57 protein-coding genes (2 of these 57 only partly in view) are annotated in these 56,614 nt (G+C 64.1%); 38 read left to right on the top strand and 19 right to left on the bottom strand.

All coding sequences use genetic code 11. From position 1 onward, the window contains the following. Together LC083_RS11175 and LC083_RS11170 are read left to right on the top strand one after the other, a co-directional pair. Positions 1–1,054, top strand: the 3' portion of a protein-coding gene (locus LC083_RS11175; protein WP_226700449.1) for a winged helix-turn-helix domain-containing tetratricopeptide repeat protein. 527 nt of this gene lie to the left of the window's left edge; the window shows 1,054 of its 1,581 coding nt (coding positions 528–1,581); its start codon lies off the left edge, out of view; its stop codon occupies positions 1,052–1,054. 15 nt (positions 1,055–1,069) lie between these two features. Further along, complete coding sequence (locus tag LC083_RS11170; protein WP_226700448.1) at positions 1,070–2,311, top strand: hypothetical protein; 1,242 nt, start codon at positions 1,070–1,072, stop codon at positions 2,309–2,311. Here LC083_RS11170 and pgi read toward each other — a convergent pair. Next, a complete protein-coding gene (pgi, locus tag LC083_RS11165) occupies positions 2,308–3,891 on the bottom strand; it encodes a glucose-6-phosphate isomerase (RefSeq protein ID WP_226700447.1) in 1,584 nt (527 codons plus the stop codon). The genes LC083_RS11170 and pgi overlap by 4 nt on opposite strands. 53 nt (positions 3,892–3,944) lie before the next feature. On the opposite strand from pgi, the gene lepB reads away from it, so the two are divergent. The 6 genes from lepB to LC083_RS11135 all read left to right on the top strand — a co-directional run bounded on the left by lepB (position 3,945) and on the right by LC083_RS11135 (position 9,814). Next, positions 3,945–4,844 (top strand): signal peptidase I, encoded by a 900-nt coding sequence (gene lepB, locus LC083_RS11160; RefSeq protein WP_226700446.1) that lies wholly within the window; start codon positions 3,945–3,947, stop codon positions 4,842–4,844. Then, positions 4,841–5,512: a ribonuclease III gene (gene rnc, locus LC083_RS11155; RefSeq protein ID WP_226700445.1), complete on the top strand. Its 672-nt coding sequence runs from the start codon at positions 4,841–4,843 to the stop codon at positions 5,510–5,512. The genes lepB and rnc overlap by 4 nt, the downstream gene beginning before the upstream one ends. After that, positions 5,509–6,414, top strand: coding sequence for a GTPase Era (gene era, locus LC083_RS11150; RefSeq protein ID WP_160606392.1), 906 nt, complete (start codon positions 5,509–5,511; stop codon positions 6,412–6,414). Before rnc ends, era begins: the two co-directional genes overlap by 4 nt. 78 nt (positions 6,415–6,492) lie before the next feature. After that, entirely contained in the window at positions 6,493–6,861 is a 369-nt protein-coding gene (locus tag LC083_RS11145; RefSeq protein ID WP_226700444.1) for a DUF805 domain-containing protein, read from the top strand. Positions 6,862–6,943: 82 nt separating this feature from the next. Then, the gene (locus tag LC083_RS11140) at positions 6,944–8,197 is read left to right on the top strand and encodes an MgtC/SapB family protein (RefSeq protein WP_226700443.1); all 1,254 of its coding nucleotides are present in this window, start codon (positions 6,944–6,946) and stop codon (positions 8,195–8,197) included. Between the two features lie 18 nt (positions 8,198–8,215). Next, positions 8,216–9,814, top strand: a complete 1,599-nt coding sequence (locus LC083_RS11135) for a phospholipase D family protein (RefSeq protein WP_226700442.1) — start codon at positions 8,216–8,218, stop codon at positions 9,812–9,814. 25 nt (positions 9,815–9,839) lie between these two features. On the opposite strand, the gene topA is transcribed toward LC083_RS11135, so the two are convergent. Then, a complete protein-coding gene (gene topA, locus LC083_RS11130) occupies positions 9,840–12,383 on the bottom strand; it encodes a type I DNA topoisomerase (RefSeq protein ID WP_226700441.1) in 2,544 nt (847 codons plus the stop codon). A gap of 155 nt (positions 12,384–12,538) precedes the next feature. Here topA and LC083_RS11125 point away from each other — a divergent pair, with 155 nt between their 5' ends. Then, on the top strand, positions 12,539–12,724 hold the full coding sequence (locus tag LC083_RS11125; protein ID WP_226700440.1) for a hypothetical protein: 186 nt from the start codon (positions 12,539–12,541) through the stop codon (positions 12,722–12,724). A 126-nt stretch (positions 12,725–12,850) separates the two neighbouring features. Next, positions 12,851–13,003: a hypothetical protein gene (locus tag LC083_RS11120; protein ID WP_226700439.1), complete on the top strand. Its 153-nt coding sequence runs from the start codon at positions 12,851–12,853 to the stop codon at positions 13,001–13,003. Between the two features lie 87 nt (positions 13,004–13,090). Here the strand turns inward: LC083_RS11120 and LC083_RS11115 are convergent, their stop codons facing one another. The 3 genes from LC083_RS11115 to plsY are packed head-to-tail and all read right to left on the bottom strand — an operon-like array spanning position 13,091 to position 15,136. Then, positions 13,091–13,375: a hypothetical protein gene (locus tag LC083_RS11115; RefSeq protein ID WP_226700438.1), complete on the bottom strand. Its 285-nt coding sequence runs from the start codon at positions 13,373–13,375 to the stop codon at positions 13,091–13,093. A gap of 49 nt (positions 13,376–13,424) precedes the next feature. Then, positions 13,425–14,540, bottom strand: a complete 1,116-nt coding sequence (gene dprA, locus LC083_RS11110) for a DNA-processing protein DprA (RefSeq protein WP_226700437.1) — start codon at positions 14,538–14,540, stop codon at positions 13,425–13,427. Beyond that, on the bottom strand, positions 14,537–15,136 hold the full coding sequence (gene plsY / locus LC083_RS11105) for a glycerol-3-phosphate 1-O-acyltransferase PlsY (RefSeq protein ID WP_226700436.1): 600 nt from the start codon (positions 15,134–15,136) through the stop codon (positions 14,537–14,539). Before plsY ends, dprA begins: the two co-directional genes overlap by 4 nt. A 114-nt stretch (positions 15,137–15,250) precedes the next feature. Between plsY and murI the strand changes: the two genes are divergently transcribed. The 6 genes from murI (at position 15,251) to LC083_RS11075 (ending at position 19,877) form a co-directional block, all read left to right on the top strand. Next, positions 15,251–16,045 carry a glutamate racemase gene (gene murI / locus LC083_RS11100; RefSeq protein ID WP_226700435.1) on the top strand — a complete coding sequence of 265 codons (795 nt, stop codon included), beginning with the start codon at positions 15,251–15,253 and terminating at the stop codon, positions 16,043–16,045. A 106-nt stretch (positions 16,046–16,151) separates the two neighbouring features. Next, complete coding sequence (gene hemA, locus LC083_RS11095) at positions 16,152–17,372, top strand: 5-aminolevulinate synthase (RefSeq protein WP_160606383.1); 1,221 nt, start codon at positions 16,152–16,154, stop codon at positions 17,370–17,372. A gap of 4 nt (positions 17,373–17,376) precedes the next feature. Further along, on the top strand, positions 17,377–17,655 hold the full coding sequence (locus LC083_RS11090; RefSeq protein WP_226700434.1) for a YdeI/OmpD-associated family protein: 279 nt from the start codon (positions 17,377–17,379) through the stop codon (positions 17,653–17,655). A 71-nt stretch (positions 17,656–17,726) separates the two neighbouring features. Then, a complete protein-coding gene (locus tag LC083_RS11085; protein WP_222554300.1) occupies positions 17,727–18,422 on the top strand; it encodes a nitroreductase in 696 nt (231 codons plus the stop codon). Between the two features lie 183 nt (positions 18,423–18,605). Further along, positions 18,606–19,031 (top strand): hypothetical protein, encoded by a 426-nt coding sequence (locus tag LC083_RS11080; protein WP_226700433.1) that lies wholly within the window; start codon positions 18,606–18,608, stop codon positions 19,029–19,031. Positions 19,032–19,109: 78 nt separating this feature from the next. Then, positions 19,110–19,877, top strand: a complete 768-nt coding sequence (locus tag LC083_RS11075; protein ID WP_226700432.1) for a hypothetical protein — start codon at positions 19,110–19,112, stop codon at positions 19,875–19,877. A gap of 72 nt (positions 19,878–19,949) precedes the next feature. Here the strand turns inward: LC083_RS11075 and LC083_RS11070 are convergent, their stop codons facing one another. Both LC083_RS11070 and LC083_RS11065 read right to left on the bottom strand, forming a co-directional pair. After that, on the bottom strand, positions 19,950–21,152 hold the full coding sequence (locus LC083_RS11070) for a type III PLP-dependent enzyme (RefSeq protein ID WP_226700431.1): 1,203 nt from the start codon (positions 21,150–21,152) through the stop codon (positions 19,950–19,952). Between the two features lie 190 nt (positions 21,153–21,342). After that, positions 21,343–21,900, bottom strand: coding sequence for a LemA family protein (locus LC083_RS11065; protein ID WP_226700430.1), 558 nt, complete (start codon positions 21,898–21,900; stop codon positions 21,343–21,345). A gap of 65 nt (positions 21,901–21,965) precedes the next feature. On the opposite strand from LC083_RS11065, the gene LC083_RS14080 reads away from it, so the two are divergent. After that, complete coding sequence (locus LC083_RS14080) at positions 21,966–22,937, top strand: DUF3137 domain-containing protein (protein ID WP_226700429.1); 972 nt, start codon at positions 21,966–21,968, stop codon at positions 22,935–22,937. Here LC083_RS14080 and LC083_RS11055 read toward each other — a convergent pair. Next, the gene (locus LC083_RS11055; protein WP_160606375.1) at positions 22,934–23,383 is read right to left on the bottom strand and encodes an Lrp/AsnC family transcriptional regulator; all 450 of its coding nucleotides are present in this window, start codon (positions 23,381–23,383) and stop codon (positions 22,934–22,936) included. The two genes, LC083_RS14080 and LC083_RS11055, sit on opposite strands and share 4 nt — an antisense overlap. 116 nt (positions 23,384–23,499) lie before the next feature. Here LC083_RS11055 and LC083_RS11050 point away from each other — a divergent pair, with 116 nt between their 5' ends. Next, complete coding sequence (locus LC083_RS11050; protein ID WP_226700428.1) at positions 23,500–24,708, top strand: methionine gamma-lyase; 1,209 nt, start codon at positions 23,500–23,502, stop codon at positions 24,706–24,708. 76 nt (positions 24,709–24,784) lie between these two features. On the opposite strand, the gene LC083_RS11045 is transcribed toward LC083_RS11050, so the two are convergent. Next, positions 24,785–25,744 carry a hypothetical protein gene (locus tag LC083_RS11045; RefSeq protein WP_226700427.1) on the bottom strand — a complete coding sequence of 320 codons (960 nt, stop codon included), beginning with the start codon at positions 25,742–25,744 and terminating at the stop codon, positions 24,785–24,787. Positions 25,745–25,929: 185 nt separating this feature from the next. On the opposite strand from LC083_RS11045, the gene LC083_RS11040 reads away from it, so the two are divergent. Further along, positions 25,930–28,683 (top strand): ATP-dependent DNA helicase, encoded by a 2,754-nt coding sequence (locus LC083_RS11040; protein WP_226700426.1) that lies wholly within the window; start codon positions 25,930–25,932, stop codon positions 28,681–28,683. After that, entirely contained in the window at positions 28,680–29,207 is a 528-nt protein-coding gene (locus tag LC083_RS11035; protein WP_226700425.1) for a SixA phosphatase family protein, read from the top strand. Before LC083_RS11040 ends, LC083_RS11035 begins: the two co-directional genes overlap by 4 nt. On the opposite strand, the gene LC083_RS11030 is transcribed toward LC083_RS11035, so the two are convergent. Next, a complete protein-coding gene (locus tag LC083_RS11030) occupies positions 29,204–29,656 on the bottom strand; it encodes a TonB family protein (RefSeq protein ID WP_226700424.1) in 453 nt (150 codons plus the stop codon). The genes LC083_RS11035 and LC083_RS11030 overlap by 4 nt on opposite strands. 42 nt (positions 29,657–29,698) lie before the next feature. After that, entirely contained in the window at positions 29,699–30,136 is a 438-nt protein-coding gene (soxR, locus tag LC083_RS11025) for a redox-sensitive transcriptional activator SoxR (RefSeq protein WP_226700423.1), read from the bottom strand. A 116-nt stretch (positions 30,137–30,252) separates the two neighbouring features. Here soxR and LC083_RS11020 point away from each other — a divergent pair, with 116 nt between their 5' ends. Both LC083_RS11020 and LC083_RS11015 read left to right on the top strand, forming a co-directional pair. Then, positions 30,253–30,627, top strand: coding sequence for a VOC family protein (locus tag LC083_RS11020; protein WP_226700422.1), 375 nt, complete (start codon positions 30,253–30,255; stop codon positions 30,625–30,627). 154 nt (positions 30,628–30,781) lie between these two features. Beyond that, entirely contained in the window at positions 30,782–32,044 is a 1,263-nt protein-coding gene (locus LC083_RS11015; RefSeq protein WP_226700421.1) for a metal-dependent hydrolase family protein, read from the top strand. Here LC083_RS11015 and LC083_RS11010 read toward each other — a convergent pair. Next, positions 32,019–32,342 carry an ArsR/SmtB family transcription factor gene (locus tag LC083_RS11010; RefSeq protein WP_160606367.1) on the bottom strand — a complete coding sequence of 108 codons (324 nt, stop codon included), beginning with the start codon at positions 32,340–32,342 and terminating at the stop codon, positions 32,019–32,021. The genes LC083_RS11015 and LC083_RS11010 overlap by 26 nt on opposite strands. A gap of 83 nt (positions 32,343–32,425) precedes the next feature. Beyond that, entirely contained in the window at positions 32,426–33,121 is a 696-nt protein-coding gene (locus tag LC083_RS11005) for a DUF4197 domain-containing protein (protein ID WP_160606366.1), read from the bottom strand. A 66-nt stretch (positions 33,122–33,187) separates the two neighbouring features. Between LC083_RS11005 and LC083_RS11000 the strand changes: the two genes are divergently transcribed. The 4 genes from LC083_RS11000 to LC083_RS10985 all read left to right on the top strand — a co-directional run bounded on the left by LC083_RS11000 (position 33,188) and on the right by LC083_RS10985 (position 39,410). Further along, the gene (locus tag LC083_RS11000; protein ID WP_226700420.1) at positions 33,188–35,353 is read left to right on the top strand and encodes a primosomal protein N'; all 2,166 of its coding nucleotides are present in this window, start codon (positions 33,188–33,190) and stop codon (positions 35,351–35,353) included. Between the two features lie 95 nt (positions 35,354–35,448). Next, positions 35,449–37,083 carry a hypothetical protein gene (locus LC083_RS10995; protein WP_226700419.1) on the top strand — a complete coding sequence of 545 codons (1,635 nt, stop codon included), beginning with the start codon at positions 35,449–35,451 and terminating at the stop codon, positions 37,081–37,083. Positions 37,084–37,188: 105 nt separating this feature from the next. Next, positions 37,189–37,809 (top strand): SOS response-associated peptidase, encoded by a 621-nt coding sequence (locus LC083_RS10990; protein WP_226700418.1) that lies wholly within the window; start codon positions 37,189–37,191, stop codon positions 37,807–37,809. 32 nt (positions 37,810–37,841) lie between these two features. Next, positions 37,842–39,410, top strand: a complete 1,569-nt coding sequence (locus LC083_RS10985; protein ID WP_226700417.1) for a cryptochrome/photolyase family protein — start codon at positions 37,842–37,844, stop codon at positions 39,408–39,410. Here LC083_RS10985 and LC083_RS10980 read toward each other — a convergent pair. After that, entirely contained in the window at positions 39,407–39,994 is a 588-nt protein-coding gene (locus LC083_RS10980) for a J domain-containing protein (protein ID WP_226700416.1), read from the bottom strand. The genes LC083_RS10985 and LC083_RS10980 overlap by 4 nt on opposite strands. Before the next feature lie 154 nt (positions 39,995–40,148). Then, a complete protein-coding gene (ada, locus tag LC083_RS10975) occupies positions 40,149–41,177 on the bottom strand; it encodes a bifunctional DNA-binding transcriptional regulator/O6-methylguanine-DNA methyltransferase Ada (RefSeq protein ID WP_226700415.1) in 1,029 nt (342 codons plus the stop codon). Positions 41,178–41,280: 103 nt separating this feature from the next. On the opposite strand from ada, the gene LC083_RS10970 reads away from it, so the two are divergent. After that, the gene (locus LC083_RS10970; RefSeq protein ID WP_226700414.1) at positions 41,281–42,846 is read left to right on the top strand and encodes a S1 family peptidase; all 1,566 of its coding nucleotides are present in this window, start codon (positions 41,281–41,283) and stop codon (positions 42,844–42,846) included. A 1-nt stretch (position 42,847) separates the two neighbouring features. On the opposite strand, the gene LC083_RS10965 is transcribed toward LC083_RS10970, so the two are convergent. Continuing rightward, complete coding sequence (locus LC083_RS10965) at positions 42,848–43,675, bottom strand: TauD/TfdA dioxygenase family protein (protein ID WP_226700413.1); 828 nt, start codon at positions 43,673–43,675, stop codon at positions 42,848–42,850. Positions 43,676–43,857: 182 nt separating this feature from the next. On the opposite strand from LC083_RS10965, the gene LC083_RS10960 reads away from it, so the two are divergent. From LC083_RS10960 to LC083_RS10930, 7 genes are all read left to right on the top strand, one after another. Further along, positions 43,858–44,412 (top strand): F0F1 ATP synthase subunit delta, encoded by a 555-nt coding sequence (locus LC083_RS10960; protein ID WP_222554321.1) that lies wholly within the window; start codon positions 43,858–43,860, stop codon positions 44,410–44,412. Between the two features lie 16 nt (positions 44,413–44,428). Next, positions 44,429–45,958, top strand: a complete 1,530-nt coding sequence (gene atpA / locus LC083_RS10955; protein ID WP_226700412.1) for a F0F1 ATP synthase subunit alpha — start codon at positions 44,429–44,431, stop codon at positions 45,956–45,958. Positions 45,959–45,989: 31 nt separating this feature from the next. Beyond that, complete coding sequence (locus tag LC083_RS10950) at positions 45,990–46,859, top strand: F0F1 ATP synthase subunit gamma (protein WP_226700411.1); 870 nt, start codon at positions 45,990–45,992, stop codon at positions 46,857–46,859. 14 nt (positions 46,860–46,873) lie between these two features. Beyond that, entirely contained in the window at positions 46,874–47,236 is a 363-nt protein-coding gene (locus LC083_RS10945) for a hypothetical protein (protein ID WP_160606355.1), read from the top strand. Between the two features lie 20 nt (positions 47,237–47,256). Continuing rightward, complete coding sequence (gene atpD, locus LC083_RS10940) at positions 47,257–48,714, top strand: F0F1 ATP synthase subunit beta (RefSeq protein WP_160606354.1); 1,458 nt, start codon at positions 47,257–47,259, stop codon at positions 48,712–48,714. A 4-nt stretch (positions 48,715–48,718) separates the two neighbouring features. Beyond that, a complete protein-coding gene (locus LC083_RS10935; protein WP_160606353.1) occupies positions 48,719–48,976 on the top strand; it encodes an ATP synthase F1 subunit epsilon in 258 nt (85 codons plus the stop codon). Between the two features lie 153 nt (positions 48,977–49,129). Beyond that, on the top strand, positions 49,130–51,262 hold the full coding sequence (locus LC083_RS10930) for a prolyl oligopeptidase family serine peptidase (RefSeq protein ID WP_319003438.1): 2,133 nt from the start codon (positions 49,130–49,132) through the stop codon (positions 51,260–51,262). A 63-nt stretch (positions 51,263–51,325) separates the two neighbouring features. Here the strand turns inward: LC083_RS10930 and LC083_RS10925 are convergent, their stop codons facing one another. The 3 genes from LC083_RS10925 to glmU are packed head-to-tail and all read right to left on the bottom strand — an operon-like array spanning position 51,326 to position 53,700. Continuing rightward, positions 51,326–52,000, bottom strand: coding sequence for an SOUL family heme-binding protein (locus LC083_RS10925; RefSeq protein WP_226700410.1), 675 nt, complete (start codon positions 51,998–52,000; stop codon positions 51,326–51,328). A 57-nt stretch (positions 52,001–52,057) separates the two neighbouring features. Continuing rightward, positions 52,058–52,309 (bottom strand): HNH endonuclease, encoded by a 252-nt coding sequence (locus LC083_RS10920; protein WP_226700409.1) that lies wholly within the window; start codon positions 52,307–52,309, stop codon positions 52,058–52,060. Positions 52,310–52,332: 23 nt separating this feature from the next. Then, positions 52,333–53,700 carry a bifunctional UDP-N-acetylglucosamine diphosphorylase/glucosamine-1-phosphate N-acetyltransferase GlmU gene (glmU, locus tag LC083_RS10915; RefSeq protein WP_226700408.1) on the bottom strand — a complete coding sequence of 456 codons (1,368 nt, stop codon included), beginning with the start codon at positions 53,698–53,700 and terminating at the stop codon, positions 52,333–52,335. Positions 53,701–53,761: 61 nt separating this feature from the next. Between glmU and LC083_RS10910 the strand changes: the two genes are divergently transcribed. The 4 genes from LC083_RS10910 to LC083_RS10895 form a co-directional block, all read left to right on the top strand. After that, on the top strand, positions 53,762–54,430 hold the full coding sequence (locus tag LC083_RS10910) for an HAD-IA family hydrolase (RefSeq protein WP_222554326.1): 669 nt from the start codon (positions 53,762–53,764) through the stop codon (positions 54,428–54,430). 131 nt (positions 54,431–54,561) lie between these two features. After that, on the top strand, positions 54,562–55,491 hold the full coding sequence (locus LC083_RS10905) for an SDR family NAD(P)-dependent oxidoreductase (protein ID WP_160606349.1): 930 nt from the start codon (positions 54,562–54,564) through the stop codon (positions 55,489–55,491). A gap of 72 nt (positions 55,492–55,563) precedes the next feature. Further along, positions 55,564–56,391, top strand: coding sequence for a DUF4328 domain-containing protein (locus LC083_RS10900; RefSeq protein WP_226700407.1), 828 nt, complete (start codon positions 55,564–55,566; stop codon positions 56,389–56,391). Positions 56,392–56,462: 71 nt separating this feature from the next. Continuing rightward, positions 56,463–56,614: the beginning of a hypothetical protein gene (locus tag LC083_RS10895; protein ID WP_226700406.1), read on the top strand. The gene runs 907 nt beyond the window's last position; only the first 152 of its 1,059 coding nucleotides appear in the window; the start codon lies at positions 56,463–56,465; its stop codon lies off the right edge, out of view.

Raw genomic sequence — 56,614 nt, 5'->3', positions numbered from 1 at the left:
TCGCGGCTCCAGTTTCCGGTTCCGCGGTGCCGACAGCGACCCGATCGCCGTGGGGAAAGCGCTCAAGGTCAACTATTGCCTGACCGGCGCCATCGAGAGGGCGGGCAGGACCGTCACCGTGCAGGTCGCGCTCGTCGACACCCGCGATGGCCGCAGCATCTGGTCCGAACGGTACTCCGGCCCGGTCGAGGACCTGCAGGGTCTACGCCCCGAGATTGAGCGCGGCGTTATCGAAAGCGTGCTTATCCGGATCCCGCAGAACGAGGTGCGTCATGCCCGTGGTCTGCCCACCGCAGAGCTCGACGCATGGGCAAGCTTCCACCTCGGCGTCGACCACATGTACCGGTTCAATCCGCAGGACAATGCCGCCGCGAGCCACTTGTTCAAAGTGGCACTCGAACGCGATCCCTACTTCTCGCGGGCAATGGCAGGCCTGTCGTTCACCCATTTCCAGAGCGCTTTCATGGCGTACGAAGACGACACCGAACGGCATGTCGAACAAGCCAGGCTGCTTGCCCAGAAGGCGGTGGAAACCGACCGGCTCGATCCGTTCGGCCATTTCAGCCTGGGGCGCTGTTCATGGCTCGAGGGGCGACTGGACGACAGCATCGCATGGTTCGACAGCGCGACCAGCCTCAGCCCGAGCTTCGCGCAAGGCATCTACAACCGCGGGCTCGTGGCGACGATTGCTGGCAAGGCCGGGCAGGCCGACCGTGACCTTGCGCTGGCCCTGGAACTCAGCCCGCTCGACCCGATGGCCTATGCGATGATCTCCAGCCGTGCGCTCACGCATCTCAAGTTCGGCGATATCGAGAAGGCAGCCGAATTCGGCGAGCGGGCCGCGCTTACCCCCGGCGCTCACAAGCATATCAAGCTGATCGCCGCAGTGACGGCGCACCTTGCGGGAGACAAGGACAAGGCCGCCGAATGGCTGGCCCATACTCTCCGTGACGATCCGGAGCTGAGTACCGAAAGCTTTTTCCGCGCCTTCCCCTTCCCGGAAGACACACCACGCGAAACGCTGGAGCGTGCGATGCGCGCCCTTGGCATCTAGGGGACTGCCGAAAACATGAAGAACGAACTGCTGCGCCGCCTTGCCGGGCCGGGCCTGATCTTTACCGGTGCGGCAATCGGGACATCGCACCTAGTCCAGTCGACCCGCGCAGGGGCCATGTTCGGCCTTGCCCTTGTCGTCGTCATCGTGCTCGCCAATGTGCTCAAGTACCCGGCATACCGCTTTGGCGTCGATTTCGCCCATGCGCGGGGTCGGTCGCTACTGACCGGGTACCGGGAGCTTGGAAACTGGGCGCTGATCCTCTTCCTGCTGCTGGTCACCCCGCTGGTGCCGATCATCTGGGCAGCGCTGGGGGCTGCGACGGCGGGCATCCTGACGGTGATCGTAGGTCCGGTCGCACCCGTTCCGGTCCTTGCAGCAGGCGTCATTCTCGCAGCCACGGCCTTGCTGCTCATTGGCGGCTACAGCCTGCTGGACCGGGTGAACGCCTGGCTGCTCGCCTTCCTCACCATCGCAACACTCATCACCACCGCCACGGTCCTGCCGCAGGTGCAGTGGGCCACGCTGGTCGACTTCAGCTGGACCCGCGAGGCAGCGGCGCTGCTGTTCATCGTCGCGCTGGCAGGCTTCATGCCCAATCCGATGGACGTTTCTGTCGCACTGTCTTTGTGGAAGGTCGAAGGCGACCGGCAATTGCCGCAAGGCGCGCACCCGCCCCTTTCGGCAGCGCGCAAAGGTTTCCTGTGGCCCTATGTGCTGACGGCATTCATGGCGGTGTGCTTCTGCATCATGGGCGCGGGCGTCATGTACCCCGACGGTATCGCTCCCCTCCCCGACGCGCCCGGTTTCGCCGACCAGCTCGTCGGCCTCTACCGCGCAGCGCTGGGAGAATGGGCCGCTTTGCTCGCCGCCTTGGCAGCGCTGTCGGTCATGCTGACCACGGTGATTGCAGGGGTGGACGCCTATTCTCGCATCGCGGCCGCCTCGCTGGCGATCTTCCAGCAGCGCGAAGACGTGTCCTACACCCGCCGCGAATACGCGGGTTTCTGTCTGCTGTTCGTGATCATCGCGCTGGTGACGATCTTCACCCTGCTGCGGGACCTGACCGGCTTTCTCGACTTCGTGACCTCTGCCAGCTTCGTCATCGCCCCGGTCGTGGCGCTGCTCAACCACCTCGTGGTGACACGCTGCGAAATGCCGGATGAAGCGCGCCCCGATGCGGTGATCAAGGCGTGGAACTGGATCGCGATCGCCGTGATGGGCGCGCTGGCAGCGATGTATTTCGCCCTGACCTAGTCGTTCAGCCCCGCAGCCGCGAGCAGGGCTTCGGTGCTGGCATCGAAGCTCTCGCCGCCCTGCTCGATCGCCTTGGCCATCTGCTTGCCCAATTCAACCCCGAACTGGTCAAAGGGGTTGATGCCCATGAGGACGGCATTGGCGAAGGTGCGATGCTCGTGGAAGGCGATCAGCGCACCCAGCGTGGCCGCGTCGAGATCGTCGCACAGGATCGTGGCGCTAGGGCGATCGCCCGGGTAATTGCGTGCCGGGTCCTCGCCCTTCTTGCCGGTCATCAACGCTGCGCCTTGGGCAAAGCAGTTCATCAGCAGGATGCGGTGATGTGCCGGATCAAGGTCGTCACCCGGACCGATGCTGGCGATGAAGTCCACGGGGATGAGGTGCGTGCCCTGGTGCAGCAGCTGGAACACGGCATGCTGCGCATCGGTGCCTACCCCGCCCCAGGTAATGGGCGCGGTCGGGCCGTCTACCGGCTTCATGTCGGCGGTCACGCGCTTGCCGTTCGATTCCATCTCCAGCTGCTGGAGGTAGTCGGGGAACAGTCCCAGCCGCTCGTCATAGGCGAAGACTGCACGGGTCTGGCACCCGCGCACACGCGAATAATAGAGGTCGGCAAAGGCGGCCCGCAGGACGAGATTGTCGCGCCCGTCGGTATCGCGGAAATGCCGGTCGACCGCCGCAGCGCCTGCCAGCATCTGGCGGAAATCGTCCATGCCCGCAGCCATCGCGATGGGGAAACCGATGCTCGACCAGATGGAATAGCGCCCGCCTACGCTTTCCTGGAACGGCAGGATGCGCGTTTCGTCGACGCCCCATTCGACGGCAGCTTCCGGATTTGCGGTGAGTGCGATCACCCGCCCGCCCGGATCGGAGACACCATTGTCGCGCAGCCATTTGAGCGCGCTCTCGGCGTTGGTCATCGTCTCGATCGTGGTGAAGGTCTTGCTGGCAACGGCAACCAGCGTCTTGGCCGGATCGCATTTCGCAAAGGCAGCTTCCAGCGCAACGCCGTCGATGTTGGAGACGACATGGACATCACACAGCGACAGGTCACGGCTCAGTGCGTCGACGCCAAGTGCCGGGCCCAGCGCGCTGCCACCGATACCGATGTGGATCAGGTGATCGATTTCGCCGAATGCGCCCTGGTGGATGGCCTCCACCAGCATGCCCATGCGGTCGATCAAGGCGGCGGCTTCTTCCACCTTCGCCTCGTCGCCAACGCCGCGCAGGGTGGCATGGTCGGCAGCGCGCCCTTCTGTCGGATTGACCACCTCGCCCGCAAACAGCTTTGCGCGCATGCCGGCAAAGTCCATCGCCTCGGCCAGCTGCTCGAAAATGTCGAGGACCGCCCTGTCGAGGTGCGTTTTCGACCAATCGAACAGGATACCGCCCGGCGCCATGGGATCGTCCGTGCCGTCTTCGGCCAGCTCCAGCCTGCCAGAGAGCATGGCGACGCGTGCATCGCCGCCGGGTTCGTCCGCACCCTCGCCCCCGTCGCGGACCGTGCTGAAGAGTTCGAGCAGGGTCGGCTGCGGCAGTTCGTCGAGATCGCTCCACAGGTCGGCGGCGGTCTTGGTCATGGCTGGGCGAAAGTCCTTTCGTGGTCAGGCGTCAGCGACTAGGGAATGCGGCGATGAATGAGAACCCCGCAATCCGCGAAAACGCTACGGATACGAATACGGCCAAGCCGGAAGAGGAAGAGGAAAGCTGGGGCAGCTTCCTGGTATTCTGCCTCAAGCTGGTGCTGGTGGTGCTGATTTTCCGCACCTTCGTCGCCAGCTTCTTCACCATCCCTTCCGAAAGCATGATGCCGGGACTGCGAACGGGCGATTACCTGATCGCGGCGAAATGGCCCTACGGCTATAACGAGAATTCGCTGCCCCTTGGCCTGCCAGGGCCGAGCGAGCGGATCCTCGCCAGCCTTCCCGAACGCGGCGACGTGGTGATCTTCAAGCACCCGGTCGACCGCACCGATTACGTCAAGCGCGCGATCGGGCTGCCGGGCGACACGATCGCGGTGCAGGACGGTCAGCTCATCCTCAACGGCGAGCCTGTGAAGCGCGAGGAAGCAGGCTATGCCGACATCCCGATGAGTGCGAACACCGCATGCCGGTCGGACGGCGGGACGGTGATCGACAACCTTTGCCGCTATCGCCAGTTCCGCGAGACGCTGCCTTCGGGCAAGAGCTACATGACGCTCGACTTCGGCAATGTCGGCGCCCGGCCGCTCCGCGATGCTGACGGCAATCTCATGGTCGGTGCAGACGGCCAGCCCATCCTGATCGATCCCGACAACACCGCCCCCTTCGTGGTGCCTGCCGGCAAGGTCTTCGTGATGGGCGACAACCGCGACAATTCGCTCGACAGCCGCTTTCCTGCGGTTAGCGGACAGGGTGTGGGCGTCATAGACCAGGAACTGCTGGTCGGACGGGCCGGCGTGGTGCTCTGGTCGACCGATGGTAGCGCCGAATGGCTGCTGCCATGGACATGGTTCAGCGCTGCACGATGGGACCGTATCGGAGAGGGCATTTGACCGGCCTTTCGCCCGAAACGCTCGCCTGGCTCGAGACGACCGGCTTTACGGTGAAGGACGAGGCCTTGTGGCGCGCGGCCCTGACCCACGGGAGCATGGGCGAAAAGAAGGATTACGAACGGCTCGAATTCCTCGGCGACCGCGTGCTCGGCCTGTCTATCGCCCAGTGGCTGTTCGACCGCAGCGAGGCGCCGGAAGGCAAGCTTGCCCAGCGCCTCAATGCCATCGTCAGCCGCGAGATGTGCGCCAGCGTGGCGCGCGGCATCGGACTTGCCGAGCATATCAGGATCAGCAAGCAGGCACGCGCCGACGGCGGGCGCGACAGCGACAACATCCTCGGAGACGTGATGGAATCGCTGCTGGGCGCGCAGTTCGTGGAAAACGGCTTCGAAGAGGCGCGCAAGCTGGTCCACCTGCTCTGGCGACCTGCACTGGAAAGCGGCGCAGGCGAACGCAAACACCCCAAGAGCGCGCTGCAGGAATGGGCCGCCGGCAATCGCCGCGCCCCGCCCGAATACGAGGTCATCGACCGGTCGGGCCCGGATCACGCGGCCCAGTTCACCGTCCGCGTCAAGGTACACAAGGTCGGCGAGGCGGAAGCCACTGCCGGCAGCAAAGGCGAGGCCGAGAAGGCCGCCGCCGCAGCATTCATGGAGAAATACGCGTGAGCGATACCCCCACCACCCGTTGCGGCGTCGTTGCCGTGCTGGGCGCGCCCAATGCCGGCAAATCGACGCTGGTGAACCAGCTGGTCGGGCAGAAGGTCGCGATCACCTCCGCCAAGGCGCAGACCACCCGCGCACGCATGATGGGTATCGCGCTGCAGGGCGATACGCAGATGATCCTTGTCGACACGCCAGGCATATTCGCGCCCAAGCGCCGGCTGGACCGCGCCATGGTCAGCGCGGCCTGGGAAGGCGCCGAGGCAGCCGATGCCGTGTTGCTGCTGGTCGATCCGATCAAGCAGCGCCGCCACGAACTCGAACCGCTGATCGAACAGATCGCTGCGCGGCCCGAGCGCAAGATCCTGGTGCTCAACAAGGTCGATCGGGCGAAAAAGGAACCGCTGCTCGCTCTGGCGCAGGAATTGAGCGCCAAGGTCGAGTTTGCGGATGTGTTCTTCGTTTCCGCCCTGACCGGTGACGGCGTCCCCGAAATGAAAGAAGCGCTTGCCGCGCTGATGCCGGAAGGTCCGTGGATGTATCCCGAAGACCAGGTCTCGGACGCATCGGAACGCCTGCTGGCGACAGAGATCACGCGCGAACAGCTTTACAAGCAGCTCCACGAAGAACTGCCCTACGACAGCGCGGTTCGCCCCGAAAAATACATCCAGCGCCCCGACGGCAGCGTCGAAATTCATCAGCAGATCGTGGTGATGCGGGACAACCAGCGCGCGATCGTCCTCGGCAAGGGTGGCAGCCGGATCAAGGCGATCGGCGAGGCAGCCCGCAAGGAATTGTCCGAATTGCTGGGCCAAAAGGTCCATCTTTTCCTGCATGTGAAGGCCGACGAACGCTGGACCGAAGACAAGGAAATGTTCGAGGAAATGGGTCTCGACTGGGTGCGCTGACGCCCCCTTCTTGTATTCATGCGAACGTGTTATCCCCTCGTGGGCCCATGCTAGGCCGATTAGGGGAGGACTGCACCAATGTTTCAGGACATGTTCGGCGAATTCACGACCGGAAGGGTCGGTCGCGGGAAGTTTATTCTGCTGACACTTGGCCTCGGCCTGTTCCTCGTGGTCTTCGCCATGATGATCGGCGGCGGCATCGGCGTGTTCGAGCGGCTCGGCGGAACGGCTGAGACGCCCGGTGTCCAGCCGCTTGCCCTGGGTACCCTGCTGGCCTTCTTCGCCGCCGGTATCGTCGTGGCGATCGGCCAGCTCAACCTCGTCGGCAAGAGAGCGCGCGACATCGGCTGGCCGGCGCTGCTGCTGGTCATCGTGTACCTGTTCCTCACTCCGCTGATCTGGATTATTCTGGCAGTCATGCCCGGCAAGCAAGACGCTGGCGGCTAGGCCCGCCCGCTTGCACTGAGGCTCCGGCACTGACATTCCTGACTCCGGCACTTTCGCCGCTGGTTGAGGGGATAGAACAGGCTTGAGCTGGGGGAATGAAGCCCTTGCACTAGGCGCGGCGCTGGCCGTCGGCCTGCTCGTCGGTATCGAGCGTGGCTGGAAGCTGCGCGAGGCCGAAGATGGCCAGCGTGTTGCCGGCATCCGCACCTTCACCCTGCTTGCACTGGCCGCAGGTCTCGCCGGCCTGTTCGCAGCATCCGGGCAGCCCGTCGGCGGAGGTGTCGTTCTGGCCGGCGCGGCAGCCATCGTCGCCATCGGCTACTCCCGCTCCAGCCTCGCGGACGGAAAGCCCGACGCGACCTCGGCTGTGGCTGCCATGGTCACGCTCGGCCTCGGCTTTCTTGCCGGAACCGGCGAACCGGCGCTGGCTGTGGCTGGAGGAGCAGTCGTTACCGCGGTTCTTGCCCTGCGAACCGAAGTCCATCGCTGGGTCGGCGCGCTCGATGCGGCCGATATCAAGGCTTTCGCCCACTATGCCGTCATCGCGCTCGCCGTCTTCCCCTTCCTGCCCGAAGGTCGCTTCGGCCCCTATGATGCCTGGGAGCCTCAGACCCTTTGGCTGGTGGTCATCATCGTCACCGGTTTTTCCTTTGCAGGCTATGTCGCCAACCGGCTGTTCGGTGCGCGCAAGGGCACCATCGCGACCGCGATCATCGGCGGGGCCTACAGCTCGACCGCCGTAACCCATTCCTTCGCCCAGAAGATCGGGGCAGGCGCCGGTGGCGGCGCGGAAAATGCAGGCATCGCACTGGCGAGCGCGGTCATGTACCTGCGCGTAATCGTGCTGGTTGCGGTCTTGGCAACCAGCCTCCTGCCCCATTTCGTGATGGTCGTCGCGCCCGCGCTGGTCGTCGGCTTCGCTGTCGCCTACCACCTCTACCGCAAGGCACCCAGCAGCACCGGCCCCGCCCCGCCCGGCAACCCGATCGCGCTGCTGCCTGCGCTGACTTTCGTCACCTTTGTCGCAGTAGCGGCCGTGGCAGCGCGCTGGGCACAAAGCGAGTTCGGCGAACAGGGCATCGCCATCCTGCTGCTGCTCATGGGCAGCATGGATGTCGACGCGGCAATCGTCACTGCCGGAGGGCTGGAGCCGGGCACGATCGCACCGCAACTGGCAGCGCTCGCCATCGCGGGCACCATCCTTGCCAACATGGCCGTGAAACTGGGTGTCACGCTGGTCTACGGCAAGCGCGAGGCTCGCCCTGCCTCCATCGCGCTGGGTGCAAGCATGGTAGCCTTGGCGGTCAGCCTGACAGTCGGCTATCTGGGACTTTAGGGTCGGGTTGATCGGGTCATGGGCAAGGAAAACCGCGAACCGGAGAAAGGCAGGTCGAGGCTGGTCAGTATTGCGATAGTCCTCGTTTCGATAATCGGTGCCCTGGCGGTGCTCGGGCTGGTCCTGAAACTCGCCAATCCGCTGCCATCGCGTGACCTGTTTCCTCCCGATGCAGCCGTTACCAGCACCGATAGCGTCCTTGCCGAGCGATTGGCCGGACATGCGGCGACGCAGCCCGGCAAATCGGGCGTCATGCTCCTAGGCACGGGCCTCGAAGCCTTTGCCATGCGCGCAGCCATGGTGCGCAAGGCAGAACGCACGATCGATGCCCAGTACTATATCTGGGAAGACGACCTGTCGGGCTCGATGCTGCTGGCGGAGATCGTCCGGGCTGCCGATCGCGGCGTAAGGGTGCGCCTGCTGATAGACGACAATCCCACCGCCGGCCTTGACCCGATGTGGGCCGCGGTGGTCACGCATCCGCGGATCGACGTGCGGATCTTCAACCCGATGACCATTCGCAAGCCGCGCGTCATCAACTACCTGTTCGACTTTCCCCGCCTGAACCGCCGGATGCACAACAAGTCGCTGACGGTCGACGACGCGATCACCCTGGTCGGCGGGCGCAATGTCGGCGACGTCTATTTCGGTGCAGCAAGCGAGCGGCTGTTCATCGACCTCGACGCCCTCGCCATCGGTTCGGTGGTCCCGCAAGTCTCGGCGGAATTCCAGCGCTACTGGACCAGCGAAGCCTCCTACCCCGCGGAACTGATCCTCGGCGAAGTCGAGGCACGCCTGATCGAAAACTGGCGCAATCCCCGCCACCCGGACAGCGATCTGGCAAGCGCCTATGCCGCAGCGGCTACGGATGCCTACGCCAGCCTGGAGCGCACGATGCGCGATGGCGGCTTCACCTGGGCGGACATCGAGCTGCTGGCCGACGATCCGCGCAAGGCGGCAGGCCCAATTCCCGAAGAGGACCTACTTGCAGCGCAGCTTGCGCCGATTATCGCAGGTGCGCAGACACGGTTCGACTTGCTTTCGGGCTATTTCGTACCTGCCGAGCGCGGCACCGAAATGCTGGTGGGCCTAGCCAATAGAGGCGTGGAGACGCGAATCGTCACCAACAGCGTCAGCGTAACCGACGTGCCGATCGTGCATGCCGGCTATATCCCTAGCAGGAAGCCGCTGGTCGAGGCCGGGGTCGAACTCTATGAAGCGCGGCCCCATGGCGATGACGCACGTCTCGAAATGAAGACGCTGGGCAAGTCACGCTTCAGCGGCGGCGGGGAGAGCCTCCACGCCAAGACCTTCGCGATCGATGGCAAGCGCCTGTTCGTCGGCTCTTTCAATTTCGATCCGCGCAGTGCCCTGCTCAATTGCGAGATGGGCTTCGTGATCGATGCTCCGGAACTGGCGTCGGAGATGGTGGCGCGGCTCGACCAGCGCCTTCCGACCAATGCCTACCGTGTCAGCCTAGGCGAGGACGGCGAGCTGACCTGGACGGTGTCCGATAGGGACCCGCCGAAGGTCCACACGACCGAACCCGGAACCAGCGCGTTCAGCCGCTTCGTCGTCGAAGCTCTGTCCAAGTTACCGATCGCCTGGCTCCTCTAGGACGAGCGCGCCAGCAAGTCCGGCGCTAGTCCTTCGCCGCAGCCTTCTTCTTGGGCGCAGCCTTCTTCTTCTTCGGAGCGGCCTTCTTGCGTCCCTTCTTCTTGGCCGGCCCCTTGGCAGCGCGGGCATCGATCAGCGCGATGGCCTGTTCCTCGGTCACGTCCTCGGGCTTCACATCCTTGGGGATCGTCGCATTGGTCGTACCGTCGGTGACATAGGGGCCATAGCGGCCCGGCATGACCTTGATCTCGCCGCCGCTGGTCGGGTGCGCACCGAGCGTCTTGATCGGTTCCGCCTTGCCGCGTGCCCCGCCCTTGCGGTTGGCCGCTTCGGACAGGATCGCGACAGCGCGGTTCATGCCGACTTCGAACACTTCGCGGGTCGAGGTCAGCTTGCCGTACTTGCCATCATGGCGAAGGTATGGCCCGTAACGCCCTATGTTCGCTTCGATTTCCATGCCGGTTTCCGGATGGGCGCCGACGATGCGCGGCAGGCCGAGCAGCTTGAGCGCCCATTCGAGATCGAAATCGTCGAGGTCCTTGGGAATGCTCGCCCGCTTGGCGTCCTTGCCCTCGCCCAACTGGACGTATGGCCCGAACCGGCCGGTCTTGCGTTCGACCGGCAGGCCGGTTTCCGGATCTTCTCCCAGCACCGCGTCCTGGCCGCCGTCTTCGCCTTCGCTACCGGGCTTGGCGAACTGGCGCGTGAACTTGCACTCGGGATAATTGGCACAGGCGACGAAAGCGCCATAGCGACCACCGCGCAGGGCTAGCCTGCCGCCATCGCGCCCTTCGGTTTCGCACAGCGGGCAATGGCGCGGGTCCTTGCCGTCGGCGCGCTCGGGGAAGAGATAGTCGGCGAGGAAGTCGTCGAGCACCTCGGTCACCTCGGACGGCTTCTTGTCCATGACCTCTTCGGTCTTGGGCTTGAAATCGCGCCAGAAGGCTTCGAGCAGCTGCTTCCAGTCCTCGCGCCCGTCGGACACGGTATCGAGCTCTTCTTCGAGCCCCGCCGTGTAATCGAACGCAACATATTGCGGGAAGAACCGTTCCAGAAATGCTGTCAGAAGTCGTCCCGATTCCTCTGCAAAGAAACGGTTTTTCTCCATCCGGACGTAGTTGCGATCTCGGATGGTCTGGATCGTGCTGGCATAGGTCGACGGACGCCCGATGCCGAGCTCTTCCAGCTTCTTGACCAGGCTCGCCTCGGAATAGCGGGGCGGCGGCTGGGTGAAATGCTGGTTCGCCTCGACCGCCTTCTTGGCCGGCGCATCGCCCTTGTTCACGACCGGCAGCAGGCCGTCCTCGTCGTCGTCCTTGTCGTCGAAGCCTTCCTGGTAGACCGCGAAATAGCCCGGGAACTTCACCACCTGGCCGGTCGCACGAAGCTCGTGCTTGCCGGTCCCGTCACGCAGGGTGATGGTGGTGCGTTCGAGCTGCGCGGCGGCCATCTGGCTCGCCATCGCGCGCTTGAAGATCAGGTCGTAAAGCTTGCCCTCGTCGCCCGAGCCTGCGCGGTCGCGGCTGAAATCAGTGGGCCGGATCGCCTCGTGGGCTTCCTGCGCGTTCTTGGCCTTGGTCGAATAGAACCGCGGCTTGTCGGGCAGGTAATAGGCATCGTAGCGGTCGGCGATGGCCTTGCGGCAGGAATTGATGGCGCTGCCGTCCATCTGTACCCCGTCGGTACGCATGTAGGTGATGGCACCCGCCTCGTAGAGCGACTGGGCGAGCCGCATCGTATGGCTGGCCGAAAAGCCGAGCTTGCGGGCGGCTTCCTGCTGCAGCGTCGAGGTGGTGAACGGAGGCGCGGGATTGCGCTTCAGCGGCTTGGTTTCGATGTCCTCGACCGTGAAGCGCGCATCCTCGACCGCCTTCTTGGCGGCCTTGGCGCTGCCTTCGTTGCCGAGCGTCAGCTTGTCGAGCTTCTGCCCGTCGAACTTGACCAGCCGGGCGTCGAACTGCGTCCCGTCCTGTTCCAGCTTGGCGACGACCGACCAGTATTCGTCGGCCCTAAAATGCTCGATCTCGATCTCGCGGTCGACGATGATGCGCAGCGCCACCGACTGCACGCGGCCCGCGCTCTTCGCGCCGGGAAGGCGGCGCCAGAGGACCGGCGAAAGGGTGAAGCCGTAGAGATAGTCCAGCGCGCGGCGGGCGAGGTATGCGTCGATCAGCGGCTGGTCGAGCTCGCGCGGGGCCTTCATCGCGTCGGTCACCGCCTGCTTGGTGATCGCATTGAAGGTCACGCGGTCGACTTCCTTGGGCAGCGCCTTGCGCTTGGCGAGCAGTTCGCGAACGTGCCACGAAATCGCCTCCCCTTCGCGATCAGGGTCGGTGGCGAGGATCAGGCGATCCGCCTTCTTGGCGTTGTCGGCGATTTCCTTGAACCGGCTCTGCTTGTCCCGGTAGAGTTCCCAGTCCATCGCGAAATCCTCGTCCGGACGCACGCTGCCATCCTTGGGCGGCAGGTCGCGGACATGGCCGTAGGAGGCGAGGACCTTGAAGTCCTTGCCGAGGTATTTCTCGATGGTTTTCGCCTTGGCCGGCGATTCTACGATGACCAGTTGCATGGAGGAAAAATCGGTCCCTTACGTGTACGTATGCGTATACGCGCGAAAATGGGGGGCGGGTTCGGAAGGCGTCAAGCGGGTTTCGAGCGGGGCAAGAGCGAACAGCAGCTAACGACCCGATTGCGGACAGCGCACAATGCGGTATTTTCCATGGGATGAAGGCATCTGAGAAAAAGCAGCGCCTTGCGAATGCGACGGCCACCTATTTGCGCCAGATCGGTAGAAAGGCTCAAAAAGGTGCCGAACCGAATGACCGGGCCTACGACCGAAAACTTGATGATAAGCTCAAGCGCATGCGACCGGAGGACGTCGATGCGCTGTTTCGCGGCGAAGACGACTAGGTCTGCCTTCCACCCCAACTGAAGCCGCTTTCACCGAGCAATCGCTGCGTCAGGACCGGACAGGAAGGTAACAATGCGGTTTGGGACTGATTTGCGAATATGAAAGAAGGAGCACAGACTTCCGCAGTGAAACAACAAGCCCTCGCCATGCGCATCGGTTGCCTTGGCATTCTCACCATGGTGATTGTCGCGGCAATGCTCGGTTGGTCTCCGATCTTGGATGCGATGTTCGGGCTTGCTTATTGCCTTGACGGTTATGGCCGATGCCCGTGGCAATAGTGTCCGCTTCCCACCCATCTGACGACGCTGTCACCGAGCTAGCGATGTGCCAGAAACAGACGGGTGGCTAGCGACCTTACCTCGAACTCAATCGTCGTTCTTTGTCGGGTCAGGTCCAAACATGGTCTCGTTGAACCACTCGCTCAGTCTGAGCCCGCCTTGCCAGACGAACCAAAAAACGATCCCACAGCCGAGCATTATCAGGCAGATTTTTACATCGTTCCAGTCGTAACCCCATCCAAACTCCAAGATTGAGTCAGCGACAGCAGCAATCGTGAAGAACCCAACGAATGCGAGCCAAATCGGTATGAAAATTCGACCATAGCCTCGGTTGAAGCGAGCCATTTTATGAGCGAACGAACCGAGCGACATAATCCAAGCCTAGTATCGCAAGTGGCAGCTTTCCACCCCATAGCTGACTTTAAGTCAAACTCACCCGCCCCGCGGCATGCCGCTCCAGTTTTCCGGCGATTTCCAGTTCCAACAGCGCCAGTTGCACTGCCGCCGCACTTTCGCCTGACTGGCGGATGAGTTCGTCGATGGCGACCGGCGCGGTTGTCAGCAGCGAGGCGATGTCTGCCGGCTGCGCTTCGGCCATTTCGCCCGGCTCGAAATCGAATTGCGACACCGGCTCGCGGAAGGTCGAGCGCGGGGTGCCGTCGAAGCCCGTGAGCAGTTCCACCACGTCCTCTGGCGACTGCACCAGCACCGCGCCTTCGCGGATGAGGTGATTGCAGCCGTGGCTGCGCGCTTCGAGTGGTGAGCCAGGGATCGCCATGACCTCGCGCCCGGCCTCGCCCGCCAGCCGCGCCGTGATCAGGCTTCCGGACTTGACCGCCGCCTCGACCACCAAGGTCCCGCTGGCGAGGCCTGCGATGATGCGGTTGCGGCTGGGGAAGTGGCTGCCGCGCGGCTCGGTGCCGGGGGGCTGTTCGGCGATCAGCAGGCCCTCGCTCGCGATCCGTTCCTGCAAGGCCTCGTGCTGCGGCGGATAGGCGATGTCGATACCGCTGGCGATCACGCCGATGGTGCGCGGGAAGGCCCCCTCGTGCGCTGCACCGTCGATGCCCCTCGCAAGGCCGGAAACGACAGTGAAGCCCGCCTCGGCAAGGCCCTTCCCGAATTCGCGGGCCAGCTTCACCGCAGCCGCGCTGGCATTGCGCGCACCGACCAGGGCAACGCAGGGTGCGGATGCCAGAGACAGGTCGCCGCGATAGGTCAGGATCGGCGGGGCACCGTCAACCTCGGCCAGCAGCGCGGGAAAATCGGGCTGGTCGTGGAAGAGGTACTTGGCCCCTGCCCGCCTGACGGCATCGACCTCGCGCTCGATCCGGTCTGCGGGCGCGGCGCGGTACTGTCGCCCCCCGCGCTTGCCGAGATCCGGCAGGGCATCGAGCGACGCGGCGGCCGTGCCGAAGCGCGCCAGCAACATGGCATAGCTGACCGGCCCGATATTGGGCGAACGCAGCAGCCGGATGCGCGCGAAAGCCTCTTCCTGCGTGAGCGATGCCGCTGGCGGCCGGGCGAGTTCGTTCACCCCTTGGAGCCGACCTTGGGCTCTGTACCTGCGACGAGGCGCCGGATGTTCTCGCGATGCAGCCAGATCACCAGCACGGCGATCACCGCCAGCACCTTGGCGAAGGTGGGCACGCCGAGCGCGTAGGCGGCGACGGCAGCGGCTACCACCGCGCTCATGCCGGCAAGCGAGCTGATGCGGGTGATCGCGAGCATGCCGATCCAGACCGCCGCGTAGGCCACCCCGATCGGCCAGGCGAGCGCGAAGCTGACCCCCGCATTGGTCGCCACGCCCTTGCCGCCTTTGAACCCCAGCCAGACTGGAAAGGCATGGCCGATGACGGCGAAGAGCGCAGTCCAGCCCATGTCCTGCCAAAACCACATTCCGGCCAGCCAGACCGGGACGAAACCCTTAGCGAGGTCGAGCAGCAACGTTGCCGCAGCCAGCCCCTTGCTGCCGGTGCGCAGGACATTCGTCGCGCCGATATTGCCGCTGCCGATGGTCCGGATATCGCCCTTGCCCGCCAACTTGGCCAGGATCAGGCCGAAGGGGATGGAACCAAAGCCGTAGCCCAACAGGGCGGCCCAGAGGACATTGATGGTGAGTTCGGTCGGCACTGCTTTTCCCCGCGACTGTCGGGACTTGGCTTGCAGCCTGCGCCCCTCTACCTCTACCGCCCTAATGTGAAACGCGCCCCTTCGACAAGCGCCGGGGCCAGGGGACTATCGATTTTGGACGCTTCTTCCCCGATCCTGCTGTTCGATTCCGGCGTGGGCGGGCTGACCGTCCTTGCCGAAATGCGCAAGCTCTTGCCCGGTGCGCCGGTGATCTACGCCGCCGACATGGCCGGCCTGCCCTATGGCGCGAAAAGCGAGGCGGAGGTCGCCGCGCGGGTCGCCGGGCTTCTCGGGCGTATGGCGGAACGCTACCAGCCGCGCCTCATCTGCATCGCCTGCAACACCGCCAGCACGATTGCGCTCGGCATGGTGCGCGAGGTGCTGGAAACGCCGATCGTCGGCACCGTGCCCGCGATCAAGCCCGCTGCAGCGGTCACCCGCACCGGCACGATCGGCCTGCTCGGCACACAAGCGACCGTGCGCCAGCGCTATGTCGACGATCTCGAGCGGGAGTTCGCCAGCGACAAGGTGCTGCTGCGCTACGGCGCCAACGACCTCGTGGCGCTGGGCGAGGCGAAGCTCCGCGGCGAGACGATCAGCGTGGACGACGTCGCGCGCGCCGCGTCCGGCCTCGTCCTCCAGCCGGGCGGCGAGAACATGGACACGGTGGTGCTCGCCTGCACCCATTTCCCGCTGCTGGAGCCGGAACTGCGCGAGGCATTCGGGAAGGACGTGACCTTCGTCCACGGCGCGGCGGGCATCGCGCGCCGGATCGCGCATCTCGTGGAGGGGCAGGATTTCAACCGCGCCGAGCCGGACCTTGCCGTGACCACCGGCGATCTGGCCGATTTCGAGCGCCTCGCCCCCACCTTCGCCCAACACGGTATCGAGCGCCTCGAACGCTTCTGATCCTTGCGAATCGTTCGCAAAGATCGCGGTGGCGAAAGCCGCCCCGTTCGCTTATGTGACGGCCCGTGTATGGCCGCCGTGGCGGCGCTGACGGGCCCCTTGCCGCGTGAATTACGACCAGATCTTCGACGAAGCGATCGACCGCCTTCATTCGGAAGGCCGCTACCGCGTGTTCATCGACATCCTGCGCAACAAGGGGGCCTTCCCCAACGCGCGTTGCTTCCACGGTCACAACGGTCCCAAGCCGATCACCGTGTGGTGTTCGAACGACTATCTCGCCATGGGCCAGCACCCCAAGGTGATCGAGGCGATGGAAGAGGCGCTGCACGACGTGGGCGCAGGTTCGGGCGGCACCCGCAACATCGGCGGCAACACGCACCTTCACATCCAGCTGGAGCGCGAACTGGCCGACCTGCACGGCAAGGACGGCGCCCTGCTCTTCACCAGCGGTTACGTCTCCAACGACGCGACTCTGTCGACGCTCGCCAAGCTACTGCCCGGCTGCGTGATCTTCTCGGACGAACTGAACCACGCCAGCATGATCGCCGGCATCCGCAATTCGGGCTGCGAGAAGCGCGTCTTTCGCCACAACGACCTCGCCCACCTCGAGGAACTGCTCGAGGCGGAACATCCCGACACGCCCAAGCTGATCGCTTTCGAAAGCGTCTATTCGATGGACGGCGACGTGGCCCCGATCCACGCGATCTGCGATCTCGCTGAAAAGTACAACGCGCTGACCTATATCGACGAAGTCCACGCGGTCGGCATGTACGGTGCACGCGGCGGCGGCATTACCGAACGTGACGAAGCGGCGCACCGCGTCGACATCATCGAAGGCACGCTGGGCAAGGCGTTCGGCGTGATGGGCGGCTATATCGCGGCCGATACGCGCGTGATCGACTGCATCCGTTCCTATGCGCCGGGCTTCATCTTCACGACCTCGCTGAGCCCCGTGCTGGTCGCAGGCGTGCTGGCCGCCGTCCGCCACCTCAAGGGATCGAGCGTCGAGCGCGACGCCCAGCAGGCTGCCGCAGCCTATCTGAAAGCGAAGATGCGCGAGGCCGGCCTGCCGGTCATGGACAGCGTCACCCACATCGTCCCGCTGATGGTGGGCGATCCGGTGCGCGCCAAGAAGATCAGCGACATCCTGCTCGCCGAATACGGCGTCTATGTGCAGCCGATCAACTTCCCCACCGTCCCGCGCGGTACGGAACGCCTGCGCTTCACGCCCGGCCCTGCCCATACCGAAGCCATGATGGACGAGCTGGTGGGCGCGCTGGTCGAAATCTGGGACCGCATGGAACTGGAACTGCGCAAGGCCGCGTGATCCGATGGCGAAAGCTGCCGATCCGGACTTTCGCCACCCCATACCTCCCGAAATCCAGGCCATGCTCGATGGCGATGCTACGCTTTCGGGCAAGTGGCAGGCCCTGACCTCGCTCGCGCGGAACGAGTGGGTCTGCTGGACCATCTCCGCCAAGCAGGAGGTCACAAGGCAAAAGCGCCGCGCGCGCCTTCGGGAGGAAGTGCTCGACGGCAAGAAGCGCCCCTGCTGCTGGCCGGGCTGCCCCCACCGCCGCGAATCCGCGCGCAAGTGGGTCGATGCATGACCGTGCCGTAGGGGATTTTGCCTCCCGCGAAGCTTGGGCTAGCACTCCTGACCGAGAGAGCAGGAGGAATCATGAGCGGCAATCCGGAACAGACTTTCGCAGAGGTGGTGCGCGGGCGGCGTTCGATCCGCGGATATCTCGACAAACCGGTCCCGCGTGCGCTGATCGAGGAAGTGCTCGAACTGGCGATGCGCTCCCCCTCCTCGATGAATACGCAGCCTTATCACTTCCACGTCATTACCGGCGAACCGCTCGACCGCATTCGCAAGGGTAATACCGAGAACATCCTTGCCGGCGTGCCCGACAGCCGCGAATTTCGCCGCGGTCATCCGTTCGAAGGCGTCCACCGCGAACGGCAGATCGGCTGCGCAATCCAGCTGTTCGAAGCGATGGGCATCGAGCGCGACGACAAGGAGAAGCGACAGGACTGGGTGCTGCGCGGATTTCGACAGTTCGATGCCCCCGTCTGCGTGATCGTGACCTATGACAAGGAGCTTTCGGACAGCGACGACACGGCTTTCGACTGCGGCGCTGTGACCACCGCGCTGGTCAATGCTGCATGGAGCCGTGGGCTCGGCTGCGTGATCAATTCGCAAGGGATCATGCAAAGCCCGGTAGTGCGCGAACACGCCAGCATTCCCGACGACCAGGTCATCATGAAGGCAGTCGCCATGGGCTGGCCCGATCCCGACTTCCCCGCGAACCCTGTAAAGATTACCCGCCGCGAGGTGAGCGAGGCGGCGCGCTTCGTGGGTTTCGAAGACTGATTCCTGCAGGCCCGCAGGCTGGTTTTAACTATTGATACGACCGCAGGCCCGCCGCTTTGCGGTCGGGCGCAAACGCCGTTCGCCCTGTCGGACTAACCTTGCCTCTTGGCGCGAAATTAAGTTCGTTCGCCCACCCAGACAGGACGCACTCGGTGTGCGTTCCTGCTTGATGGAGGGTTGCAAATGAAAAAACTGAATCTGGTCGCAATGCCGACCGCACTGGCCATGGCCATCGTCGCCCCTGCTTTCGCGCAGGACGCTGGCGGCACGGAAACCGAAACCGAAACGGCGGAACCCAATGGCGCCATCGTCACCCGCGAGGCACTGACCGAACAACGCGAAGTGCTGGACGAGGAAGGTAATCCCGTTCTCGACGAAAACGGGAACCCTACGTTCGAAACGGTCGAGATCGGCTTTACCCAGACCGTGGAAACGCCCTCGGGCAATATTCACACGATCACCAAAGCCGACGGCGAGCGTGCGGTCGTGACGCACGAAAAGCCCGAGCGGGTGGCCAAGGCCGATCGTCCGGAAAAGCCGGAACGCCCCGAAAAGCCCGAGAAGCCCGAAAAGCCGGAACGCCCCGAGCGACCCGGCCGCGGGGGCTGACAGCCCGATGAAGAGCCTGCTCCCGGTCGTTCAGGGGGCCGGGAGCGGGTTTCCATCCGCCTGAACAGAGACAACGACATGAAACGCATGATCGCGGGCCCGCTCGCGCTATCCGCACTCGCATTGCCCCAAGCAGTTGCCGCGCAGGACTATGTCCAAATCGCCGCCGGCGTGGATTATTCCTCCGGCGACTATGGCGAGGACGTCGACACCGACTTCCTGGCCATTCCGGTGACGGCAAAGGTCCAGTCGGGCGACTTCAACATTCGCGTGACTATCCCCTATCTCGACGTGACCGGCCCCGCCGACGTCATTCCCGGCGATGGCGGTGTGCGCGGCAACAACAATGCTGCCGAGATTTCTTCCCGCTCCGGCCTCGGCGACGTGATCGTGGCGGCGACCTATTCGCTCGGCGTGTCCGACAGCACCTTCTTCGACGTGACCGGCAAGGTAAAGCTGCCCACTGCGTCGACCGAAAAGGCGCTGGGAACGGGCACGACCGACATTACGCTGCAAGGAGAACTGCTACAGGTCTTCGGCAATGTCAGTGCAGCCGTGCGCGGCGGTCGCCGGTTCAACGGCAGCAGCGATGAATTCGCGTTGCAGGACGTCTGGCTGGCAGGAGCAGGCGCCTACGCCGTGCTCGGCGATACGACGCTGGGGCTCGATTACGACTGGCGCGACGGCTCCCTGCCCACAGCCCCCAACCGGAGCGAGGTTACCGGTTCGCTGACCCAGAAGCTGAGCGATGCGCTGCGCCTTCAGGGCTATGCCTATACCGGCCTTGCCGATGGCAGCCCGGACATCGGCGGCGGTGCGCAAATCCTCTACCGTTTCGGCCAGTAAGGCAGCGCAGAAACAGAAAGGGCCGCGCGACTATCCGGTCGCGCGGCCCTTTCAATTTGCTATCGCTTGGTGTCAGCGCAGGCTGACGACATTGTCCGCTGCCGGACGGGCGCGGCTGCCGTCGTACAGGCTCGCCATGGGCTCGTCCGTCACGATGATACGCTCGGCCGCGCCGAAGCCGTTGAAGTCGGTCTTCATCGCGGCGCCATAGGCACCCAGCATCCCGATTTCGATATAATCGCCGGCCTGGATGTCTTCCGGCAGGGAAAACGGACCGGGCATGAAATCGGCATCGTCGCAGGTCGGGCCGTAGAAGGCGAAATCGGTCGCCGGCTTGATCAGGTCTTCTTCCAGCGCACGGACGGGGAATTTCCAGTCGACATGGGCCGCATCGAACAGGGCGCCATAGGCACCGTCGTTGATGTAGAGTTCCTCGCCGCGGCGCTTTTCGACCTTCACTACCAGGCTGCTGTATTCGGCGCACAGCGCGCGGCCGGGCTCGCACCACAGTTCGGCGTTGTAAGCGATCGGCAGCGCGTAGAAGTGCTGGTGGATGATGGTGAAGTAGTCTTCGAGCGGCGGAGGCTCCATGCCCGGATAGACGCTCGGGAAACCGCCGCCGACATCGACCATGTCGATAACGACCGAAGCTTCGGCAATGGCCGCACGCGTGCGGTCCAACGCCTGGACATAGGCGAACGGGCTCATCGCCTGGCTACCCACGTGGAAGCATACGCCCAGCCAGTCGGCATACTGGCGGGTTTCCTGCAGGAGCGCAGGCGCTTCGGTGAGGTCGCAGCCGAACTTGGAAGCAAGGCTGAGGGCGGCGTGTTCGGACGAGACGCGCAGGCGCACGCACAGCCGCAGGTCGGCTGCCGGTTCGCCGTCTTCGCCGCGGGTCGCATCGACGATCTTCTCCAGTTCCTCGACCGAATCGAGGCTGAAGGTCTTCACGCCGTGCTGGAAATAGGCTTCGCGGATCGCGCCGGGCGACTTGACCGGGTGCATGAAGCACAGCGTCGCATCGGGCAGCGCCTGCCGCACCATGCGCACTTCGGCGATGGACGCGACGTCGTAATGCGTGATGCCGTTGTCCCACAGGATCTGCACGAGATCGGGCGAGGGATTCGCCTTGACCGCATAGAGCGACTTGCCCGGGAACTTCTCGACGAAGAAGCGGGCAGCACGCGCTGCGGCGTGCGGGCGATTGAGAATGACCGGCTCGTCCGGGCGGAGCGCGCGAACTACGGACCAGGCGTCAGGGAAATGCTGCAACTCAAGGGACCCCCTAAACAGTCCTTGCGGACCATGAAACGACAAGCTGCCTTGCGGTTAGGAAGTCCCCTTGGGGCAGCGGGAGCGGCGCATATATCTCGTGCATCATGAATCGCAAGTGAAATGTTGCCCCGCAATTGCAACCTTTCCCGGGGTGTCTCGGGCCTGTGCTGCGGTGGGTCGAGCCCGGCTAGAAGCCGATCTTGGGCACCTGGTCGACCGTACCCTTCTCGCTGTCGTCCAGCCGGTGGAAATCGGCCGGCTGGAAGCCCAGCATTCCGGCGAACAGCACGGCCGGGAAAGTCTCGCGGCCCGTGTTGTAGCGCGAAACCGCGGCATTGAGTGCCCGGCGGGCAGCCGCCAGCTTGTCTTCGACATGCGCCAGTTCGCGCTGCAGTTCCTGGAAATTGGCCGAAGCCTTGAGGTCGGGATAGGCTTCGCCCAGCGCCAGAAGCCGATCGAGGGCCACCCGCAGCCCCTGTTCGTCGCCCGAGGAAATCGGACCGTTTGCGGCCTGGTTGCGCGCGGAAATCACGGCGTCGAGCGTTTCCTTCTCGTGTCCGGCATAGCCTTTCACGGTTTCGACGAGATTCGGGATGAGATCGTGACGCTGCCGCAGCTGCGCGTCGATATCGGCCACGCCTTGGTTGACCGTCTGCCGCAAGCCGACCAGCCGGTTGTAGATGCCTACCAGCATGATGGCGACAAGCACGATGACGCCGATCAGCACCATTGCGAAAACGCTCATATCTTAACCCCTTATTCCAAGCCGGGCGCTATGATAGGGCGCAAGGGTTAAGGGGGAAAGTACGGGTGATCGAATATCCCGATGCGGATCGGCTGATGGCAGGCGAACTGGGCGAATGGCTGGACGGCCAGCGCACCACACGCCGTCTCGCGATCGAGAAATCGAATAACCGCATCTTCAATATCGCCATCGTCCTCTTGCCCCTGCTCGGCGCGCTCTGGGTGTTCGGCTTCTCGCCTTTCGACATTCCCATATTCGTCTGGGTGGTTGCGGGTGGCCTCGCCTGGGCGTGGACCCAGAAACCCAAGTTCGATGCGAAGAAGCAGGTCAAATCGGGCATCAACGAAGCCATCGCGAAGTCGCTGGGGCTGGAATACTGCCACGATTGCAAAGGCAGCGAGGCATTCGAGCAGACGCGCGCATTCCGCCTTCTGCCGTCGCACGACCGTTCGAGCTTCGAGGACATGTGGTCGGGCCATGCAGGCCCCCACCCCTTCCTGCTGCACGAGGCGCATCTCGAGGAGCGGCGCGGCTCGGGCAAGAACCAGCGCTGGGTCACGGTCTTTCGCGGCGCGATCCTGTCGATCGGTTTCGAAGAACGGTTCCACGGCACCACCCTGCTCGCCCCCGACGGGCAGTTCAGCAAGTTCTTCGGCGGGGCAAAGGACACGATCGAGGTCGAGGGGACCATCCTCGACCGCGCGCAGATGGTGAGCCCCGAATTCGAGGACCGCTACGATGTCTATTCCACCGACCAGACCGAAGCGCGGTGGATGATGCATCCCGAATATATCGAGCGCCTGCTGGCGATGGAGAGCGCATTCGGCGGCAGGGACAGCTCGGTCCTGTTCACCGGCGGTACGATGGTCATGGCAATCAACGGGGGCGACATGTTCGAAAGCGGGTCCCTCGACCATCACGAGGATGCCCATCTCGTGCGCGAGACGATCCGCCAGTTCGCCCAGCTCGCCGACGCGGCACTAGCCCTCAATCGGATACGCTCGGACCAGGTGCGGTCCCCCGCCACGCGCCTCTAGGGAAGCTCGACCGTGTCCTTCACGGTGCCGTAGACGAAGCTGGTATTGATGGTCGCGATGCCCGGCGTGGTGTGAAGCGTTTCGCGCATGAAGGTCTCGTAATCGTCGAGGCCGGCGACCACGATCTGCAACAGGTAATCCGAGCTTCCGGTCAGCAGGTGGCAGGACAGTATCTGCGGCGTTTCGCGCACTCGCTGCTCGAAAGTATCGACCACCTCGCGGTCATGGCGCGCCAGCGTTACCTGCACGAAAGCGGTCACCGGATAGCCTGCCGCCTCCCGGTCGACGAGTGCGACATAGCGTTCGATGACTCCCGCCTTCTCCAGGTTCCTGACGCGTCGCAGGCAGGGCGAAGGCGACAGGTTCACGCGGTCCGCCAGTTCCGCATTGGTGAGGCGCCCGTCGCGCTGCAGCTCTCTCAGGATCTGGCGATCTTTCCCGTCCAAACCGACCTCCCGTTAGCATAATATGCCAATCTAGAGCCGATTAGTGGCACACTTTGCAGGGAAATGCCACGGCTGCTTCGGTATATTCGCCTCAAACGCATGCAAAGAGGCATATCATGAGTCGCACCAAGCTTTCCGGTTTCGCAAGCCGCGCCATCCATCACGGTTACGATCCGGCAGAAAACCAGGGCGCTCTCACGCCGCCCATGCACCTTGCGTCGACTTTTGCCTTCGAAAGCGCCGAACACGGCGGCGCCATCTTTGCCGGCGAACAGCCCGGCTATTTCTATTCGCGGATCTCGAATCCTACTGTCGACCTGCTGGAGCAGCGCCTTGCCGTGCTCGAAGGTGCGGAGGCGGGTGTTGCCGCCGCCAGCGGCATGGGCGCGATCACGGCGGTCATGTGGAGCATCCTGGAAGCCGGCGACGAAATCGTCACCGACGAGACGCTTTACGGCTGCACCTTCGCTTTCTTCCGGCACGGGCTGGCAAAGTTTGGCGTCAAGGTCACCCATGTCGACCTGACCGATCCCGCAGCGCTGGAAGCGGCCATGAACGATCGCGTCAAAGTGGTCTATTTCGAAACCCCGGCGAACCCGAACATGCGGCTCGTCGACATCGCCGCGATCAGCGCGGTTGCGAAGCGCCACGGTGCGCAGGTCGTAGTCGACAACACTTATGCGACGCCTGCCCTCACGCGCCCGATCGAGCTTGGCGCCGACATCGTCGTTCATTCCGCGACGAAATACCTCGGTGGTCATGGCGACCTTGTCGGAGGGCTTGTCGCGGGCAGTGCCGAGATGATGCAGAAGGTCCGCCTCGAAGGCCTGAAGGACATGACGGGCGCCGTCATGAGCCCCTTCACCGCCACGCTGATCATGCGCGGCCTCAAGACGCTTGCCCTGCGCATGGAACGACACAGCCGCACCGCGCTGGAAGTCGCGCAATGGCTCGAAGCGCAGCCGCAGGTCGCAGCGGTCCACTATCCGGGGCTGCAAAGCTTCGACCAGCACGAACTGGCGACGCGGCAGATGGCGCTTCCGGGCGGGATGATCGCCTTCGACCTTGTCGGCGGATACGACCAGGGGATCCGCTTCATGAACCGGCTTGAGATGATCATCCGCGCCGTTTCACTGGGCGATGCCGAAACGCTGATCCAGCACCCGGCCAGCATGACCCATTCCACCTACACGCCCGAAGAGCGCGCGGCCCACGGCATCGGCGAAGGCCTGCTGCGCCTGTCCATCGGGCTGGAAGAAGCAGGCGACATCTTTGCCGACCTCGAGCAGGCACTGGCTGCATCGGAACTCTCCATCGCCGCGTAAACCAATAGGGGCGCCCTACCCTTTCGGGAGGACGCCCCTACCGCTGCGACACCTGTTGAGGGGTCGGGGAGAGGGTTCAGGCAGTCGCAGTGCGGGGGCCGTGCCCGCGCAACTCGGGCCAGATGTTCGTGTACTGGCTGAGGTCGATCCACGGCTTGCGGTCGTGGAAATTCATGTTGAGCGACTGGAGGATCAGTCGCGCCCGCTTGGCGCGCGCCTTGGGCGAGCGGAACGGGTTCGCCCGGTCCGGACGCGCGGCAATCATGCGCTTCAGCAGGCTGTCACGCTCGGCGAAGGTGGTCGGCGCTTCGCGGGGAAGTTCGACGGCAGCACCATTGCTGGGAGAAGCGGCGCGAGCCGGAACGACGGGCGCAATCGAGGTCGCCGGATGAGCCGCGTCGTCCGTCGTGACGACCGGATCGCGATCGAGGACCGGCGGCGTGGCTATATGAGCACTTGCGACATGCGGGCGTTCGATGGTCGGCACCGTTTGCTTGCGGCGGCGCCGCATCAGGTAGAATGCCGCGAGGCCGACACCGCCAACTCCAAGAAGAGCGAGCAGCAGGGCAGCGCTTGACGCATCTTCGACCGGCGCGGGAACGGGCTCTAGCGCAGCGCGGTTTGCAGCGATCGTCTCTGCCGAAGCCGCAGGCAACGGAGCAATTTCTGCGCTTGGTGCACCCTCGGAAGCGGGTTCGACCGGCGTCGCTGCTGCTGCGTCGACGACCGGACGCGAGACTTCGCGTGCCGGAGCGGCACGGCTGGCCGCAACCGGTGCGGGTGCTGCTTCACGAGTCGCGCTGTCGGCCGGAGCTGCGTCTGTCGCGGGCAGGGTCGTGACCGGCTCGGGGTCCGGCAGGACGATGACCGGCGCGGGAGTAGCGGTGGCTGCAGGTACGCTCGTGGTGGTGGTCGGAGCAGTGTCCGGCAGCACGATAACGGGCTGCTCCTGCGCCGATGCGGGGAACAGGGGGAGCGCGACCACCGCTGCAATCGCGAGGGGGGCGCTGGTGAGCATATGGCGGGTCTTGGTCATGGTCCTAGAAACGACCACGATTCCGGCCCAGTTCCTGTAATCTGCCGTTCAGACAAGGATAAGCGACTGAAAACAAACAGGCGATGTTCGCCAATTCCCGATGGCACGCGAACGGCTTGCGACGAACCGATCGGGCTTCGGCACATTACTGCGCGCTTCTGTTTACTTTTCGTTCCGGTCTTTGCATGGTCGAACCCGTGAGCCAGCCGCTGCCCCTCCCTGCCCTTCACGCCAGCCATGCCGGGACCTGGCTGCGCGATGCGAACGGATCGACGCGCGGCTGTTCAAAGGGAGAGGCGGTCATGGCGGCTGCCGACACGCCGCTCCTCATGATGAACGCGCCGCTCGTGGCGAGCAGGCTGGGCTATCCCGACCTGTCCGGGCTCGACCTGCTGGAGCTGTTCGCTTTCGTCCATCCGGCCCGTTTTTGCGTCCCGACGCCGAAGGGTCTGGCCCATGCCCTCAAGCTGGACGAACCTGCGGACGACGCGGATGTGCCGCTGCTCCTGCAGAAAGCGGCAGGCGCGCTGGTTGCGACATGCGAAAGCGAGAACTGGCCGGAACGCGAGGGCGCGTGGTCGACGCTGCAATCGCTGACGCGCCTGCGCTGGCCATGGGCGAACGTGCTCGCACCCCATGTGCGCAAGCCCGAAAAGGCCGAGAAATGGCTCTTCACCAAGCTTCCCGAATGGGAAGAGGCGGCAGAGCGTCCCCAACCCGCACAGGTCCTGATCGACGAGCCGGAGATCGAGGCGCAGCTCGAACGGCTGACCGGCGAAGGAGCAGAGCGGCGCGACGGGCAAAGGCTTTTCTCGCGCGGGGCAGGTCATGTCTTCTCGCCGCGCGACCGGCAAAAGCGGCCCCATGTTCTCCTCGCCCAGGCGGGGACCGGCATCGGCAAGACACTGGGTTACCTTGCCCCCGCCTCGCTCTGGGCTGAAAAATCGGGCGGAACGGTCTGGGTCAGCACCTATACCAAGAACCTCCAGCGCCAGCTGCGCCGAGAAAGCACGCGGGCCTGGCCGGCGACCCGGCCCGACGGCTCGCCCCCCGTGGTCGTGCGCAAGGGGCGCGAAAACTATCTCTGCCTGCTGAACCTCGAAGATGCGCTGCAGGGCGGGTTCTCGGGCCGGCCCGCAGTGCTCGCACAGCTGGTCGCGCGCTGGGCCGCCTACACGCAGGACGGCGACATGATCGGCGGCGACCTGCCCGGCTGGCTGGGAACGTTGTTCCGCAAGCGCGGCATCGCGGCCCTGACCGACCAGCGGGGCGAATGCGTCTATGCGGGCTGCCCGCATTACCGCAAATGCTTCATCGAACGCAGCGCGCGGAACGCGGCGCAGGCCGATCTCGTCATCGCCAACCACGCGCTGGTGATGGTCAATGCTGCCCGCGGGCGCGATCCGAATGCGCGGCCCACGCGCATCGTGTTCGACGAGGGCCATCACGTGTTCGACGCGGCCGACAGCACCTTCTCGGCCGCGCTGACCGGGCAGGAAGCGATCGAGCTGCGGCGCTGGATCATCGGGCCGGAAAAGAACAGCCGCGGACGGCGCCGCGGCCTTGCCGCACGCCTCGCCGATGTCGCCAGCTATGACGATGCGGGCGGCGAAGCAGTGGAGGCAGCGGTGGAAGCGGCACAGGCACTGCCTTCCGACGGTTGGCTCGGGCGGCTTGTAGAAGGCACGCCTTTCGGCCCGCTCGAGGCGCTGCTCGCGCAGGTTCGCGCCGTCACATATGCGCGCGATGAAAGCGGGCAGGAGGCAGGATACGGGATCGAGACCGAGACCTCGCAATTGCCCGGCGAACTGGTCGAGGCCGCAGGTACAGCGGCGCAGGCGCTTGCCGCGATCCGCTCGCCCCTGCTGAAGCTTGCTGGCCGCCTCGAAGCGGTGCTGGAAGAGGCGCCCGACTGGCTCGACGGACAAGGCCGCGCACGGATCGAAGGCGCGCGCCACTCGCTCGCCTGGAGGGTGGACCTCATCGCGGCATGGGAAGCCCTGCTGTCTCGCCTTGGCGGGCCCTCTGACCCGGAGTTCGTCGACTGGCTGGCGGTGGACCGGAACGACGCGCGCGAATTCGATGTCGGTATCTATCGTCACTGGCTCGACCCCATGAAACCTTTCGCCAAGGTCGTGCTGGAGCCCACACATGGCGTCATGCTGACCAGCGCCACGCTGACCGATCGCGACGAGAGCGGGCCCGACTGGCCCCACGCCATCGCCAAGAGCGGTACGCCGCACCTCGAACTGGTGCCCAAGACCCAGCAGGCGGACAGCCCGTTCGACTATGCCGGGCGCGCCGAGGTCCTGATCGTGACCGACATCCGCAAGGGCGACATCCCCGCGCTGGCCGGCGCCTATGCACGACTGATCGAGGCAAGTGATGGCGGCGTGCTTGGCCTCTTCACCGCCATCAGGCGGATGCGGGCCGTCTATGGCCGGATTGCGGACCGGCTCGCCCGGGCGGGCCTGCCGCTTTACGCCCAACACGTCGACCCGATCGATACCGGCACGCTGACCGATATTTTTCGCGATGACCCCCGCGCCAGCCTGCTGGGTACCGATGCCTTGCGCGACGGGGTGGACGTGCCCGGCCGTTCGCTGCGCTGCGTGGTCATGGAAAGCGTGCCGTGGCCGCGCCCGACCATCCTCCACCGAGCACGCCGTGCGGCAGCGGCAGAGGAAGAGGGCGGCGCCCAGCGCTACGATGATCGCATCATTCGCGCGCGCCTTGCGCAGGCCTTCGGAAGGCTCATCCGCAGCCGCGAGGATTCGGGCCATTTCGTCGTGCTCTCGCCGGCGTTTCCCAGCCGCTTGCTGTCGGCCTTTCCCGAAGGCACGCCTGTTTTGCGCGTCACGCTCGACGAGGCTTTACAGCGCGTCGCTAAGGGTGTTGGAACGAAGGCATTCGAAGCTGCGGAGAGCGAATCCTCGTGAAGATCCTGGGCCTATTGCGCCATGCCAAGTCCGATTGGGGGCAGAGCGACAAGCGCGATTTCGACCGGGGCCTGAATGCGCGCGGCCGCAAGGGAGCGCGCCTGATCGGCGAACATATCCGCGATCACGGAGTCAAGTGGGACCGGCTCGTGGCAAGCCCGGCAGAGCGCGTGAAACTCACGCTTGGCGAAGCGGCCGTTGGGCCCGAACCCGAATGGGACCGCCGCCTCTACCTCGCCTCTACCGAGACGATCTGCGACGTGATCGGTGAAACCGACGACAGCGTCGATGCCCTGCTCTTGGCAGGCCACAATCCCGGTTTCGGCGACATGGTCTTCGAACTGGTTTCACCCAGGAACGAGAACGACCTGTTCGACGAAGCGAAGGTGAAATTCCCGACTGCAGCCTTCGCGGTCTTCGAGCTCGATATCGACAGCTGGGCCGACCTGAAGGAAGGCTGCGGCAGGCTGGTCCATTTCGCCCGCCCGCGCGATCTCGATGCGGAGCTGGGGCCCGAATACTAGTCCGTTTCGTTGGCCTCTCCCGCAGGAGGCAAATCGTCGACCATGACGAATTCCACCGGGAGAACCACGGCCACTTCATGCGCCTGTCCTCCGGCGTCCAAATTGACGGGCGCAGGCGGCGATTGCGCTATGGCCCGGCAAACCAGGGCGTCGAGCTCGGCCGCTCCGCTCGACCGGTGCACAGCGCAGTCGCGCACCGTTCCGTCCACGCCGATCCTGAACATCGCCTCCACCCGGCCTTCGAAGCCAAGGCGCACGACTTCAAGCTGGTAGATCTGCTGCGCCCGGCTCGCGACCCGCAGGCTCCACCTGCGAGCGGCATCCCGCCAAACTGCATCTGCTGACTTCAGCGTGGAATTCTCGGCCTGCTGCTGCGCCTGCACTGGCGTAACGGGCGCAACCACCAGCGCGCCCCCGACTATCAGACTGGAAAAGGACCGCGCTTTCACGGAGCGCAGAATAGTCCTTTATCTCTCCCGTGGATACAGAAACTAGCGCAGCACGCGCGGCCCGCTGCCGCTCTCGCCCCACCGGTCGTCCGCATTGTAGAGCGCGCATTTCTTCAGGCTGAGACAGCCGCAGCCGATACAGCCGTCGAGGTCTTCTCGAACCTTTTCGAGCGCGGCGATTTGCGCGTCGATGCGTGCGCGCACGGTGCGGCTGATTGTCTTCCAGTCCGCCGCATTCGGCGTCCGCCCCTGCGGTAGCGAGGCCATCGCCTCTTCGATCTCCGCTAGCGTCAGCCCCAGCCTTTGCGCGATCAGGATGAAGCTGAGCCGTCTGATGTCCCCGCGCAGGAAGCGCCGCTGGTTGCCGGAGGATCGCAGCGCCGCGACCAGCCCCTTTTCTTCGTAGAAGCGGATGGCCGATACCGACAGGCCGGTGCGCCGCGCCAGTTCGCCAATGGTGAGCAGGTCGTTCGCTTTCATCGATTACCGTCATAGCAAATTCAAACCTTGACCTCAACTTAGCTTGAGGTTGCATATGTCCCTGCATCGCACGTTGCGGGCCGGCTTTCCGGTCCGTGCAGACAAGGAGAATCGCGATGCCCAAGGGCCGTATCGAACACGCCAATATTTCCGTCACCGATCCCGACCGTAGCGCCACCCTGCTGGCAGAACTGCTCGGCTGGCACGAACGCTGGAGCGGACCGTCGATGAACGATGGCCGGACGATCCATATCGGCGGCGAGGACAATTACGTCTCGCTCTACACCAATCCCGGCGTCGCCGGCGACTACCGCAAGGGCCAGCCGCTCAACCACATCGCCTTCATGGTCGACGACCTCGACGCGGCAGAAGAGGTAGTGGTGCGCCACGGGCTCGAACCCTTCAGCCACAGCAAATACGAACCCGGCCCGCGCTGCTTCTACTTTTTCGACTGGGACGGGATCGAGTTCGAGGTGGTGAGCTATGAATGAGATTATGCCGCGCAGTCCGTTGTTCGAACTGGCCCGCCACCGCCCCCTGAAGGCCTCTCGCACGAAGCTGCAAACACGCCCCTTCCCCCCATGGCCGCATCCTGTATGACTTGCCGGCCGCGGCGCGTGGTGCCGCCTTCAGGGGAATGAGAGAATGAAGCCCGTCCTTCGCTGCGCCGCCGCTGCCATCGCACTTTGCGCCGCACCCGCTGCCGCCGAAACCGTGGTGGTCACTGCCGACCGCATGCTCGATGTCGAAACGGGCCGCTTCGTCGAAAATCCGGTAGTGACGGTGGTGGACGGCAAGGTGGCCAGCGTCGGGTCCGGCAGCGCGATACCGGCGAATGCGAAGCGGATCGACCTTGCCGGGCACACGCTCCTTCCCGGACTCATCGACATGCACGTCCATCTCGACGGGCGGCCCGAATACGGGGGCTATTCCGGCCTCCAGTTCACCGACCGTTTCTGGACCGCCATCGGCGTCGCCAATGCGCGCACCATGCTCAAGGTCGGCTTCACCACCGTGCGCAACGTGGGCGACAGCGATTACAACGTCGCCGGGATCGACCAGGCGATCGAGGAAGGCTGGATTCCGGGTCCGCGCATCGTGAATGCCAACCACGCGCTGGGCGCGACCGGCGGCCACTGCGACGAGACGTTCCTTCCCCCCAGTTTCGATGCGAAGAGCCCGGCTGTGGGCGACAGCCCCGACGAGCTGCGCAAGCGCGTGCGCGAACAGCGCAAATACGGGGCGGAAGTGATCAAGGCCTGCGCCACCGGCGGCGTCTTCAGTCGCAACACCGCTCCGGGCATCCAGCAGCTGACGCTCGAGGAGCTGAAAGCCATTGCCGACGAAGCGCATTTCTGGGGCCTCAAGACAGCCGCCCATGCGCATGGCGCGGATGGCATCAAGGCCGCGATCCGTGCAGGCTTCGACACCATCGAACACGCCAGTTACGCCGATGACGAGGCGATCAAGCTTGCCAAGGAACACGGCACCTTCTTCTCGATGGATATCTACAACACCGAATACACGCTGAGCCAAGGCGCGGCGAACGGCGTGCTGGAAGAAAACATCGCCAAGGAACGTGCCCTCAGCCAGGCGCAGCGCGACAATTTCCGCAAAGCCCACCAGGCAGGCGTGAAAATGGTTTTCGCCAGCGATGCAGCGGTCATGCCGCATGAACTCGTGGGCGGTCAGTTCCGCGTCATGGTCGAATACGGCATGACCCCGATCGAGGCGATCCGCGCAGCCACGGTCAATGCCGCCGACGCGCTGGGCCAGAAGGGCCAGGTCGGCGTGATCAAGCCCGGAGCATGGGGCGACATGATTGCAGTGAGCGGTGATCCGCTGGCGGACGTCGGCGAGCTGGCCGACGTGGATGCCGTGATCAAGGGTGGTGTGCTGGTCGAGTAGCCGGCGCGGCGTGGTAGCCCGCCAGCGCGCCCAGCGGCACATCCTCGAACCGGACGAGCCAGCGCTTGGCCATTTTCGCCAGCGGCATGGGGTTGAGGTAGTGGCGCTTGCAGCGCCCGTCGCGCTCGCTCGCCACCAGTTCCGCGCTCTCCAGCACAGCAAGGTGCTTGGCAACCGCCTGCCGGGTGATCGGCAGTTCCTCGCTCAGTTCCGAAAGGGTCAATCCGCCCTCTTCGCTCAACCTGTCTAGCAGGAGGCGGCGGGTGGGATCGGACAGGGCGACGAAGGTATCCGTCATGGGGGGAAGGCTAACGGGCGCCCGGCGAGTCGCTCAAGATTGCGAGCCGCCGCGCGTCCCGTTTGTCCCCAGCTTGCTGCGGATCAGAACGCCTGTGCGCCGCCGAAAACGCCGATGATCAGCGGATCGCGGGTTGAGCGCGGATCGCGGCGGATGGCCGCTTCCTCGTTGCCGATCTCGTTCCAGATCGTATCGTCGATCGTATCGGCCACGCGAGTGGCGACCTGAGACACGTTTACGCCGGTCAGGGCGGCCAGCGCCTGGCCTACCAGCGGATCCTGAGCGACGCGCATCGCCGTGCCCAGTTCCGGCACCATCGCATCGATCAGGCGCGTGCCGAGTTCGCCGCGCAGGAAGCCAGTGGCAGCGGTCGGTCCGCCGTTCACGAGGGCCACGGCGTTCTGGATGCCGATCACGCGCACCGCATCGGTGACGATGGGTGCGGCACGCTCCGCGCCTTCGTAGGCGATATCGCCGAAAGCATCGTACAGCCGGTCCTTGAACAGCGACGAGGTCAGGATCGTGCCGAGCACCCCGCCCCTTGCGCCCAGCAGGTTCTCCAGCCCGACCTGCGCGACCTGCTGGTCCCAGAAGCCGCCCTCGTCGAGCATCCGCGCAAAGGCGCGCTCGCTCGACAGGTAAAGCAGGCGCTGGACGGCATCGACCAGGCTGAAACCGCCCAGCGTCGAACAGGCCGGCAGCGCCAGCGCAGCGCCGCCGAGCGTGAGTCCGCCAAGGAACTTGCGGCGGTGGGTGGTAGTGGCGAGAATATCGTTCATTAAATCTGCTCCTCGAAGGTCCCACCCTTGTCGCGCGGTATCTAGCCCGCCCATATGAACTCTCCGATGAACCGCGTGCGCTGCCTCGTCCTCAATGCTGCTCTCGGCCCGCTCGACTACAAGGTGCCGGACGGCATGGAGGTCGGACCGGGCCACGTGGTCGAATGCCCGCTCGGCCCGCGCACGATCATCGGGATCGTCTGGGAGGCTGAACGGCTTCCCGGAACCGAGGTTCCTGCAGAGAAGCTGCGCCCGATCAGGGGTATCCTTCCCGTCCCTCCTCTTTCCGCCCCGCTGCGGCGGCTGATCGAATGGACGGCGGACTACTACGTTGCCTCGCTTGCAGGTGTGGCGCGGATGGCGCTGTCGTCGGGCGGCGCGCTCAAAGGGCCTGCGACGATTACCGAGTACCGGCTGACCGGCGGCATGCCGGAACGCCTCACCCCCCAGCGGCTTGCCGCCATGGAGGCGCTGGAGGGCGAGCAGGCGACCATCCGCGAGCTGGCGGGCATTGCCGGTGTATCCGAGGGCGTACTTCGCGGCCTCGTCAACCAGGGCGTGCTCGAACCGGTCGAGGTCGACTGCGACCGGCCCTATGACGAGGCGCGGCCCGATTTCACGCAGGTCGAGCTCTCGCCCGAGCAATCGGAAGCTGCCGGCACGCTGTCGACGGCGGTCAGGGACGCGAAGTTCGCGCCCTTCCTGCTCGACGGGGTAACCGGTTCGGGCAAGACCGAGACCTATTTCGAGCCTGTAGCGGAGGCTTTGCGGATGGGCCGCCAGGTGCTCGTCCTCCTCCCCGAAATCGCGCTGACCGAGAATTTCCTTCACCGTTTCGAAGAGCGCTTCGGTGTCGCGCCGGTGCTGTGGCACTCCTCGCTCAAGTCGACCGAGCGGCGGCGTGCCTGGCGCAATGTCGCCAGCGGCGAAGCGCAGGTGGTGGTGGGCGCCCGCTCCGCCCTGTTCCTGCCGTTCCGCAAGCTCGGCTTCATCGTCGTGGACGAAGCCCACGAGACCAGCTTCAAGCAGGAAGACGGCGTGCGCTACAACGCCCGCGACGTTGCCGTAATGCGCGCGCATTTCGAAGGCATCCCGGTGGTGCTCGCCAGCGCGACGCCGGCCCTCGAAAGCCTGCAGATGGCCGAAAGCGGCGTTTACGCGAAGCTCGACCTGCCCAGCCGTTTCGGCGGGGCGGAGCTGCCTTCCATCGACCTCGTCGACCTGACGCAAGAGAAACCTCCACACGGCATGTGGCTGGCCCAGCGGCTGGTCGACGGCATCGCGGAACGCCTCGAACGAGGCGAACAATCGCTCCTGTTCCTCAATCGCCGCGGCTATGCCCCGCTGACGCTCTGCCGGAACTGCGGTTTCCGCTTCCAGTGCCCCAATTGCAGCGCATGGCTGGTCGAACACCGTTTCACCCGCCGCCTCGCCTGCCACCACTGCGGCCACGAGACCCCCAGCCCCGATCGCTGCCCCGAATGCGGCGAGCCGGATTGCCTCGTCGCCTGTGGACCCGGGGTTGAACGAATTGCGGACGAGATTGCGGAGCGTTTGCCCGGCGCACGGGTGTTCGTGGCGACTTCGGACACGCTCAATTCGCCCGGTCGCGCCGCCGAATTCATCGCGCAGGTCGAAGGCGGTGCCATCGACGTTATCGTCGGCACACAGCTCGTGACCAAGGGCTTCCACTTTCCCGAACTGACGCTGGTCGGTGTTGTCGACGCCGACCTCGGCCTCGAGGGCGGCGACCTGAGGGCGGGCGAACGTACCTACCAGCAGGTTGCACAGGTCGCAGGCCGTGCTGGGCGCGGTGAAAAACCGGGCGAAGTGCTGATCCAGACGCGCCATCCCGAAGCCAGCGTGATAGCCGCTCTGGCAGCGGGCGACCGCGATGCCTTCTATTCGGTCGAGACCGAGATGCGCCGCGAAGCCGGTGCTCCTCCCTTCGGTCGCTGGGCATCGATCATCATCTCCTCGGAAGACGAGGCGGAAGCCCGCGAGGCCGCGCGCAGGATCGGCGATACCCGCCCGCAGGTGGACGATCTCATGATCCTCGGCCCCGCCCCTGCCCCAATGGCCCTGCTGCGTGGTCGCTTCCGGTATCGACTGCTGATGAATGCGCGCCGCTCGGTCCAATTACAGGACGTCATCAGGCGCTGGCTGGGCAGCCTTGACCACCCGCCGGGCGTGCGCGTGGGTGTGGATATCGACCCCTATTCCTTCGTTTGATTTGGCCCGTTCTCTGGATTAGCATCGACCTCAGGGATTCGCGGGGACTGCATGGCCAGCGCATTGGCCGACCCGCATAAAGTTGGGGTCTGCACATGCGTCTTTTCGCCAAAATTCTTGCTGCATTCGCAGCTCTCGTTGCCATGCCGGCCCATGCCGCCGACTGGTTCCTTGCCGAAACCGATCACTTCAAGATCTATTCGCGCGATTCCAAGTCGAGCACGGAAGAATTCGCCCAGGACTTGGAACGCCTGGACGAGGTCCTGCGCATCATCAGCGGCGTCGGACCTGACGACGGCAGCCTGCCGCCCTCTTCCAAGGTCATAGTCTTCCGCTTCGGCGAGACGCGCGACATGGCTGTCCTGGCAGGCCAGCCGGGCAGCGGCATCGGCGGGTTCTTCATCCCGCGCGCTTCGGGCTCCTATGCTTTCGTGCCGCGCCGCCAGAACGTGACTTACGAACGCAGCAATCAGGATCGTTTCAGCGGGCTGGAGCTGGAACCAAAGGCCGTACTGTTCCACGAATACGTGCACTATTTCATGTTCCAGCACCGCAATGCCCCCTACCCCGCCTGGTATCGCGAAGGCTTTGCAGAAGTGTTCTCGACACTGCGTTCGGAAGGTAACCGTTTCGTCATCGGCGATGCGCCGACTTGGCGCAGCCTCGAAATCATGGCGGTGAACTTGGACATCGAGAAGATGATGGACCCGCCGGCCAAGCCCGATCGCGAAACCGGCGCGCGCACCTACGGCCACGGCTGGCTCCTCGCTAGCCTGCTGAACTTCACGCCGGAGCGCCGCCCGCAAATCACCGATTACGTCACGCGCCTTGCGCGCGGCGAAGGCAGGCTCGAAGCGGCCAAGGCGGCATTCGGCGACCTCGACCAGCTCGAAAAGGAAATGGATTCCTATCGCCGCGGCTCGGCCAAGGTGCTGAAAGTGCCTTACATGAATGCCGAAAAGCCGAAGGTGGCGATCCGCCAGCTCAGCGCCGACGAGGAAGCGCGCATCGACCTGATGATCGAATCGAAGGTCGGCGTCGACGAGAAGGCTGCAGCCAAGCAGCTCCCCAAGGCGCGTGCCCTGGCCGAACAGTTCCCGCAGAGCGTTCCGGTACTTCTGGCTGCAGCCGAGGTCGAGTTCGACAACAAGAACTATGCCGAGGCGGAAGCCCTATCGAACAAGGCGCTGGCCATCGATCCGAAATCGACCGAGGCGGCGATCAACCTTGCCAACACCTCGCTGATGCGCTCGCTCGATGACAAGGCGATGATGGCGCAGGCGCGCGAGCGCTTCATTGCGGCCAACAACATGGAGAACGACCATCCGGTCCCGCTCTACGGCTATTACCTGACTTATTTGCTGTCGGGCGAAGAAGCGCCCGATTCCGCCAAGAATGCGCTCGAAGGAGCCTATCAATACGCTCCCTTCGACACCGGTATTCGCCAGGCACTGACCCACATGTTCCTGCTCGAAGGCGAACTCGGCATCGCCAAGTCGCTACTCAACCCGCTCATCCAGACGGGTCACGGTACGCGAGTGGCGCGCTGCCTTGCCTACGAACTCGACCTGTTCGAGAAAGGCGACAAGGAACCGCTGCTCAAGCGCCTGAAGCCTAAGCATCCGGCCGCCGACGATAAGAAGGAAGAGCCGAAGGACGATGCAGAACCGGCCGCCGAGGGCGAGACCACCACAGGCGCCGATTGCGGAGAAAGCACCGAGACGGCCTGATCCCAAGGATGGCGGGCGCCCATCGTCCGCCCACTCCACCATCCCCGCCCGCGTTGCGGTGAGGAGGATTGAGCCCAAGCGCATTTGCAGCGATAGCTAGAGCCCATGTGCAACCTCTATCGCATGACGAAGAACGCGACCGAAGTCGCCCAGCTGTTCGACGCGGTGGCGGAAATCGGAAGCAATGCTGGCGGTGAGATCTATCCCGGCTATTCCGGCCTCGTTCTTGCCGGCGGCAAGGTCGAGACGATGACCTGGGGCTTCCCGCTGCCGCGCAAGGGCGCGAAGGGCCAGCCGCTCAAGCCCAAGCCGGTCAACAACGCGCGGACCGACAAGCTGTCAGGTCCGTTCTGGAAGAGCAGCTTCATCGAGCGGCGATGCCTGATCCCGCTGGAAAGCTTTGCCGAGGCGCAGGGGCCGAAAGGGTCAATGACCCGGACCTGGATGACACTACCGGGCAGCGAGGTGTTCACCGTCGCCGGGATCTGGCGAAAAAGCGCGGAATGGGGCGACTGCTATTCGATGGTCATGACCGATGCGTCGGAGCAGATGTCCGCAATCCATGACCGGATGCCCGTGATCCTGACCGCCGGCGACCGCGAAACGTGGATGAGCGGCTCGCCGGACGAGGCCTTGGCCCTCTGCCGCCCATTCAACGGCGAGCTGGCGATCGACCGCACGGACATCCCGTGGGCCGGGCGAACCGCGCAATCGTCTCTCTTCTAGGCACCGGCGCTTCCGTCGCGCATTGAGGGCGCATGGCAGACACTACCGGCGGCCCGATCCTCGTCCCTATCCTCGGCGACCAGCTAACCCGCAACCTCGCGAGCCTGCGAGGAAGGGCGATGGACGATACGATTATCCTTATGATGGAGGTGTGGGACGAGGCGACCTACGTCCGGCACCACAAGCAGAAGATAGTGCTGGTTTTTTCCGCGATGCGCCACTTCGCCGCCGAACTGCGCGATGCAGGCTGGTCGGTAGATTACGTGCGCCTCGACGCCGAGCACAATGCAGGCAGTCTGACCGGAGAAGTTGCCCGCGCGGTGGAGGAATACTCGCCGCGGGCCATTCACGTCGTCGAGCCGGGCGAATGGCGTCTGCGAGAAGATTTCGACCAATGGGCCGACAAGTTTCCCTGCGAGGTTCACATCCTGCCGGATGACCGGTTCGTCTCCACTCAGGCGGAATTTGATGACTGGGCGGAAGGGCGCAAGGAACTGCGGATGGAGTATTTCTACCGCGAAATGCGCCGCAAGAGCGGCCTGTTGATGAACGGCAAAGACCCCGAGGGTGGCGAGTGGAATTACGATAGCGAGAACCGCAAGCCGCCCAAGGAAGGCCTGTCCGCGCCGGAACGCCCGAAATTCGAGCCCGACGAAATCACGGGCGAGGTCATCACCCTGATCAAAGAGCGGTTCGCGGATCACTTCGGCAGCCTCGAGCGGTTCGAATGGCCGGTGACCCGCGAAGAGGCCGAAGAGGCGGCCGATGCCTTTTTTGCCGAGCGTATCGAATGCTTTGGCCCCTACCAGGACGCCATGGTCGTAGGCGAGGACGATCTGTTCCACTCGATGCTGTCGACCAGCATCAACCTGGGGCTGCTCGACCCGTTGGAACTGTGTCGCCGGGCGGAAAAGGCGTACCGCGATGGCCGGGCTCCGCTCAATTCGGTCGAAGGGTTCATCCGCCAGATCATCGGTTGGCGTGAATATGTCCGGCGGTTCTACTGGCACCAGATGCCGCAGTTGCAATCTGCGAACGAGCTGGGTGCTACGCGCAGCCTGCCGGAATTCTACTGGACCGGCGAATCGGACATGGCCTGCCTCGCCGACTGCATCCGCTCGACGCGCGACAATGCCCATGCCCACCATATCCAGCGCCTGATGGTGCTCGGCAATTTCGCGCTGCTCGCGGGCATCGACCCACAGGAGGTGCAGGACTGGTTCCTCGTCGTCTACGCCGACGCGTATGAATGGGTGGAACTGCCTAATGTGGCTGCGATGATCCTCTATGCGGACGGCGGAAAGCTGGCCTCCAAGCCCTATGCCGCGTCGGGCAATTACATCAACAAGATGAGCAATTACTGCTCCGGCTGCCGATATTCGGTCAGCAAGAAGACCGGTTCCGACGCCTGCCCCTTCAATCCGCTCTACTGGCATTTCATGGATCGCCACCGCGAGCGGTTGGAACGCAATGCACGGATCGGGCGGATCTATTCGACCTGGGACAGGATGGATGCCGAAAAGCGCCGGGAATATCTCGACAGCGCGGAAAGCTTTCTCGCGGACCTCACACCGGCGAAGAAAGGTTGGGCCCGCGCCTAGGCCGCCTCGTCGGTACCGGTCTTGGCCTGCGCGATCAGAAGCTTTTCCGCCTCTGCGGTCCGGCTCATCGAAATGACATGGTCGACCCCGTCGATGGTGATGGCGAGTTTCCCTTCCTGCGTAATCTCGATGTACCCCTTCGATTTCAGGTACCACGCGTGGAACTCGAAATTCTCGTCGGAGCAGTCGAGCATCCGCTGGATGTAATACCCCATCACGCCCGGATCGGTCGCGTTCTCGCGCCGCTGCTTGTAAAGGTGGAACAGGATCTTCTCGTGTGCCTCGGCGTCCTCGATCGCCGATTCCTCGTTGATCTGCGCCGCTTCGTTGGCAGGGAAGGCGAAGAACGCACCTTTATTGTGTTCGCGGTAGACGCGATCGTATTCCGCGCGTTTTTCCGGGTTCCGGAGGATGCTGTAGGCGGCGATAATTTCCTGGAACTTGTCGACATCGGCGGTGTCGGTGTGGTCCGGGTGATACATCTGCGCAGAATAGCGGTATGCCTTTTCCAGCATCTTCGCATCGCAGGTCGGATTGACCTGGAGCAGCGCATAGTAATCTACGAATTCCTGTCCGCTATCCATCGCCCAATCCGCGTGAACCTACCCCTATTCGCACCCGCAGCATAGCAGCAGGAGCCACACGAAAATTGTTCTAATCCGCCAATGGCGGAGCGCGACTTATGGCCTTTATTTTCCGCGATAGACGAGCGTTGTCAAAGGAAAGCTGCCGATTGACTCAATCGCCCTTTTCGCGGCGCAGCAGTTCGGCCTTGATTGCCGTTCCATAAGCATAGCCGCCAAGCCCGCCATCGGCAGCGATGACGCGGTGGCATGGAATGAGCACGGCGATGTTGTTGGCTCCGTTGGCGCCGCCTACGGCCCGACTGGCCTTGGGATTGCCGACGGCGGCGGCCAATTCACCGTAGCTGAGCGTCTGACCGGCAGGAATCCGCCTGAGCGCTTCCCACACGCGTTGCTGGAATGCCGTGCCCTTCACATCGAGCGGAATATCGACGGTCGTGGCTATCGAAGGCTGTTCTACGGCTGCCGTGACTTCCCCGAACAGGTCACGGAACTCTTCCCCGCCTTCGACAAGTTCGGCCTTGGGGAAACGGGCGCGCAAGTGCTCTTCTCCTTCGTGGAACGAGAGGCAGCAAACACCCTTATCGGTCGCGGCGACCAGCATCGGGCCCAGGCTGGTATCCACCACGGCCCAGTGGATGGTCCGCCCGTTTCCCCCGTCGCGCCAGTCACTCGCACTCATTCCCAGCCTTCCCTTCGTACCTTCGTAGAATCGCGAAGCCGACCCGTAGCCCGCCTCGTAAATCGCCCCCGTCACGCTGTCGCCGGAAGTAAGGGCATCGCGCGCCCGCTCCTCACGCAAAGCGCGGGAATAAGCCGCAGGCGAAAGCCCCGTGGCACGCTTGAATACCCGCTGGAAGTGCGTGGGCGAATAATCGGTGATCCGGGCGAGCACGGCGAGCGAAGGCGCATCTTCAGCCTGCCTGATCTCGTCGATTGCGGCCAGCACGGCGGCCTCGTCCCTTGCCACGTCGTCCGGCAGGCAACGTTTGCAGGCCCTGAGCCCATGTTCACGTGCGGCTGCGCCGTCGACAAAGAAGCGCACATTGGATCGCGCCGGATGGCGCGCCGCGCAGGACGGGCGGCAATATATGCCGGTAGTCAGCACGCCGGTGACGAACCGCCCGTCGAAGGAGCGGTCGCGCCGCAATACCGCCTGCCATGCCTTGTCGCTGTCGATCATCCTGCCTGCTCCATAGCCGATTGGAGGACAATGTGCGGATGAATTGTACCGGTCGCATCCCGAAGCTTGCGGTCAAAGCCATTGAACGCCAGAAACGCATCCAATGGGACGCTTCCATGCTATCTTGCTGACACTCTGGGCGCTCGCCCTGCCCTCGTTCGCTGTAGCAGAGCCGGCGGATATCGACGCCGCTGCGCGAGGGGTCGTGCGTGTCGTTATCATCGGAGAAGACGGCGGAGAGCTTTATCCGGTCAGCCACGGAACGGGTTTCGCCGTTACCTCGACCATGATCGTGACGAACGCCCACGTGGTACGCGACGCGATGCGCGATGAGGACCTGCGGGTAGGGATCGTTCCTTCAGGCGGGGCGGATGCGGTCTACGGCCAGATCGTCGCTGCTAGTTCCCGCAACGACCTTGCGCTTGTCCGGCTGACCGGAAACTTGCGCCTGCCGCCCCTCGCCCTGTCCGGCGGACCTGTCGCCAGTTCGGGCGAGGTTACCAGCGTGGGGTATCCGATGAACGTGGACCGCGCGCAGGGCCTCGACATTTCCGACCTCTTCCGCAGCCAGCCTCCGGTGAAGAGCCGCGGTTTCGTGTCCGGCGAACGCCCCAGTAGGCAATTCGATACCATCCTCCACACCGCACCCATCGCGCGCGGAAATTCCGGCGGCCCCTTGCTCGACCAGTGCGGCCGCGTCGTAGGGGTCAACAGTTTCGGCGCGGACAATGACGGCGGCGATGCGGAATTCTTCTTTGCCGTGTCCAATCGCGAACTGGTCCCCTTCCTGCGCGCCAATAACATAGAGCCGCGCCTCAACGAGCAGCCCTGCCGCAGCATTGCCGACCTCGAGGAAGCAGAGCGTGAGAGGCTGGAGCGCGAGCAGGCAGAGGCACGCCAGAGCCTGGCCGAACGCGCCGAAGCCACGCGCGAGAAACGCGAGCGCGCGCAACTCGAAGCCCAGCTTTCCGTCGCCCACGACCGCGAGGATCGCATGGCGCTAGCGTTCATCCTCGTACTTGTCGCTTTCGGCCTTGGCCTCTGGGCGTGGAGCCAGCGCGAGCGGATCGATCCGGAAGCGGACGATGCCGCGCTCCGGCTGAAGAAGACCAACATCGCCTTTGCCATAGCCGGTTTCTTGGTGGTCGTGGCCCTGATCGCTTTCCTGACCCGACCTGGCCTCGATGAGGTCGACCGGCGCGTGGCCGGACTGATGGCAGAAGGCGAAGAAGAAGATGGCCGTCCGCTCGCCGGAGAGGAAGGGGGCGACCTGGCGTTGACCTGCCGCCTCGTTCCCGAACGCAGCCGCGTCACCAGCGCGGAAACGCCCGATATCGAATTCGACTGGACCACGGCCGGCTGCGTCAACGAACGCACGCAATACGGCTATGCTGCGGGCAATTGGTCGCGGGTCTTCGTCCCGAACGACGAGGACGCGGTGTCAGTAAACAGCTTCGATCCCGATCGCCGTACCTTCAGGTCCGAACGCTACCTCCTCCCGCGCAGTGCCATGACGGCAGCCCGCGAAGCGCGTGCCAAGTATTCCGCCCCCCAGTGCGGGGACGAAGGTGCTGCGACCAAGCTCGGAGATCTGCAGGGCGAAGTGCTTTCGCAACTACCGCAGCAGCCGAACGAGCGTCTGGTCTACGAATGCGTGGCCCGAGACTAGCTCACGCGGCCAGCGGCTCTCCGCTCAGCGTGATGCGGTGCATCTCCCGCGCATAGCCTTGGTAATCGTTCATCGCATAATGCCAGGTCGTGCGATTGTCCCAGATGGCGACCGTCCCCGGTTGCCATTCCACCCGGCACTGGTGTTCCGCCTTCATTGCGTGGGCGAACAGCTCCTGTAGCAGGGGCAGGCTCTCCTCGCGGCTCATGCCGGTAAAATTGATCGTGAAGCCCGGGTTCACGTAGAGCAGCCGCTGGCCGGTGTGCGGGTGACGCACGACTACCGGGTGGGTGGCGCCGGTCTTCAATTCCTGCCCGCGAAGTTCGCTGCCCTGGTCGGTCTGCGCATAAATACCGTCAGGCGCATATATATGGTCGGCGGTGTGCCAGGCGGTGAGCCCCTCGATCTTTTCCTTGGTCGCTTCCGGCAGGCTTTCATACGCAGCGCCCATATGCGCCCAGAGAGTATCGCCGCCCGATGGTGGGAGCTCGCGCGCCACGAGGATCGAGCCCATGGCAGGCACCTGGTCGTAGGAATGGTCGGTGTGCCAGCCCCCGCCGATATTGGTCACCTGGTCCTTGCGCTTGCGGACCACGGCAATCTCGGGATGCTCGTCCGTCAGGGGGAAGTAGTTGTTGATGTCGATGCCGCCCCAACGCCTGGCGAAAGCGATGTGATCCTCCGGCGAAAAGGACTGGTCGCGAAACACCGCTACTCCGTGCCTATATATAAGGTCGCGGATCGCTTCGAGATCGCTCCCCTCGATCTTCGCCAGTTCGACGCCCGATACCTCGACCCCGCAATGCGGTGCCAGCCGCGTGGTTTCCATGCTCGCTCTCCCTCTAGTAGGAAAGTATGTCCAAGGTTCCTCCACGTTACAAGCTGACTCGGGTTGCCTTCGCCGAGGCCCTTTGCTAGGCGCGCGCCAACCTTGCCGGGGCGACTCATTTTCGCCCACCTCCGGCATGGCACGACAGACCTTTTTTCCGATCCTTAAAGGACGACAGACGCGTGGATATTTCCGCCGGTATTCAGGCTAGCCTGGCAGGGCGTTACGCCTCGGCCCTGTTCGATCTGGCCAGCGAGGCCGGGACCGTAACCGCGGTCGAATCGGACCTCGACAAGCTCGAAGCAGGCCTGGCCGAATCGGCCGAGCTCAAGATGCTGACCACCAATCCGCGCGTCAGCCGCGGCCAGGCCGAAAAGGCACTGTGGGGTGTGGCAGCGATCATGGGCCTGTCCGATCTGACCCAGAAGTTCCTCGGCACGCTGGCGCAAAACCGCCGCCTCGGCCAGCTTCCGGGCATCATCCGCGCCTTCCGCGCCATCGCCGCTGCCCAGCGCGGCGAAGTGACGGCCGAAGTCACCAGCGCCCACGCGCTGACCGATACGCAGCTGGAACAGCTCAAGGCTAAACTCACCGCGCGTGAGGGCCGCACCGTAAAGCTTACTTCCAAGGTCGACCCCGATCTCCTCGGCGGCCTTGTCGTTACCATCGGTTCGAAGCGTATCGACGCCTCGATCCGCACCCGCCTCAATTCCCTCGCCCAGGCGATGAAAGCCTGATCAAAGGACGATAATCATGGATATCCGCGCCGCAGAAATCTCCAAGGTCATCAAGGACCAGATCGCCAATTTCGGCACCGAAGCCGAAGTCAGCGAAGTCGGCTCCGTGCTGTCGGTGGGTGACGGCATCGCCCGCATCCACGGCCTAGACAAGGTCCAGGCCGGCGAAATGATCGAATTCGCCAACGGCGTTCAGGGCATGGCGCTGAACCTCGAAGCCGACAACGTCGGTGCCGTTATCTTCGGTTCGGACCAGGACATCGGCGAAGGTGACACGGTCAAGCGCACCGGCACCATCGTGGACGTTCCGGTCGGCAAGGGCCTGCTCGGCCGCGTGGTCGACGCTCTCGGCAACCCGATCGACGGCAAGGGCCCGATCGAAGCCACCGAACGCCGCCGCGTCGAAGTGAAGGCGCCGGGCATCATCCCGCGTGAATCGGTTTCGGAACCGGTCCAGTCGGGCCTCAAGGCCATCGACGCGCTCGTTCCCGTCGGCCGCGGTCAGCGCGAACTGATCATCGGTGACCGCCAGACCGGCAAGTCGGCCGTCGCGATCGACACCTTCATCAATCAGAAGGAACTGAACGCGGGCGACGACGAGAGCAAGAAGCTCTACTGCGTCTATGTCGCGGTCGGCCAGAAGCGCTCGACCGTTGCACAGATCGTCAAGCAGCTCGAAGAAAACGGCGCGATGGAATATTCGATCGTCGTCGCCGCGACCGCGTCGGAGCCCGCTCCGCTGCAGTACCTCGCACCCTACACCGGCTGTGCGATGGGCGAATTCTTCCGCGACAACGGCATGCACGCCGTCATCGTGTACGACGACCTTTCGAAGCAGGCCGTCGCTTACCGCCAGATGTCGCTCCTGCTGCGTCGTCCTCCGGGCCGCGAAGCCTATCCGGGCGACGTTTTCTACCTGCACAGCCGCCTGCTCGAGCGCGCGGCGAAGATGAGCAAGGCAAACGGCGGCGGCTCGCTGACTGCACTGCCGATCATCGAAACTCAGGCAGGCGACGTGTCGGCCTACATCCCGACCAACGTGATCTCGATCACCGACGGCCAGATCTTCCTCGAGACCGACCTGTTCTACCAGGGTATCCGTCCGGCAATTAACGTCGGCCTGTCGGTTTCGCGCGTCGGCGGCGCTGCACAGACGAAGGCGATGAAGAAGGTCTCGGGCTCCATGAAGCTCGACCTCGCACAGTACCGTGAAATGGCTGCCTTCGCGCAGTTCGGCTCGGACCTCGACGCCGCAACGCAGAAGCTGCTGAACCGCGGTGCACGCCTGACCGAACTGCTGAAGCAGGCACAGTTCTCGCCGATGCCGTTCGAAGAGCAGACCGTATCGATCTTCGCCGGTACCAATGGCTACCTCGACGATATCGCGGTTAACCGCGTCAACGACTACGAAGCGCAGATGCTGAGCTACATGCGCAGCGAACACGCCGACGTGCTCAAGGAAATCCGCGAGACCGGCAAGTTCGAAGACGACGTGAAGAACAAGGTCGTCGACGCGCTCAAGACCTTCGCCAAGCAGTTCGCTTAAGCCCCAAGAGCACACGAGATAGGGAGCCGAAATGGCTAGCCTCAAGGAACTCAAGGGTCGGATCAACTCGGTCAAGTCGACCCAGAAGATCACCAAGGCCAAGCAGATGGTCGCAGCCGCAAAGCTGCGCCGTGCGCAGGCGGCTGCCGAAGCGGCACGCCCCTATGCCGAACGCCTGTCGGGCGTGATGGCATCGCTCGCCGCCAAGGTGAGCGGCGACAGCGCCCCGCTGCTGCTGCGCGGCACCGGTTCGGACAAGCGCCACCTGCTGGTGGTCGTGAACACCGACAAGGGCCTGTGCGGCGGTCTCAACGCCAACATCATCAAGGCTGCCAAGGCCAAGGCGCGGGCGCTGGTGGCCGAAGGCAAGGACGTGACCTTCTACCTCGTCGGCAAGAAGGGTCGCGCCCCGATCAAGCGCGACTTTGCCGACAAGATCGAAAAGCACTTCGACACCTCAAACGTCCGTCAGCCGGGCTTCGAGGAAGCCGAAGCCATAGCCGACGACCTGCTCGAGCGTTTCGAGAAGGGCGAATTCGATGTCGCGCACCTCGTCTATCCAATCTTCAAGTCGGCACTGGCGCAGGACCCGACCGTGGACCAGCTGATCCCCGTCCCCTCGCCCGAAGGCGCGGCCGGCGGCGATGCCGTGGTCGAATACGAGCCTGGCGAAGAGGAAATCCTCGAAGACCTGCTCCCGCGCTACGTGAAGACGCAGCTTTTCGGTGCCCTGCTGGAACGCGAGGCCTCCGAACAGGGTGCCTCCATGACTGCCATGGACAACGCCACGCGCAATGCCGGCGACCTGATCAACAAGCTGACGATCCAGTACAACCGCAGCCGCCAGGCCGCGATCACCACCGAACTCGTCGAAATCATCGCGGGCGCGGAAGCGCTCTGACAAGGACTGGAAAAGTGAAGAAACTCGCCCTTATCCTCCCCCTCGCGCTGCTCGCAGCCTGCGGCGAAGAGCCGGCTCCCGAGCCGACCCCGACCGAAACCGCGACGCCGGAACCGGTTGCCAGCCTGCCCGCGACCGACCAGGCCTATTTCAGCGCCAAGTTCGCAGAAACCTGCGAAGGTGCCGAACCGGTCAAGAACGCCGTCTGCCGCCGCGCAATGGGTGCCGAACAGGCCCTGTGCGAATACGGTCTCGGCGAAGACGAATACATGCGTCACGAAGCCACTCTGGTTGCGAACGAAGACGGTTCGGACTGGATGATCGACAACGCAGAAGCCCTCTGTGCCGAACACGGCGCACACCACAAAGCCTCCTGAGCCAGTAGGATACCAATATCATGGCCACCGCACCCAAGCTTAACCAGAGCCCCAACGGCGTCATCAGCCAGGTCATCGGCGCTGTCGTCGACGTCGCCTTCGAAGGTGAACTGCCGCCGATCCTGACCGCGCTCGAAACGAAGAACGGCGAAAACACGCTGGTCCTCGAAGTCGCGCAGCACCTCGGTGAGAACACCGTCCGCACTATCGCGATGGACGGCACCGACGGCCTGACCCGTGGTCAGGAAGTCGTGAACACCGGCGCACAGATCTCGGTCCCCGTCGGTCCGAAGACGCTCGGCCGCATCATGAACGTCGTCGGCGAGCCGATCGACGAGCGCGGCCCGATCGGCGCCGAAAGCACCAGCCCGATCCACGCCGAGGCCCCGCTGTTCATCGACCAGTCGACCGAAGCCAGCATCCTCGTCACCGGCATCAAGGTCATCGACCTTCTCGCTCCCTACGCAAAGGGTGGCAAGATCGGCCTGTTCGGCGGCGCAGGCGTCGGCAAGACCGTGCTGATCCAGGAACTGATCAACAATATCGCCAAGGGTCACGGCGGCGTGTCTGTCTTCGCGGGCGTTGGTGAACGTACCCGTGAAGGTAACGACCTCTACCACGAATTCCTCGACGCTGGCGTTATCGCCAAGGACGCCGACGGCAATGCAACCTCGGAAGGTTCGAAGGTGGCACTCGTCTTCGGCCAGATGAACGAACCCCCGGGCGCCCGCGCACGCGTCGCCCTGTCGGGCCTGACCATGGCGGAATACTTCCGCGACGTCGAAGGCCAGGACGTGCTGTTCTTCGTGGATAACATCTTCCGCTTCACGCAGGCGGGTTCGGAAGTGTCGGCACTGCTCGGACGTATTCCTTCGGCAGTGGGCTACCAGCCGACGCTCGCCACCGACATGGGTAACCTGCAGGAACGCATCACCTCGACCACCAAGGGTTCGATCACCTCGGTCCAGGCCATCTACGTTCCCGCAGACGACCTTACCGACCCGGCACCGGCAACCTCGTTCGCTCACTTGGACGCAACGACCACCCTGTCGCGCGCCATCTCGGAACTGGGCATCTACCCGGCAGTCGACCCGCTCGACTCGACCTCGCGTGTTCTCGAACCGCGCGTCGTCGGCCAGGAGCACTACGAGACCGCCCGCCGCGTCCAGGAGACGCTGCAGAAGTACAAGAGCCTGCAGGACATCATCGCCATTCTCGGCATGGACGAACTGTCGGAAGAAGATAAGCTGACCGTGGCTCGCGCCCGCAAGATCCAGCGCTTCCTCTCGCAGCCCTTCCACGTCGCCGAAGTCTTCACCAACATCCCGGGCGTGTTCGTCCAGCTGGAAGACACGGTGAAGTCGTTCAAGGCAGTCGTGGACGGCGAATACGACCACCTGCCGGAAGCCGCTTTCTACATGGTCGGCGGCATCGACCAGGCGGTCGAAAAGGCCAAGAAGCTGGCCGAGGACGCGTAAGGACATGGCCCTCCACTTCGAACTCGTCACGCCGGCGAAGCTGGTCCGTTCGGAAGACGTCCACATGGTCGTCGTTCCCGGCACGGAAGGCGAATTCGGCGTGCTCGAGGGCCACGCGCCCTTCATGTCGACCATCCGCGACGGTGCTGTGCAGGTCTACAAGACCGAAGGCGCAGCTCCGGAAACCATCGAGGTTCGCGGCGGCTTTGCCGAAGTCGGCGAGAACGGCCTCACGGTCCTTGCGGAACACGTCGAAGGCTGAGCCTTTCGGGATCATCGCAAACAGGAAGAGGGCGGCCTTCGGGTCGCCCTTTTTCGTTTGTCCGTCGTGGTTTGTCCCTCGTCGAGCAAGTCTGTCCTTTCCTCCTGCGCGCGGCAGGGTAAATGCAGCCCGCATTATCTGCAGGAGAGGACTGTGAAACGTGTTTCCACGCTGGCAATGGCTGCTGTCATGACCATCGCCGCCCCCAATTCGCTCGCCGCACAGGACGGCGTTCCCGGCCCGGACGAAGATCCCTACATCTGGCTGGAAGAGGCCCGTAGTGACCGCGCGCTCGACTGGGTCCGCAGCGAGAACGATCGCACGCTTGCCCATATGGAAGCCGACCCGCGCTTCGAGCAGCTCAAGAACGAGGCGCTGGCGATCTACGACAGCGAGGATCGCATTCCCTTCGTGTCGATCCGTCCCGACGGCCTCTACAATTTCTGGCAGGACAAGGCCAATCCCAAGGGCCTGCTCCGCCGCACCACGCTGGAAAGCTACCAGAGCGATGATATCGCCTGGGAAACCGTCCTTGATGTCGACGCGCTCGCCGCAGCAGAGGGCAAGGAATGGGTCTACAAGGGCAGCACCTGCCTGCCGCCCGACCAGCGCATGTGCATGATCGCGCTCAGCGACGGCGGCAAGGATGCCACCATCATGCGCGAATTCGACACCGCGACGAAGCAGTTCGTCGACGGGGGCTTCGTGCTCGACAGCGAAAGCCAGGGCAGCGTCCAGTGGCTCGACAAGGACACCCTGCTCGTCAGCCGCGATTTCGGCGAAGGTACGCTCACCGACAGCGAATATCCCTTCACCACCCGCATGTGGAAGCGGGGCACCTACATCGCCGATGCCCCCGAAATCTTCCGGGGTGAATCGAGCGACGTTTGGTCGGGTGCGGGACTGCTCCGTGACAACAAGGGCGTGGTCCATGCCCGCACCGCATTCCGCGGGGTGAGCTTCCACGAAAGCATCAACTACGTCTGGCATGACGGCGAGTGGCTCGAACTCGACATGCCGAAGAAGGCGAACCTTGCCGGCATTATCGACGGGCAGCTGCTCTATTCCACCGATGTGGACTGGGAAGTCGGGGGCCAGACTTTCCCCGCCGACGCGCTCGTCTCGGTGGACCTTGAAGAGTGGAAGCGCGACCCGAACGGGGCGAAGAAGACCCTCGTCTGGGCCCCTGCCGAACGCCAGACCAAGCAGGGCATCAGCTCGACCGCCAACAGCGCCTTCATCACCATTCTCGACAATGTCGTGGGCAAGGTGCTGAAATTCGATTTCGAAGGCGGCAAATGGGTTTCGACCGAAGTCGCCCTGCCCGACAATGCCACGGTCGGTGTGGCGGCGGCCTCTGACGAGAGCGACCAGATCATGTTCTCGGTCACCGATTTCCTCTCGCCCACAACGCTCTACTACACCGACGGTTCGGGCGATCCGGCAGTGCTCAAGACCTCGCCAGCCTATTTCGACGCGATGGGCATGGAAGTCGAGCAGCACGAGGCGACGAGCAAGGACGGGACGAAAATCCCCTACTTCATCGTCAAGCCCAAGGGCATGACGCTGGACGGTTCCACCGCGACCCTGCTGACCGGTTACGGCGGCTTCCAGGTCCCGCGCCTGCCCTCCTATCTCGGCACCACGGGCAAGCTGTGGGTCGAAAAGGGCGGCGCTTATGTCCTTGCCAACATGCGTGGCGGCGGCGAATTCGGACCGATGTGGCACCAGAGCGCCATTCGCGAGAACAAGCAGCGCACCTGGGACGATTTCATCGCCGTGGCCGAAGATCTGGTGAAGCGCGGCTTCACCACGCCCGACCACCTCGGCATCCAGGGCGGCTCGCAGGGCGGCCTGCTGGTGGGCACGGCCTTCACGCAGCGCCCGGACCTGTTCGACGCGGCGATCGTTCAGATCCCGCTGTTCGACATGCTGCGCTATCACCTCATCGGCCGCGGTGCCTCGTGGATCGGCGAATACGGCGATCCGCGCATCCCCGAACAGCGGGCATGGATCGAGGGCTATTCGCCCTACCAGAAGATCGTCGAGGGCGTGGATTACCCCGCGCCGTTCCTCTGGGCGTCGACCGCCGATGACCGCACCCACCCCGCCCACGCCCGCAAGGGTGCCGCCAAGCTCAAGGAACTCGGCCAGGATTACTGGTATTTCGAGGACATGACAGGCGGCCATTCGGGCGGCGTGGACAACGAACAGCGCGCCAAGCTCCAGGCCCTGCAGATGGTCTACCTGATGCAGCGCCTCATGGACGACAACAACGGCGGCTGATCCGCCTGTCGCTTCACTGAATTGGAAAGGGGCGGCCTCTCGGTCGCCCCTTCTCGTTTGCGGTTACTCAACCGGGATGATCACCTCGTTGCGCCGGAGCGGTGGCGGCACCATCGGTGCATCGTAGAACGCGAATTCGGCAGGGCCGGAGGCCACCAGCCCTTCCTTGGCGATCCAGACGCGGAGCGCCTTTTCCTTCTCTGCCAGATCGGCATCGCTCCCGCGGCCGGAGAAACGCACGGCCACCACGCGGCGGGAAGGTACTTCGGTCAAGGTAATGTCCTGCGGGGGCGTGGGCAGAGTTTCCATCGTGTACTGCGCCGGCATCACGAAGCGCGTGCGCCATGTGCCGCTATCGCCATTGCCGTCCTGCATGACGGGCGCAGTCATGGCGATTTCCGCGCCCTGGTCCTGGATTACCGGTGCCGTCATCGCGATCTTCTCGCCTTGGTCCTGCATGACCGGACTGGTCATCGCGATTTCCTGGCCCGGCCGGTCCTCGGCAAAGATATAGGCGGCAAGACGCCGGAAGCCCGCGTTCAACGCCGGTCTGCGGTCTCCGGTATGAATCACCTCCGCAACGATCATCGGTGCATATTCACGCAGCTGGAAATCGCCATCTTCCCGGACGAGCGCATAATCCGGCTCGTCCACGGCCTGGCGGTAATAAGCGTAAGTGGCAGTTGCGCCAGCAGCGAGGACGCCGAGGCCGATGGCGGCGGCTTTCCAGAGTTTCATGAATTCGGGCTCCTTGGTCTTTGACCCACAACGCCCGTGTGGCCCCGACGTTTCCTGCTATCGCGCCGTCCGGGTGGGCGCGTGGAAGTCGGGCGGCTTGTCCGATACCCAGCGGACAAATTTCGCCAGCGCCTCGTTATGCAGCAAGGCCTCGCGATCCTCGCCGATGCGGGCGAGTTCGGCATTGGTGAAATTGGCATGGATCGCCTTGTGGCAGATCGGGTGGACCGGGACGGTGAACCGCCCCTTCTTCGCCTTGGGCACCGGATGGTGGAGCTGGACGCGCGTGCCGATATCGCGCCCGCACAACCAGCAGGTGGTGCGCCCCGCGGTCAGCCCTTCTTCTCCGAGGCCTTCTTCTTTTTCATCGCGTCATGGAAGCGGTCCGCCCAGCCGGGCTTCACGATCTGCTCGCCGCGCACCATGCGCAGGTCGCCTGCAGCCACGTCGCGGCTGACCGCGCTACCGGCAGCAACGATCGCGTCTGCGCCGATCTCGACGGGGGCGATCAGCGCACTGTTCGAGCCGATAAAGGCACGCTCGCCGATCTTGGTGCGGTATTTGAAATAGCCGTCGTAATTGCAGGTGATGGTGCCGGCACCGATATTCGCGCCCGCGCCTACTTCCGCATCGCCAAGATAGGTGAGGTGGTTGGCCTTGGCACCTTCACCGAGGACCGCCTTCTTCATCTCCACGAAGTTGCCGACCTTGCTGCCCTTTTCCATCACTGCGCCGGGGCGCAGGCGTGCATAGGGGCCGACTTCGCAGCCCTCGCCCACACTGGCCCCTTCCAAGTGGCTGAATGCGCGGATGGTGGCACCGCTGGCGACCTTTACCCCGGGGCCGAAAACGACATTGGGTTCGACCGTGACGTCGCTGGAAAGCTCGGTATCGTAGCTGAAGAACACGGTTTCGGGCGCGCGCAGGGTCACGCCTTCGGCCATCCAGTAGTTGCGTTGCTCCTGCTGCCACAGCGCCTCTGCCGCTGCGAGTTCGCCGCGCGAATTGATGCCCGCGACTTCGTTCGGATCGTCCGTGGTGACAGCGGCGCAGATACGGCCGTCATGGATGGCGATATTGACGATGTCGGGCAGGTAATATTCGCCCTGCACATTGTCGTTGCCCACCCGGCCCAGCAGGTCCCACAAATCCGAGGCCCGCGCGGCGAGCAGGCCGGAATTGCACAGGTGACATGCCCTCTCGCCCTCGTCTGCATCCTTGAATTCGACCATCTTGGCGATGCGGCCTTCGTCGTCGGCGATGACGCGGCCATAGGCGAGCGGGTCTTCCGGCTCGAAGGCCAGCACCACTGCTGCAGGTGTGTCCGCAGCATGGAGCCGGTCGAGCATCCGCTCCATCGTGGCGGGGCGCACGAAAGGCACGTCGCCGTACATGACCAAGACGTCGCCATCGAACCCGTCCAGCTCGCCTTGCGCCTGCTGGACCGCATGGCCGGTACCCAGCTGGGGTTCCTGCAGGCACGTGCGCGCGCTGCCCGCCAGCGCTTCTTTCAGCTGTTCGCGCCCTGCGCCGACGACCACGACCTTGTGCGCGGGCGAGAGGCTGTCGACGCTCGCCATCAGGTGATGCAGCATCGGGCGGCCGGCGATCGGGTGCAGCACCTTGTGCAGCGCGCTCTTCATGCGGGTACCCTTGCCCGCGGCGAGAATGACGGCGGCGAATTGTCTGGTCTGGCTCATGTCACCGGCAATGCCACCAAATGCTTGCGGATTGAAGAACCATCCTCCACCCCTCCCCCGCATGAGCGACTTCCCCTTTGCCGCCGTCGGCTTCGATCTCGACGGAACTCTCCTCGAAACGCACCGCGACCTGGGCGCAGCGGTCAATCACGCGCTGGCGCTGGGCGGGTTCGATCCGGTCCCCGCCGACCATGCGAGCGACCTCATCGGCGGCGGCGCCAAGATCATGCTGGCCCGCGCCGTGGACCAGCAGGGCGGGCTGCCGGAAGACGAGTTCCGCCGGCTCTACAAGGAAATGCTCGGTTATTATTCAGAGAACAACGCCGTCCACACCCGTCCCTATCCGCACGCGGTGGAGACGCTCGATGCGCTGGCCGAGCGCGGAGTGAAGATGGCTGTGGTGACGAACAAGTTCGAAAGCTTCGCTCGCCAGATCCTGACGACTCTCGACCTGGCCGATCGCTTCGAGACGATCATCGGCGGCGACACCATGGGCAAGGGTCGCGCAAAGCCCGAGCCGGATTCCGTGATCGAGGCCCGCGCGCGCTGCGGCGGCGGACGGCTCGCCTTCATCGGCGACAGTTCCTACGATGTGAGAGCGGCCCGTGCAGCGCAGGTTCCGGTGGTCGCCGCCGCCTATGGCTATTGCGACAAGCCCCCCCACGAACTGGGTGCAGACGCGGTCATCGAATCGCTGGCGGGCCTCATTTCCGCCCTCGAAACGCTGTAGGGCACCGTCCGGCCTTCGCCCTGCCCTTACGGCATGGCGGATCACCGCGCATACGGTTGCAACCCAGGTGCAAAAGTGCCAATCCGCGCGACAATTGACCTTTACGTAAACGACATAGCAGGAGCAGCCCCATGACCATCGACTTCAAGGACAAGGTAGCCATCGTCACCGGTGCGGGCGGCGGGCTTGGCCGCGAGTACGCTCTCGAACTGGCGCGCCGCGGCGCGAAGGTCGTCGTGAACGACCTCGGCGGTTCGCGCGACGGCACTGGACACTCCGACATGGCCCTCCAGGTCGTCGAGGAAATCGAGAAGATGGGCGGCGAAGCCATGTCGAACGGTGGCTCGGTCACCGAATACGACCAGATGGAGAAGATGGTCGCCGACGCCAAGCAGAAGTGGGGCGGCGTGCATGTCCTCATCAACAATGCCGGCGTCCTGCGCGACAAGACCTTCGCCAAGATGAGCCCCGAAGATTTCGAGTTCGTCCTCAAGGTCCACCTGACCGGTTCGGCCTTCGTCACCAAGGCATGCTGGGAAACCATGCGCGAGCAGGCTTATGGCCGCATCATGATGACCGCATCGTCGACCGGCCTGTTCGGTAACTTCGGCCAGGCCAACTACGGCGCGGCGAAGCTCGGCCTTGCCGGCCTGACCAAGACGCTGGCTCTCGAAGGCGCGAAGTACAATGTCCGCGTCAACACGCTGTCGCCGGTTGCCGGCACGCGCATGACCGAAGACCTCTTCCCCGAAGAAGCCTTCAAGCTGTTCGATCCGGTGAACGTCGTTCCGGCTGCGCTCTTCCTCGTCAGCGAGGACGCGCCGACCAATGCCATCGTCGGCGCAGGTGCCGGCGGCTATCACTCGGCATGGACCGTCATGAACGACGCGGTCTGGCTGCCCGAAGGCGAGCGCACGGTTGAAGGGTTTGCCGCCAACTGGGATAAGATCAGCGAGTTCTCGAACCTCAAGGCGCCCCAGTCGGGCAGCGAGCAGTCGGGTGCAATCCTGACCGCCATGCAGAAGGTCACGGGCACGGGACCGTCCTCGGCCCGCGGATAATCGCGCCGCCCCATATTGCGGGAAACCCCGTGCCGTTGCAGAACGGCGCGGGGTTTTTCTTTGGGGGGTCGCATGAATCTCGAAAACGGACTGCGCGCGCTGCGCACCTCGTCGCTGGTGGTGCGCATCAGCGCCATCGTCGTCCTGCTGGCCGGTATCGCGCAGCTCGTGCTGGGCGGGATCGCGGTAAAGCAGGAATACGAGCGGATCGCCGAAATCGAGGAGCTGAGTCGGCAGAACACCTATTACGGCTATCAGCTTCAGCAACGCGCGATCGATCAGCAATACAACCGCTCGAGCAGCGCCTTCTTCATCCAGGGCCGTTTCATGCCGTCCGAGGATTCGATGAAGCCCGACGCGCCCGGGGTGATCAGCCTTATCGTATTGCTCCTGTCAGGCCTGGTATTCGTTGGCGCAGCGCTGTTCTGGGTGTTTCGCGCCAACAGCAATCTGGCGCAGGTCGGAATCAAGAGCAAATACAGTCCTGCGCTTGCCACTGCGGCCTATCTCATCCCGGTCGCCAACCTGTTCCTGCCGTTTGAATCGATGCGCGAACTGCACAACCGCAGTCACGGGGAAGAGGAAGACTTCGCCCGTAGCCCGGTCGAGGACGTCACTGCATGGTGGACCGCGATGATGGTAGGCATGCTCATCTTCAGCGCCATGATCGTGAAATTCGCGCTCGATGTGGGGACCAATCTCGTCATCATGACGCCGATATGGATGGAGTTCACGATCATCGCCTTCGCTCTGATCCTGTTGCTGGGATCGGCGTGGCTTTTCGGCAGGTTGACCCGCTCCATCACTGCCGCACAGGCCGAATACCTGCCGCAGGTCGATACAAGCGCCCTCGCGGATGCCGCGCCGGCACGGCCCACGGTCACCATCATCGGCACCTGAAAACCGAGGCGTATTGACGTATTAATACACCATAGCTATACCTCTGCCATTCTCAACGGGGAGAACGGCTTATGTACAGCCAGGAAGACTTGAACTCCGCCGTCGCGGCGGGTGCGATCAGCAAGGACGCGGCAGATGCCCTGCGCGCCCATGTCGCATCCAGCCGCGATGCAGTGCCGGCAGATGCGGAACACTTCCGCCTCATCACCGGCTTCAACGACAT

Origin of the sequence: Qipengyuania gaetbuli, from assembly GCF_020524765.1 — a bacterium.
GTDB lineage: Bacteria > Pseudomonadota > Alphaproteobacteria > Sphingomonadales > Sphingomonadaceae > Qipengyuania > Qipengyuania gaetbuli_A.
The sequence above is the reverse complement of the archived record's forward strand: the minus strand, read 5'-3'. Positions and strand labels throughout refer to the sequence as shown.

Coding starts and splice junctions, on each gene's coding strand:
- LC083_RS10925 (WP_226700410.1), bottom strand. CDS start 52,000: ATGAAACTCTGGAAAGCCGCCGCCATCGGCCTCGGCGTCCTCGCTGCT.
- LC083_RS11020 (WP_226700422.1), top strand. CDS start 30,253: ATGCCCAAGGGCCGTATCGAACACGCCAATATTTCCGTCACCGATCCC.
- LC083_RS11005 (WP_160606366.1), bottom strand. CDS start 33,121: ATGAACGATATTCTCGCCACTACCACCCACCGCCGCAAGTTCCTTGGC.
- LC083_RS11090 (WP_226700434.1), top strand. CDS start 17,377: ATGGCGAAAGCTGCCGATCCGGACTTTCGCCACCCCATACCTCCCGAA.
- LC083_RS10980 (WP_226700416.1), bottom strand. CDS start 39,994: ATGGATAGCGGACAGGAATTCGTAGATTACTATGCGCTGCTCCAGGTC.
- atpA (WP_226700412.1), top strand. CDS start 44,429: ATGGATATCCGCGCCGCAGAAATCTCCAAGGTCATCAAGGACCAGATC.
- LC083_RS11075 (WP_226700432.1), top strand. CDS start 19,110: ATGAAACGCATGATCGCGGGCCCGCTCGCGCTATCCGCACTCGCATTG.
- LC083_RS10965 (WP_226700413.1), bottom strand. CDS start 43,675: ATGGAAACCACGCGGCTGGCACCGCATTGCGGGGTCGAGGTATCGGGC.
- LC083_RS10905 (WP_160606349.1), top strand. CDS start 54,562: ATGACCATCGACTTCAAGGACAAGGTAGCCATCGTCACCGGTGCGGGC.
- LC083_RS10995 (WP_226700419.1), top strand. CDS start 35,449: ATGCGTCTTTTCGCCAAAATTCTTGCTGCATTCGCAGCTCTCGTTGCC.
- LC083_RS11010 (WP_160606367.1), bottom strand. CDS start 32,342: ATGACGGATACCTTCGTCGCCCTGTCCGATCCCACCCGCCGCCTCCTG.
- ada (WP_226700415.1), bottom strand. CDS start 41,177: ATGATCGACAGCGACAAGGCATGGCAGGCGGTATTGCGGCGCGACCGC.
- LC083_RS11000 (WP_226700420.1), top strand. CDS start 33,188: ATGAACCGCGTGCGCTGCCTCGTCCTCAATGCTGCTCTCGGCCCGCTC.
- atpD (WP_160606354.1), top strand. CDS start 47,257: ATGGCCACCGCACCCAAGCTTAACCAGAGCCCCAACGGCGTCATCAGC.
- LC083_RS11115 (WP_226700438.1), bottom strand. CDS start 13,375: ATGTCGCTCGGTTCGTTCGCTCATAAAATGGCTCGCTTCAACCGAGGC.
- LC083_RS11080 (WP_226700433.1), top strand. CDS start 18,606: ATGAAAAAACTGAATCTGGTCGCAATGCCGACCGCACTGGCCATGGCC.
- LC083_RS10900 (WP_226700407.1), top strand. CDS start 55,564: ATGAATCTCGAAAACGGACTGCGCGCGCTGCGCACCTCGTCGCTGGTG.
- LC083_RS11085 (WP_222554300.1), top strand. CDS start 17,727: ATGAGCGGCAATCCGGAACAGACTTTCGCAGAGGTGGTGCGCGGGCGG.
- lepB (WP_226700446.1), top strand. CDS start 3,945: ATGAATGAGAACCCCGCAATCCGCGAAAACGCTACGGATACGAATACG.
- LC083_RS11145 (WP_226700444.1), top strand. CDS start 6,493: ATGTTTCAGGACATGTTCGGCGAATTCACGACCGGAAGGGTCGGTCGC.
- topA (WP_226700441.1), bottom strand. CDS start 12,383: ATGCAACTGGTCATCGTAGAATCGCCGGCCAAGGCGAAAACCATCGAG.
- LC083_RS11065 (WP_226700430.1), bottom strand. CDS start 21,900: ATGAGCGTTTTCGCAATGGTGCTGATCGGCGTCATCGTGCTTGTCGCC.
- LC083_RS10950 (WP_226700411.1), top strand. CDS start 45,990: ATGGCTAGCCTCAAGGAACTCAAGGGTCGGATCAACTCGGTCAAGTCG.
- LC083_RS11135 (WP_226700442.1), top strand. CDS start 8,216: ATGGGCAAGGAAAACCGCGAACCGGAGAAAGGCAGGTCGAGGCTGGTC.
- LC083_RS11170 (WP_226700448.1), top strand. CDS start 1,070: ATGAAGAACGAACTGCTGCGCCGCCTTGCCGGGCCGGGCCTGATCTTT.
- LC083_RS10970 (WP_226700414.1), top strand. CDS start 41,281: ATGGGACGCTTCCATGCTATCTTGCTGACACTCTGGGCGCTCGCCCTG.
- LC083_RS11125 (WP_226700440.1), top strand. CDS start 12,539: ATGAAGGCATCTGAGAAAAAGCAGCGCCTTGCGAATGCGACGGCCACC.
- soxR (WP_226700423.1), bottom strand. CDS start 30,136: ATGAAAGCGAACGACCTGCTCACCATTGGCGAACTGGCGCGGCGCACC.
- LC083_RS10985 (WP_226700417.1), top strand. CDS start 37,842: ATGGCAGACACTACCGGCGGCCCGATCCTCGTCCCTATCCTCGGCGAC.
- LC083_RS11045 (WP_226700427.1), bottom strand. CDS start 25,744: ATGACCAAGACCCGCCATATGCTCACCAGCGCCCCCCTCGCGATTGCA.
- pgi (WP_226700447.1), bottom strand. CDS start 3,891: ATGACCAAGACCGCCGCCGACCTGTGGAGCGATCTCGACGAACTGCCG.
- LC083_RS11050 (WP_226700428.1), top strand. CDS start 23,500: ATGAGTCGCACCAAGCTTTCCGGTTTCGCAAGCCGCGCCATCCATCAC.
- LC083_RS11015 (WP_226700421.1), top strand. CDS start 30,782: ATGAAGCCCGTCCTTCGCTGCGCCGCCGCTGCCATCGCACTTTGCGCC.
- LC083_RS11040 (WP_226700426.1), top strand. CDS start 25,930: ATGGTCGAACCCGTGAGCCAGCCGCTGCCCCTCCCTGCCCTTCACGCC.
- LC083_RS10990 (WP_226700418.1), top strand. CDS start 37,189: ATGTGCAACCTCTATCGCATGACGAAGAACGCGACCGAAGTCGCCCAG.
- LC083_RS10935 (WP_160606353.1), top strand. CDS start 48,719: ATGGCCCTCCACTTCGAACTCGTCACGCCGGCGAAGCTGGTCCGTTCG.
- glmU (WP_226700408.1), bottom strand. CDS start 53,700: ATGAGCCAGACCAGACAATTCGCCGCCGTCATTCTCGCCGCGGGCAAG.
- LC083_RS10910 (WP_222554326.1), top strand. CDS start 53,762: ATGAGCGACTTCCCCTTTGCCGCCGTCGGCTTCGATCTCGACGGAACT.